Annotated in this window: 48 protein-coding genes, 3 pseudogenes and 1 riboswitch (2 of these 52 only partly in view); of the genes and pseudogenes, 24 read left to right on the plus strand and 27 right to left on the minus strand. The window is 70.5% G+C overall.

From position 1 onward, the window contains the following. On the minus strand, positions 1 to 26 hold the 5' end (the start) of the coding sequence (locus PGN25_10500) for a hypothetical protein (protein ID MEH3117998.1). It extends 223 nt beyond the left edge of the window; only the first 26 of its 249 coding nucleotides appear in the window; the start codon lies at positions 24 to 26; its stop codon lies beyond the left edge, outside the window. A 450-nt stretch (positions 27 to 476) separates the two neighbouring features. Between PGN25_10500 and PGN25_10505 the strand changes: the two genes are divergently transcribed. Next, positions 477 to 785 carry a hypothetical protein gene (locus PGN25_10505; GenBank protein ID MEH3117999.1) on the plus strand — a complete coding sequence of 103 codons (309 nt, stop codon included), beginning with the start codon at positions 477 to 479 and terminating at the stop codon, positions 783 to 785. Between the two features lie 97 nt (positions 786 to 882). Then, a complete protein-coding gene (gene gshB, locus PGN25_10510; GenBank protein MEH3118000.1) occupies positions 883 to 1,845 on the plus strand; it encodes a glutathione synthase in 963 nt (320 codons plus the stop codon). 57 nt (positions 1,846 to 1,902) lie between these two features. Here the strand turns inward: gshB and PGN25_10515 are convergent, their stop codons facing one another. The 5 genes from PGN25_10515 to PGN25_10535 all read right to left on the minus strand — a co-directional run bounded on the left by PGN25_10515 (position 1,903) and on the right by PGN25_10535 (position 6,341). Beyond that, complete coding sequence (locus PGN25_10515; protein MEH3118001.1) at positions 1,903 to 2,064, minus strand: hypothetical protein; 162 nt, start codon at positions 2,062 to 2,064, stop codon at positions 1,903 to 1,905. 633 nt (positions 2,065 to 2,697) lie between these two features. Beyond that, positions 2,698 to 4,272 carry a sodium:proton antiporter gene (locus PGN25_10520; protein MEH3118002.1) on the minus strand — a complete coding sequence of 525 codons (1,575 nt, stop codon included), beginning with the start codon at positions 4,270 to 4,272 and terminating at the stop codon, positions 2,698 to 2,700. A 94-nt stretch (positions 4,273 to 4,366) separates the two neighbouring features. Further along, positions 4,367 to 5,149, minus strand: coding sequence for an N-acetylmuramoyl-L-alanine amidase (locus tag PGN25_10525; GenBank protein MEH3118003.1), 783 nt, complete (start codon positions 5,147 to 5,149; stop codon positions 4,367 to 4,369). A 1-nt stretch (position 5,150) separates the two neighbouring features. After that, entirely contained in the window at positions 5,151 to 5,873 is a 723-nt protein-coding gene (locus PGN25_10530) for a TerB family tellurite resistance protein (protein ID MEH3118004.1), read from the minus strand. Positions 5,874 to 6,071: 198 nt separating this feature from the next. Further along, positions 6,072 to 6,341, minus strand: coding sequence for a hypothetical protein (locus PGN25_10535; protein MEH3118005.1), 270 nt, complete (start codon positions 6,339 to 6,341; stop codon positions 6,072 to 6,074). A 214-nt stretch (positions 6,342 to 6,555) separates the two neighbouring features. On the opposite strand from PGN25_10535, the gene PGN25_10540 reads away from it, so the two are divergent. From PGN25_10540 to dusA, 4 genes are all read left to right on the plus strand, one after another. Further along, positions 6,556 to 7,146, plus strand: a complete 591-nt coding sequence (locus tag PGN25_10540; protein MEH3118006.1) for an urease accessory protein UreE — start codon at positions 6,556 to 6,558, stop codon at positions 7,144 to 7,146. A 142-nt stretch (positions 7,147 to 7,288) separates the two neighbouring features. Next, positions 7,289 to 7,441: a hypothetical protein gene (locus PGN25_10545; GenBank protein ID MEH3118007.1), complete on the plus strand. Its 153-nt coding sequence runs from the start codon at positions 7,289 to 7,291 to the stop codon at positions 7,439 to 7,441. A 287-nt stretch (positions 7,442 to 7,728) separates the two neighbouring features. Beyond that, the gene (locus PGN25_10550; protein MEH3118008.1) at positions 7,729 to 7,917 is read left to right on the plus strand and encodes a hypothetical protein; all 189 of its coding nucleotides are present in this window, start codon (positions 7,729 to 7,731) and stop codon (positions 7,915 to 7,917) included. Positions 7,918 to 8,094: 177 nt separating this feature from the next. Continuing rightward, complete coding sequence (gene dusA / locus PGN25_10555) at positions 8,095 to 9,120, plus strand: tRNA dihydrouridine(20/20a) synthase DusA (protein ID MEH3118009.1); 1,026 nt, start codon at positions 8,095 to 8,097, stop codon at positions 9,118 to 9,120. 1 nt (position 9,121) lies between these two features. Here the strand turns inward: dusA and PGN25_10560 are convergent, their stop codons facing one another. The 3 genes from PGN25_10560 to PGN25_10570 all read right to left on the minus strand — a co-directional run bounded on the left by PGN25_10560 (position 9,122) and on the right by PGN25_10570 (position 12,435). Beyond that, positions 9,122 to 11,155 carry an EAL domain-containing protein gene (locus tag PGN25_10560; GenBank protein MEH3118010.1) on the minus strand — a complete coding sequence of 678 codons (2,034 nt, stop codon included), beginning with the start codon at positions 11,153 to 11,155 and terminating at the stop codon, positions 9,122 to 9,124. A gap of 301 nt (positions 11,156 to 11,456) precedes the next feature. Then, positions 11,457 to 11,909 carry a response regulator gene (locus tag PGN25_10565; GenBank protein ID MEH3118011.1) on the minus strand — a complete coding sequence of 151 codons (453 nt, stop codon included), beginning with the start codon at positions 11,907 to 11,909 and terminating at the stop codon, positions 11,457 to 11,459. A gap of 58 nt (positions 11,910 to 11,967) precedes the next feature. Then, complete coding sequence (locus PGN25_10570; protein MEH3118012.1) at positions 11,968 to 12,435, minus strand: BLUF domain-containing protein; 468 nt, start codon at positions 12,433 to 12,435, stop codon at positions 11,968 to 11,970. A 234-nt stretch (positions 12,436 to 12,669) separates the two neighbouring features. On the opposite strand from PGN25_10570, the gene PGN25_10575 reads away from it, so the two are divergent. The 3 genes from PGN25_10575 to PGN25_10585 all read left to right on the plus strand — a co-directional run bounded on the left by PGN25_10575 (position 12,670) and on the right by PGN25_10585 (position 18,060). Next, positions 12,670 to 14,052 carry a flagellar hook-basal body complex protein gene (locus tag PGN25_10575; protein ID MEH3118013.1) on the plus strand — a complete coding sequence of 461 codons (1,383 nt, stop codon included), beginning with the start codon at positions 12,670 to 12,672 and terminating at the stop codon, positions 14,050 to 14,052. 210 nt (positions 14,053 to 14,262) lie between these two features. Then, positions 14,263 to 16,155 carry a flagellar hook-associated protein FlgK gene (gene flgK / locus PGN25_10580; protein ID MEH3118014.1) on the plus strand — a complete coding sequence of 631 codons (1,893 nt, stop codon included), beginning with the start codon at positions 14,263 to 14,265 and terminating at the stop codon, positions 16,153 to 16,155. Between the two features lie 111 nt (positions 16,156 to 16,266). After that, the gene (locus tag PGN25_10585) at positions 16,267 to 18,060 is read left to right on the plus strand and encodes a hypothetical protein (protein MEH3118015.1); all 1,794 of its coding nucleotides are present in this window, start codon (positions 16,267 to 16,269) and stop codon (positions 18,058 to 18,060) included. 345 nt (positions 18,061 to 18,405) lie between these two features. Here the strand turns inward: PGN25_10585 and PGN25_10590 are convergent, their stop codons facing one another. From PGN25_10590 to PGN25_10610, 5 genes are all read right to left on the minus strand, one after another. Further along, positions 18,406 to 19,575, minus strand: coding sequence for a DUF4167 domain-containing protein (locus tag PGN25_10590; GenBank protein ID MEH3118016.1), 1,170 nt, complete (start codon positions 19,573 to 19,575; stop codon positions 18,406 to 18,408). A gap of 765 nt (positions 19,576 to 20,340) precedes the next feature. Beyond that, positions 20,341 to 21,237: a peptide chain release factor N(5)-glutamine methyltransferase gene (gene prmC, locus PGN25_10595; GenBank protein MEH3118017.1), complete on the minus strand. Its 897-nt coding sequence runs from the start codon at positions 21,235 to 21,237 to the stop codon at positions 20,341 to 20,343. A 72-nt stretch (positions 21,238 to 21,309) separates the two neighbouring features. Beyond that, positions 21,310 to 22,395, minus strand: a complete 1,086-nt coding sequence (prfA, locus tag PGN25_10600; GenBank protein ID MEH3118018.1) for a peptide chain release factor 1 — start codon at positions 22,393 to 22,395, stop codon at positions 21,310 to 21,312. 75 nt (positions 22,396 to 22,470) lie between these two features. Next, positions 22,471 to 24,732 carry a phosphoenolpyruvate--protein phosphotransferase gene (ptsP, locus tag PGN25_10605; GenBank protein ID MEH3118019.1) on the minus strand — a complete coding sequence of 754 codons (2,262 nt, stop codon included), beginning with the start codon at positions 24,730 to 24,732 and terminating at the stop codon, positions 22,471 to 22,473. A gap of 70 nt (positions 24,733 to 24,802) precedes the next feature. Further along, positions 24,803 to 26,053: an aspartate kinase gene (locus PGN25_10610; protein ID MEH3118020.1), complete on the minus strand. Its 1,251-nt coding sequence runs from the start codon at positions 26,051 to 26,053 to the stop codon at positions 24,803 to 24,805. Between the two features lie 185 nt (positions 26,054 to 26,238). Here PGN25_10610 and ubiG point away from each other — a divergent pair, with 185 nt between their 5' ends. The 3 genes from ubiG (at position 26,239) to PGN25_10625 (ending at position 27,950) form a co-directional block, all read left to right on the plus strand. Continuing rightward, entirely contained in the window at positions 26,239 to 26,985 is a 747-nt protein-coding gene (gene ubiG, locus PGN25_10615) for a bifunctional 2-polyprenyl-6-hydroxyphenol methylase/3-demethylubiquinol 3-O-methyltransferase UbiG (GenBank protein ID MEH3118021.1), read from the plus strand. Positions 26,986 to 27,043: 58 nt separating this feature from the next. Further along, positions 27,044 to 27,616 carry a YbhB/YbcL family Raf kinase inhibitor-like protein gene (locus PGN25_10620; GenBank protein MEH3118022.1) on the plus strand — a complete coding sequence of 191 codons (573 nt, stop codon included), beginning with the start codon at positions 27,044 to 27,046 and terminating at the stop codon, positions 27,614 to 27,616. A 178-nt stretch (positions 27,617 to 27,794) separates the two neighbouring features. Further along, positions 27,795 to 27,950: a hypothetical protein gene (locus PGN25_10625; protein MEH3118023.1), complete on the plus strand. Its 156-nt coding sequence runs from the start codon at positions 27,795 to 27,797 to the stop codon at positions 27,948 to 27,950. A gap of 8 nt (positions 27,951 to 27,958) precedes the next feature. Here the strand turns inward: PGN25_10625 and PGN25_10630 are convergent. Next, positions 27,959 to 28,474: pseudogene (locus PGN25_10630) on the minus strand (hypothetical protein). After that, a pseudogene (locus PGN25_10635) lies at positions 28,473 to 29,504 on the minus strand (TonB-dependent receptor plug domain-containing protein). The pseudogenes PGN25_10630 and PGN25_10635 overlap by 2 nt, the downstream one beginning before the upstream one ends. A gap of 32 nt (positions 29,505 to 29,536) precedes the next feature. Continuing rightward, positions 29,537 to 29,746, minus strand: a riboswitch (cobalamin riboswitch). A gap of 434 nt (positions 29,747 to 30,180) precedes the next feature. Between PGN25_10635 and PGN25_10640 the strand changes: the two are divergent. Next, positions 30,181 to 31,332 (plus strand): DUF2778 domain-containing protein, encoded by a 1,152-nt coding sequence (locus tag PGN25_10640; GenBank protein MEH3118024.1) that lies wholly within the window; start codon positions 30,181 to 30,183, stop codon positions 31,330 to 31,332. A gap of 133 nt (positions 31,333 to 31,465) precedes the next feature. Here PGN25_10640 and PGN25_10645 read toward each other — a convergent pair whose 3' ends face one another. Both PGN25_10645 and PGN25_10650 read right to left on the minus strand, forming a co-directional pair. Beyond that, positions 31,466 to 31,834 carry a hypothetical protein gene (locus tag PGN25_10645; protein ID MEH3118025.1) on the minus strand — a complete coding sequence of 123 codons (369 nt, stop codon included), beginning with the start codon at positions 31,832 to 31,834 and terminating at the stop codon, positions 31,466 to 31,468. Positions 31,835 to 31,851: 17 nt separating this feature from the next. Next, on the minus strand, positions 31,852 to 32,295 hold the full coding sequence (locus PGN25_10650) for an OsmC family protein (GenBank protein MEH3118026.1): 444 nt from the start codon (positions 32,293 to 32,295) through the stop codon (positions 31,852 to 31,854). Between the two features lie 295 nt (positions 32,296 to 32,590). Here PGN25_10650 and PGN25_10655 point away from each other — a divergent pair, with 295 nt between their 5' ends. From PGN25_10655 to PGN25_10665, 3 genes and pseudogenes are all read left to right on the plus strand, one after another. Then, entirely contained in the window at positions 32,591 to 33,040 is a 450-nt protein-coding gene (locus PGN25_10655) for a PAS domain S-box protein (protein MEH3118027.1), read from the plus strand. Positions 33,041 to 33,139: 99 nt separating this feature from the next. Further along, on the plus strand, positions 33,140 to 34,390 hold the full coding sequence (gene frc, locus PGN25_10660) for a formyl-CoA transferase (protein ID MEH3118028.1): 1,251 nt from the start codon (positions 33,140 to 33,142) through the stop codon (positions 34,388 to 34,390). Positions 34,391 to 34,622: 232 nt separating this feature from the next. Next, positions 34,623 to 35,829, plus strand: a pseudogene (locus PGN25_10665) (HPP family protein). A 340-nt stretch (positions 35,830 to 36,169) separates the two neighbouring features. Here PGN25_10665 and PGN25_10670 read toward each other — a convergent pair. From PGN25_10670 to oxlT (PGN25_10685), 4 genes are all read right to left on the minus strand, one after another. Continuing rightward, positions 36,170 to 36,886 carry an esterase gene (locus PGN25_10670; protein MEH3118029.1) on the minus strand — a complete coding sequence of 239 codons (717 nt, stop codon included), beginning with the start codon at positions 36,884 to 36,886 and terminating at the stop codon, positions 36,170 to 36,172. 312 nt (positions 36,887 to 37,198) lie between these two features. Next, the gene (oxc, locus tag PGN25_10675; GenBank protein MEH3118030.1) at positions 37,199 to 38,950 is read right to left on the minus strand and encodes an oxalyl-CoA decarboxylase; all 1,752 of its coding nucleotides are present in this window, start codon (positions 38,948 to 38,950) and stop codon (positions 37,199 to 37,201) included. Positions 38,951 to 40,027: 1,077 nt separating this feature from the next. Beyond that, complete coding sequence (oxlT, locus tag PGN25_10680; protein ID MEH3118031.1) at positions 40,028 to 41,341, minus strand: oxalate/formate MFS antiporter; 1,314 nt, start codon at positions 41,339 to 41,341, stop codon at positions 40,028 to 40,030. Between the two features lie 325 nt (positions 41,342 to 41,666). Further along, a complete protein-coding gene (gene oxlT / locus PGN25_10685; GenBank protein MEH3118032.1) occupies positions 41,667 to 42,956 on the minus strand; it encodes an oxalate/formate MFS antiporter in 1,290 nt (429 codons plus the stop codon). A gap of 410 nt (positions 42,957 to 43,366) precedes the next feature. Between oxlT (PGN25_10685) and PGN25_10690 the strand changes: the two genes are divergently transcribed. From PGN25_10690 to PGN25_10705, 4 genes are all read left to right on the plus strand, one after another. After that, positions 43,367 to 43,771: a CBS domain-containing protein gene (locus PGN25_10690; GenBank protein ID MEH3118033.1), complete on the plus strand. Its 405-nt coding sequence runs from the start codon at positions 43,367 to 43,369 to the stop codon at positions 43,769 to 43,771. 180 nt (positions 43,772 to 43,951) lie between these two features. After that, complete coding sequence (locus PGN25_10695; GenBank protein MEH3118034.1) at positions 43,952 to 44,233, plus strand: hypothetical protein; 282 nt, start codon at positions 43,952 to 43,954, stop codon at positions 44,231 to 44,233. Positions 44,234 to 44,252: 19 nt separating this feature from the next. Continuing rightward, positions 44,253 to 46,061, plus strand: coding sequence for a hypothetical protein (locus PGN25_10700; GenBank protein ID MEH3118035.1), 1,809 nt, complete (start codon positions 44,253 to 44,255; stop codon positions 46,059 to 46,061). A 453-nt stretch (positions 46,062 to 46,514) separates the two neighbouring features. Further along, complete coding sequence (locus PGN25_10705; GenBank protein ID MEH3118036.1) at positions 46,515 to 46,679, plus strand: hypothetical protein; 165 nt, start codon at positions 46,515 to 46,517, stop codon at positions 46,677 to 46,679. Here PGN25_10705 and PGN25_10710 read toward each other — a convergent pair. Further along, on the minus strand, positions 46,661 to 46,879 hold the full coding sequence (locus PGN25_10710; protein ID MEH3118037.1) for a hypothetical protein: 219 nt from the start codon (positions 46,877 to 46,879) through the stop codon (positions 46,661 to 46,663). The genes PGN25_10705 and PGN25_10710 overlap by 19 nt on opposite strands. A 417-nt stretch (positions 46,880 to 47,296) precedes the next feature. Next, positions 47,297 to 48,586 (minus strand): formyl-CoA transferase, encoded by a 1,290-nt coding sequence (gene frc, locus PGN25_10715; protein ID MEH3118038.1) that lies wholly within the window; start codon positions 48,584 to 48,586, stop codon positions 47,297 to 47,299. A 394-nt stretch (positions 48,587 to 48,980) separates the two neighbouring features. Here frc (PGN25_10715) and PGN25_10720 point away from each other — a divergent pair, with 394 nt between their 5' ends. The 4 genes from PGN25_10720 (at position 48,981) to PGN25_10735 (ending at position 53,416) form a co-directional block, all read left to right on the plus strand. Next, entirely contained in the window at positions 48,981 to 49,664 is a 684-nt protein-coding gene (locus PGN25_10720; protein MEH3118039.1) for a GntR family transcriptional regulator, read from the plus strand. A 449-nt stretch (positions 49,665 to 50,113) separates the two neighbouring features. Beyond that, a complete protein-coding gene (locus PGN25_10725) occupies positions 50,114 to 51,202 on the plus strand; it encodes a glycosyltransferase family 4 protein (protein ID MEH3118040.1) in 1,089 nt (362 codons plus the stop codon). A gap of 3 nt (positions 51,203 to 51,205) precedes the next feature. Further along, the gene (locus PGN25_10730; GenBank protein MEH3118041.1) at positions 51,206 to 52,303 is read left to right on the plus strand and encodes a glycosyltransferase; all 1,098 of its coding nucleotides are present in this window, start codon (positions 51,206 to 51,208) and stop codon (positions 52,301 to 52,303) included. A 54-nt stretch (positions 52,304 to 52,357) separates the two neighbouring features. Next, a complete protein-coding gene (locus tag PGN25_10735) occupies positions 52,358 to 53,416 on the plus strand; it encodes a glycosyltransferase (protein MEH3118042.1) in 1,059 nt (352 codons plus the stop codon). A 399-nt stretch (positions 53,417 to 53,815) separates the two neighbouring features. Here PGN25_10735 and PGN25_10740 read toward each other — a convergent pair whose 3' ends face one another. The 3 genes from PGN25_10740 to PGN25_10750 all read right to left on the minus strand — a co-directional run. Beyond that, on the minus strand, positions 53,816 to 54,814 hold the full coding sequence (locus PGN25_10740; GenBank protein ID MEH3118043.1) for a lipase: 999 nt from the start codon (positions 54,812 to 54,814) through the stop codon (positions 53,816 to 53,818). A gap of 13 nt (positions 54,815 to 54,827) precedes the next feature. After that, positions 54,828 to 55,448 carry a hypothetical protein gene (locus PGN25_10745; GenBank protein MEH3118044.1) on the minus strand — a complete coding sequence of 207 codons (621 nt, stop codon included), beginning with the start codon at positions 55,446 to 55,448 and terminating at the stop codon, positions 54,828 to 54,830. A gap of 647 nt (positions 55,449 to 56,095) precedes the next feature. Continuing rightward, positions 56,096 to 56,566, minus strand: the 3' portion of a protein-coding gene (locus PGN25_10750) for a glycosyltransferase (GenBank protein MEH3118045.1). 393 nt of this gene lie beyond the right edge of the window; the window shows 471 of its 864 coding nt (coding positions 394-864); the start codon falls outside the window, past its right edge; the stop codon is at positions 56,096 to 56,098.

Below are 56,566 nucleotides of genomic sequence, written 5' to 3' on the forward strand. Positions count from 1 at the left end.
GGCGAATTCGTGTTCGAAGGGGTCATGGGCTTCGAAGGGGTCATGGACCTCGTCCCGTCGGTGTCTGTGGCGGCCGGCGCCCGCCCTTTGGGTCTCTGCGGGACGAGCCGGCGCGGGACGGGCCCGCCCCGGCCGAGCGATCTGGCCGCAAGCTCAGCACGACGTGGTTAACGGACTGTTGCGAAGCCGGCCGCTTCCGCGCGATCCGGCGGGAATGCGGCCGTCGCGGCACGCGCCCCGCCATCCGGCACACTCCTTGCTTGGCTGCCCCTGCCCATGGCGGGCGTTTCCTCCCTTGACTTCGGCCCCGCGCGAACGATCGCCGCGGGGCCTTTTCTTTTCGCGGGACGCGGAAGCGGAGCCGGCCGGCGCGGGACCGCGCGCAGGACGGCGGCGGCATGCTGCGCTTGCTAACACGGGGGGAGGACCGATATGCGGTGCCAACCCAACTTGGATCGAGCGAAGGACAAGGCAGGATGCGTCCGGACTTCTCACGATTTGGCGGCCCGGTGCGCGGCCTGTCCGCCGCCCTGAGACTGACTCCCCTCGTCCTGCTCGCCCTGGCGGCGGCGAGCCCGGCCCAGGCCCAGCGCGAGGACCAGGGGCTGCAGCTCGGCTGCGCCAACGACTATTTCCGGCTCTGCGCCGGCGTCGATCCGAACAGCCCGGACGCCGAGGCCTGCATGACCCGCAACCGCCCGCGCCTCTCGCCGGAGTGCAAGGCCGCGATCGGCGATTACGACCGGCGCACCGGCGGCGCCTCGCAGCCGCGCGGACAGCGCTGAGGCCGCAGCGCGGCCCATCATCCTCGAAGGGGCGGGCGGGCGATCGGTCCCGCCCCCCCTTCCCGGCGGCAGGCGCTCCGCAGACCTGGGGACGAGCATGGCGTTGACCGTCGCGGTCCAGATGGACCCGATCCAGTCGATCCGCATCGCGGGCGACACCACCTTCGCCCTGATGCTGGAAGCGCAGGCGCGGGGGCACAGCCTCTACACCTACACCCCCGACCGCCTGTCGATGCAGGGCCGGCTGGTGACGGCCTGCGCCGCACCGGTGAGCGTGCAGGACGTCGAGGGCGCGCACGCCGCCCTGGCGCCGCCCGAGCGCATCGACCTCGCAGGGGTCGACGTGGTGCTGATGCGCCAGGACCCGCCCTTCGACATGGCCTACGTCACGGCCACCCACATGCTGGAGAAGATCGCCGGTCGCACGCTGGTGGTCAACGATCCGGCCGAGGTGCGCAACGCGCCCGAAAAGCTGTTCGTCCTCGACTTCCCCGAACTGATGCCGCCGACCCTGATCTCCCGCGACCGGGCGGAGATCGAGGCGTTCCGGGCCGAGCACGGCACCATCGCCATGAAGCCGCTGCACGGGCACGGCGGCGCGGCGGTGTTCCGGGTCTCGCAGGAGGACCCGAATTTCGGCTCGATGTTCGACCTGTTCTCCGCGACCTTCCGCGAGCAGTGGGTGGTGCAGCGCTTCCTCGAGAAGATCACCGAGGGCGACAAGCGCATCATCCTCGTCGACGGCGAGCCGATGGGGGCGATCAACCGGGTGCCGGCCAAGGGCGACATCCGCTCCAACATGGTGCGCGGCGGCGCGGCCGGGGCCTCCGAACTGACGGAGCGCGAGCGCGAGATCTGCGCGACGATCGGTCCGGAGCTGCGGCGCCGGGGCCTGATCCTCGTCGGCATCGACGTGATCGACGGGCATCTCACCGAGATCAACGTGACCTCGCCCACCGGCATCCGCACGATCAAGCGGCTCGGCGGTCCCGACCTCGCGGTCTCGGTCTGGGATGCGATCGAGGCGCGGCTCGCCGCCCGCCGAAGCGCCGGCGCCTGAGGACCGTCCGACACGACGCCGTTTGTCCGAAAGCCGGCGGCGTCCTCCGAAGGAACCTCAACGGAACACCCGCAGCCCGACGCCGATCAGGGCGAGGCCGAGGATCAGCAGGGCGCCGCCCAGGGTCTCGGCCAGCGCCGTCCGCTCGCCGAACCGGTGCGCCCGGGCCGCCAGCCCGACACCCGCGGCGAGGCAGACGGCGCTCGCGATCGTCAGCACGGGCGCGCCGCCGAAGGGCCGACGCTCCGCCGTTCGAAGCGGCTCGCACCGAGAGCCGCGCCCTGGATCCGATATCCAGGACGACGCTCCAGCGTTCTCTTCGGCACGCCCTCGAACGGGCGCTTGGCAGACGGCACGACCATCGATCTCGGCATCGGGCTTCGGCTCGCCTTCGCGCGAGCGGGGATCATGAGGGATCACGGGCGCGGCGCGGGGCCCACGCCGTGATGGGGCGAGTCAAGCTGCGGATGCTCCCGGTGCGATCCTGGCGACCGTCCTCGGCCATCGGCGCCCCGGTCTCGCGAGCTTTAGCGCGCCCGGGACGGCTCCGACTGCGAATTTGTGCTGAGGCGATCTGTCATGCACAGTTCTTCTCGACGATCCGGATCAAATTTCGCCTCTGCCATCTGCATTCATCCCCGAATTGCAATGATAACAGAAGTTGTATTTGTTATCAATTGCACATCAAATATATAATTTTGACAAATGTCCGAACGACAACAAATCATTTCACCATTTCAAAATCAACATATTGCCGTCATGATATCACATCGATGGAATTGTCCGAACATCATATCTTCGTGAAAACGATAGACCTTCAAAAGAATCGAACCCGATACGACCTTTTGCCAGTCACGCTTCTTCCCGCGGCGTCGCGTTGAGTTCCGCCCAATCGAGTTCCTCCTCCAGCACGAAGTAGGCGTCGTCGCCGATGCGGCCGCTCCGGCGCAGGGCGAGGAGCCGGTCGCGCGCGGCGCGGATCGCGCGGCGGCGCGGCGCGTCGGTCGGCAGGCCTTCCGGGGCGAGCCCCTCCTCGTGGGCCTCGGCCTCGGCCAGGGCGGCGTGGAACTCCCGGCGCAGGGCATCGGCCGCCTCCGAGTCCTCGCCCTTCAGGGTGTCCGCCGCGGCCCCGTAGGCCTCGGCCCGCGCCCGGCCGACCTCGCGTCCGACCGGGTCGGCGTCCTCCAGCCCGAGGCGGCCCAGGATCGGGCGCAGGGTCAGACCCTGGACGACCAGGGTGCCGATCACCACGCAGAAGGCGGTGAGCACGATCAGGTCGCGATAGGGAAACTCGGCCCCGCCGGGCCCGCCTTCGGGCAGGGCCAGCGCCGTGGCGATGGTGACGAGGCCGCGCATGCCCGACCACGCGACGGCGAAGCCGGCACCGAGGCCGAGATCGCCGGTCGAAGACGCCTCGCCCGAGGCTCGCGGGCCGCCGAAGCCGAGGCGGCGGACGGCGCTCGCCGGCAGCACCCAGGCGATGCGCATCAGGATCACGGTCGCCACCACGGCCGCGGCGACGGCGGCGCAGGCGAATTCCTGCTCCGGGGTCATCCGCTCCAGGACCGGGCCGATCTGCTCGCCGATCAGCACGAAGGCGAGCACGTTCAGCACGAAGATCGCCGTCTCCCAGACCGCGTTCGAGATCACCCGCAGCCGCGGCGGGGTCTGGCCCGGGGCGCGGCGGGCCACGGTGATGGCGAAGCTCACCACCGTCAGCACGCCGGACAGTTCCGCCGCCTCGGCCACGATCCAGAGACCGAAGGCGGCGGCGAATTGCAGCACGATCGCGCTGGACGGCTCCTCGACGCGGCGCATGATCCGCAGGTAGGCGAGCGCGGCGAGCGGCCCGGCCACGAGGCTGCCGACGACGCCGATCAGGAAGGTCGGCGCCACCTCGGAGAGGGAGAAATGGCCGGTGACCGCCGCCGCCACGCCGAGCCGGTAGATCAGCAGCGAGGCGGCATCGTTCAGCAGGCTCTCGCCGCGCAGGATGGTGGCGAGGCGGTGCGGCAGGGAGACGTGGCCGAGCACCGAGAGGGCCGCCACCGCGTCCGGCGGGGCCACGATCGCGCCGAGCACGATCGCGGCGGAGAGCGGCATGTCCGGCACGAGCCACATCGCGACCGCCGCGACCGCCGCCGTCGTGGCCGCCACGGCGCCGACGGCGAGCCCGGCGATCGGGCGCGCATTGCGCCTGAGGTCGCGCAGCGAGGTGCTGTAGCCGGCATCCATCAGCACGGGCGCGAGGAACAGGGCGAGCGCCAGATCCGGGTCGAGGCTGAGGCTCGGCACGCCCGGCACGAAGGCGAGGCCGACGCCGCCGAGCGCCAGGAAGGCGGGATAGGGCGCGCGCAGGCGCCGGGCCAGGGCGGCGAGCAGCACCGCCCCGACCAGGACGCCGACGATCCAGTGGAACACGAACATGGAAGGGACGGAACGCGCGCTTTCCCCGGCCGATGGTGGCGGCGGCGAAACGCGGGGCGGCCGGGTTTCTTTCCGAAATTCGGGCCGGCGCGTCTCAGGCCGACGCGTCTCGGGCCGGCGTGTCTCGGGCCGGCTTGGCGGCGATCAGGTCGCGCAGGGTGGTGATGGTGGAGGAATCGGCCACGCCGTCGATCCGGGCCGGCCGGAAATGGCGCTGGAAGGCGGTGACGACCGCATACATCGCCGCGTCGAACTCACCGGTGACCGGCTGGTCGTAGCCGTAGAGGGCGAGCATCGCCTGGAGCGCCTCGACCGGCTCTCCGGTGTCGCCCGTGGCGAGGAAGCGTCCGTCGCGCACCGGTGCCGGCGGCACCCAGTGCCCGACGCCGGCCCGCGCCAGTCGCTCCCAGGGAAAGACCTCGCCCGGATCCTCCTTGCGGGCGGGCGCCACGTCGGAATGGGCGAGCACCCGCGGCGCGGGGATCGCACGCCGGACGACGATGTCGCGGGCGAGCGCCGTCACCGCCGCGACCTGCGCCTCAGGGTAGGGCGGCAGGCCGCCGGCATGGCCGGGATGGGCGATCTCGATGCCGATGGAGCGGGAATTGATGTCGCGCGCCCCCGCCCAGGCCCCCGCCCCCGCATGCCAGGCCCGGTCGGCCTCCGGCACCATCTGCACGATGTGCCCGTCCTCGAAGACGAAGTAATGGGCCGAGACCTCCGCGGCCGGATCGCACAGGCGCTCCAGCGCCGCTTTCGCCGTCGGCATGCCGGTGTAGTGCAGGATCAGCATGTCGAGGCCGCCCGCGGCCCGCACGCCGCGGTTGGGCGAGGCGACGACGGCGGCCGCGAGCGGGCTGTCGGGCACGAAGCTCACGTCACGGCCCCCGCTCGGCGGCGATCCGGTCCCAGGCGGCGTTGATGGCGGCCAGCCGTCGCGTCGCGATGGCCACCGCCTCCGGCGGCAGGCCGCGGGCGAGCGCCCGGTCGGGATGGTTCTCGGCCACCAGCCGCCGGTACCGCGCCTTGAGCGCCGCCGCATCGGCCGACGCGTCGAGGCCGAGCACGAGGTAGGGATCGTCGGCGAGCCGCACGTGCCGGGCGGCGATCCGGCGGAAGGCGGTCTCGTCGAGGCCGAAGATGCCGGCCACCGCGCGCAGGTAGCGCTCCTCCCCCTCGTGGATCGCCCCGTCGGCGGTGGCGATGTGGAACAGGCCGTCGAGCACGTCCTCGAGCAGCGCGGGCTCGCCGCCGAAGGTCGAAGCGAGCTGGCCGGCATAGGCCTCGAAGCCGTCGGTGGTCGCCTTGGCGAGGTCGAACAGGCGCTGCACGCTCGCACGCGCCTCGGGCTCGACCTGCACCACCCGGCCGAAGGCCTGGACCTCCGACTCGGTGACGACGCCGTCGGACTTCGCCATCTTGGCCGCCAGCGCCACGAGGCCGGTGGTGAACACCACGTCCCGGGGCGTCGGCCCGAACGGCGCGCCCGCACGATCGACGAGGAAATGGCCGGCCACCCCGCCGATCAGCGCCCCGATCGGACCGCCGACCAGCACGCCGATCCCGGCCCCGCCGATCTTGCCCCACAGGCCGGTGCTCATCGGGAGTCGCCTCGGGCCGGGTGATCGGGATGGAAGGGGTCGAACGGGGGCAAGGGGGGTTCCGGCATCCGCGGGCGGGATCGCCCGTCGCGGTTTTAACGCCGCAAAGCGCGGTGCGGCGCAAGCCCGATCCCGGGCCGCAAAAGCGAAGGGCCGGGGCAACCGCCCCGGCCCTTCGCTGCCAGCTCTGCGTCGCGATCAGCGGCAGTAGACGTTGCCGTACTCGTCGCGGAAGGTGCCGTAGGGGCAGCGCGGCGCCGTCGCGGCGCCGGCGATGGCACCGCCCGCGCCGCCGATCGCGGCACCGGCGAGCGCGCCGCCGGCCCGGCCCGTGGCGAGGCCGCCGACCGCGGCACCGAGGCCGGCACCGAGGGCGCCCCCGCCCAGAGCCCGGTCCTGGGGCGTGTTGCAGGCGCCGAGCGAGAGCGCGAGGCTGCCCGCGAGGGCGGCGGCAATCAGTCTCTTCATGGTGGTCCGAACTCCCTTGTGCATCGGCGATCGGGCCTTCTGCCGGCGCGGAGCACCGAACGGCCTCGGTTTTCACCGGCGGTCATCGACGGCACATGAAACGGCCAAGATTAGGGCGGGTTGCATCGGGGCATGACATTTCGCCCGGCGCCTGCCATCTCAGGCGCGCCTGTTGCAAATTCGCCGAGTTCCGGCCCGCCCACCGAGGATCCCCATGCCCAGAGCCAGCCTGATCGTCCGCAAGGCCGCCGTCCGGCCCGATCTCGTCGTCGACACGGTGACCCTCGACCACGCCGCCCGGGGACAGGCGCACGCCCACCTGACCACGGCCGGAGGCGTCGCGATCGACCTCGCCCTGGACCGTGCCGCGGGCCTGGAGGACGGCGACGCGCTCAAGCTCGACGACGGGCGCCTCGTGGGCGTGCGTGCGGCGGAGGAAGCGCTGCTGGAGGTTCGCTCCGGCAACCCGGCCCGCCTGATGCGCCTCGCCTGGCAACTCGGCGGCGAGCACGTTCCCGCCGAGGTCGGCGCGGACGTGCTCTACGTGCCGGCGGGCGCCGCCGAACGGGTGCGCGGGGCCGGCTGCACGGCAACCTCGGTGAACCGCGCCTTCAAGCCGGAAAAGGCCGCCCACGACCACAGTTGCTGCGGGCACGACCATCATCACGGCCACGGTCACGAGCCCCACGCCCATCACGAGCCGGACCATCATCACGATCATGAGCACGGCCATCGTCATGAGGGCCATGATCACGAAGGGCATGCCCACGGGGCGGGCGGGCACGATCACCACCACAAGCACTGACAGGAGCGCAGATCGTCCCGGCTGCGGCCCACCGCCCGAGCGAAAGGCGGAACGAGCGAGACCGGGACATCGCCGATGCAGCGGCGCGGAACAGAGGATCCACAGAGCCGTTTCCCCGACGATATCCTCGTCGGGGAAGGTCGTGAGCGAGATCAGCGTCCTTCAGAACGACGACGGCCTGTGGGCCGTCACCGCACCGAACCTCGTGGTCACCGGCCTGACCCGAGAGGCGGCGGTGGCCTTCGCCGAGAGCTATCGCAGGCTTCACGACGGGCACACCCCTCCGAGCCCTTAGAAGCGGGCTCCGCCCGTTGCGCGGGAGCGCCGCACGACGTTCGACAACCCCGGCCGTCGGCACACATCGGCTCAAAGGTTCAAGCGGCGGCAGCGTCGTCCGCTGCGGGTGATGCGTCCCCAGCAGAAGGCACTGTGCAAATCTGCAATTTTCCGCGCATGTCGGGAGTCCCGCCCTTGTCGGAAAGCAGAATTCCACCTATTGAAAATCATAAGTTAATCGTGTCGCTCACGAGACATTCGTGAGCAAGACGGATCATAAGGCCGATCGGCCATAGGGAGCGTTGCGTGCAAGTTCAGGCGAGCCGGGAAGACCGTGTCAAAGCGGTGACCGCGGCGATCTCGCGTCTCGACGCCAGCAACAGGCAAGTGCCCGGCATCGGCCGTCTGCCGCACGATGTCGCCCGTGCCCTGGCCGAACAGGTCGTCGATGCCGTGATCGCGGCCGACGACAGGGAAACCCGGCTGCGGCGCTGACACTTCAAAGCCGTCGAACAGTCGTTGAGAACGGCGCGAACCAGCGCATGTCGCACGGTTCGCCGGGCCGCCCCTCGTTCGGCCGAGGACGTCCGGCATTGCTGACGCCTCCTTAAAATTCTAGGCGTGTGCCGTGCGCCCGGCATGGAACGGGTATGGCAGCGTATCGGTCCGGACGTGACGGTCGAAGACAGACAGATCATCACCGCGCAGGCGTGGCGCTTCAGCGTCGCACCGATGATGGATTGGACCGATCGGCAGTGCCGGGCGTTCCACCGCATCCTCTCGCGCCGGGCCCGGCTCTACACCGAGATGGTGACCACCGGCGCCGTGCTGCACGGGGACCGGGAGCGGCTGCTCGGCTTCGATGCCGGCGAGCAACCGGTCGCGGTGCAGCTCGGCGGCTCCGATCCGGACGATCTCGCCGCGGCGGCACGGATCGCGGCCGATTACGGCTATGCCGAGATCAACCTCAATGTCGGCTGCCCCTCCGACCGGGTGCAGGAGGGCCGCTTCGGGGCCTGCCTGATGCGCGAGCCGGGCCTCGTCGGCGATTGCGTGGCGGCGATGAAGGCCGCGGTCGCCGTGCCGGTGACGGTGAAGTGCCGCCTGGGCGTCGACGATCAGGACATCGAGACGGCGCTGGACGCGGTGGTCGAGGCTGCGGTCGCGGCGGGCGTCGACGGGCTCGTCGTGCATGCGCGCAAGGCCTGGCTCAAGGGCCTGTCGCCGCGGGAGAACCGCGACGTACCGCCCCTCGATTACGGCCGCGTCGCCCGACTGAAGGCGGCCCGGCCGAACCTGCCCATCGCGGTCAATGGCGGGATCGCCGACATTCCCGCCGCCAAGGCCCGGCTCGCCGAGGTGGACGGCGTGATGATGGGCCGGGCCGCCTACACCGACCCCGCGCTGCTGCTGGCCGTCGATCCGGAGCTGTTCGGCGAGCCTGCGCCGGCGGCCGACGCCTTCGCCGCGGTGGAGGCGCTGGAGCCCGCCATCGCCGAAGGGCTCGCCCGGGGCCTGCGGCTGCACGCCCATACCCGGCACATGCTCGGCCTGTTCAACGGGCGGCCCGGGGCGCGCGCCTTCCGTCGGCACCTCGCCACCGCCGGCATGGCGCCGGAAGCGGACCTGACGACCCTGCGCGAGGCGGTGGCCAAGGTCTCGCGCGAGCGGGCTCCCTCCGCGCGGCAGGCCGCCTGAATCAGGCGGCGCGGCGCGCGCGCCCGTTCCAGATCGCGAGAAGGTCCGGCAGGTCGCTCGCCGGCACCGGCGGGCTGAACAGGTAGCCCTGCACCTCGTCGCAGCCCTCCTCGCGCAGGCGGGCGAGCTGCTCGGGCGTCTCGACGCCCTCCGCGGTCGTGGTCATGCCGAGGTTGGAGGCGAGGCTGATCACCGCCCGCACGATGAAGCCCGAGCCCTGCTCGACCGTGAGGTCGCGGATGAAGGACTGATCGACCTTCATCTTGTCGAAGGGGAAGCTGCGCAGGTAGCTGAGCGAGGAGTAGCCGGTTCCGAAATCGTCCATGGCGATGCGCACGCCCAGGCCCCGCAGCCCGTGCAGGATCGCCACCGTGGCGCTGCCGTTCACCAAGAGCACGCTCTCGGTGATCTCGAGTTCGAGGCGGCGGGCGGGCAGGCCGCTCTCGGCGAGCGCCGCGTTCACCGTTCCGATCAGTCCGGAGGAGATGAACTGCGCCGCCGAGACGTTGACCGCGACCTTCAGCCCGTCGGGCCAGCCGGCGGCCTCGCGGCAGGCGCGGCGCAGCACCCACTCGCCCAGCGGGACGATGAGGCCGATCTCCTCGGCGAGCGGCACGAACTCGGCGGGCGAGACGCGGCCGCGGGTCGGATGGGTCCAGCGCAGCAGCGCCTCGAAGCCGCAGATGCGCTCCTGCGCGAGGTCGTAGATCGGCTGGTAGTGCAGGTCGAACGCCTTCGCTTCGAAGGCGGCGCGCAGGTCGAGTTCGAGGGTGCGCCGGGCCTGGAGGCGGGCATCCATCTCCGCCTCGAAGAACCGGAACACACCGCGCCCGTCGCCCTTGGCGCGGTAGAGGGCGACGTCGGCGCATTGCATCAGCCGCTCGGATTCCAGCCCGTCGCCGGGGGCCAGCGCGATGCCGATGCTGACGCCGACGATGACCGAATGGTGCGTCAGGGCGTAGGGCGCGCTGACCACGTCGAGGATGCGCCGGGCCAGCGTCGCGGCGTCCTCCGGGCCCTCGACCGCGGCCTGGATGATCGCGAACTCGTCACCGCCGAGCCGCGCCACGGTATCGACCGCGCGCAGGCAGGCCTTGAGGCGGTGGGCCACCGCCCGCAGAAGCTCGTCGCCGACCGCGTGGCCGAGGGTGTCGTTGACCTGCTTGAAGTTGTCGAGGTCGAGGCAGAGCACGGCGAAGCCGGTCTCGTGCCGGGCCAGGGTGATCGCGCCCTCGACCCGCTCGCGCAGCAGCACGCGGTTGGGCAGGTCGGTCACGGCGTCGTGCCGGGCCATGTAGGCGATGCGGGCCTCGGCGTTCCAGCGCTCGGTCACCTCCTCGTAGAGCGCCACGAAGCCGCCGCCGACGATCCGCTGCATCTCCACGGCGACGATGCGGCCGTCGGCGAGATGCTGGGTTTGAATGGATGCGGCATCGCCTGCGACCAAGTCGCCGGCCTCGGCGATGCATTCGGCCTCGTCGCGGTCCGGATGGGTGCCGGCCAGGAAATTGGTGCGCAGCACCTCCTGCGCCGGCATGCCGGGCGTCACGGCCCCCGGAGGCAGGCGGTAGATCTCGTGATAGCGCCGGTTGACCAGCAGCAGCCGATGGTCGGCATCGTAGAGCAGGAATCCCAGGGACAGGGTGTCGAGCGCCGCGTTGAGCCGCGCGACGCGATCGGCCAGATCCCGGCTGCGGGCGGCAGCCTGCTCCCCGGCGAGGGCGTCGCGGGCCGTGCGGAGCGCGGCGGTCGTCACGACGACGGCGTCGAGATCCGCGAGGCCGGTGGATGCGATCCCGGCCGGCGGAACCGGGTCGAGGGCGATCCGTCCGGCGATCTCCCCGGCGGCCTGCACCGCCCGGGTCAGCCCGCGGGCGAGGCGGAGCATGGTGAGGGAAACGAGGGCCAGCGCCGTGGTGCCCGCGCCCGCCACGATCGCGACGCGCAAGGGTGGAGCGGCGAAGAACGAACCGGCGAGCGCGGTACCGGCGAACCCTGCGACGATCAGGCACAGCCGGAAGCCGGCGTACAGCACGCGCGCACGGATCGTCCCGTGCCCCCCTGCCCCGCTTCGCGAGGCCGGCTGCCGGACCGCGTGACGTTCGGCCTGCCCCTGCATCGGTATCCCGGTCCTTTCCCTTCTCCGATGAAATGACAGATCGGGTTAAGATCGGCTTATACCAAGCGGCACTGATCCCGACCGATGGTCGGGATCAGTGCGTCCGGCGGATGGCCGCCGCCCCGCGGTCGCGGGGGCAGCCGACGATGAGTGATCCTCATCGCCGGCTGGTATCAGAGCCTCAACCAGAGATGAGGCCGGCGCGCATCGTGGCCGGTCAGAACTTGCCGAGCAGCGGGAATTCCTGGCTGAGGGTCGACTCGGCGGGAAGCGGGGCTTCGCGGCGGCGGGGCTTTCGGTTGAGCACCTGCTTCAGCTTCGTCTTCAGGAGGTTGATGTCGAACGGCTTGAGGATGAAGGCATCCGCGCCCGCGACATGGGCGTGGTTGATGTCCTCGAAGTCGAACGAGGTCTCGGTCAGGATGAAGGGCGTGTTCATCAGGGCGTCGTCGGCCCGGATCTCCCGCAGGAGCTGGAGCCCGTCCATCGGCTCCATGGCGAGGTCGGAGATGACGAGGGCGTAACGACGCTCCCGCAGGCGGATGAGCGCCTCGGCACCGTCCGCCACGCCCTCGACCTCGGGAAACCCGAGTCGGGACATCAGTTCGATGATCAGCCGCAGGAGCTTGGGCTGGTCGTCGACGATGAGGATGGGAAGCGTATCGCTCATGGCATCTATCGTCGCGTCTCAACGGATCTCGGATGGAGGAGCCGGGCGCCCGGCCCGCTCAAACGAACAGGTGATCGATGCCCTGCTTGGCCATCGATTCGGCTTGGAGGGTGACGGCCAGCCCGTGGATGGCGCTGCCCTTGGGCGTGCCCCGCTGCAGCATCGGCAACAGGCCGGATTTCGCGAAATGCGGCTCGTTGGCGGCGCTGCGGCTCACCGTGGTGAACGAGTTCACGAACTCGCGCTTGGCGATCTCGCGCCATTCCACGATCTGAACGTCGCGGTGACGTGAATCGGCGGCGATCCGATGGAAGGTTTCGTTGACCGATTGGCGGTCGCCCTCGATCACCTGGATCGCGAAATTCTGGTCGATGATCAGAAAGCTCGTGATCACGGAAAATTCGTTCTTCTTCTGAGCCTGACGCGTGATGTCGCCGATCTGCTTCGTGCGCAGGGTCGGTTCGTTCGAGATGGTCAGGCGGGAGAAGTAGATCAGGTGGACGAGGCTCGTCCTCTTGTTCTTCATGGAACTCGTCCGACGCGAAGGCTCGGGCCTCACCCTAGCGGCTGCGGCGATAACGGGCCGTAAACGCGGCCGGACCCGGCAGAATCTGCCGCGCTGCCGCCTCCCGCCGGTCCGAAGCTGCCGGGTCGGGCCGGATCCACCCTATATGTTTCAATGACTTACGTTTGGCACGCGGGTTGCGCCCGCCGCTTCAGCCACACCGCCCCGGGCGGCCCCGTCGAGCGAGCCAAAGCCATGGACGTCTTTTCCGCGCTTCAGACCGCGGTCTCGGGCCTGAAGGCGCAGTCCTTCTCGCTCAGCAACATCTCCGGCAACATCGCGAACTCGCAGACGACCGGCTACAAGCGCACCGACACGAGCTTCGTCGACATGCTCGCCGACCGCGACGGCCAGAACCAGACGGCGGGCTCGGTCGCCGCCTATTCGGAACTCACCAACTCGGTCCAGGGCAACAAGGTCTCGACCGGGGTTTCGACCAACATGGCGATCGACGGCCAGGGCTTCTTCGCGGTGCGCAAGAAGACCACCGACGCGGGCGGCAGCGAGAGCTTCTCCACCGCCGACCTCTACACCCGCCGCGGCGACTTCGCCCCGGACAAGGACGGCTACCTCGTCAACGGCGCGGGCTCCTACCTCGTCGGCGCGAGCCTCGACCCGGTCTCCGGCCAGACCACCGGCACCGGGCCGATCAAGATCTCCAACGCGATCATCCCGGCCAAGGCGACGACGACGATCACCTACTCGGCCAACCTTCCGAAATCGCCCGCCACGACCAACGCCGCCACGACGGGCGGCGTGCTCTCCGCCTTCACCGACGGCACGGACGCGCGGGTGACGGCCGCCAACGGCAAGACATCCGGCACCGTCTCGCAGGCCAACGCGCAGACCTTCATCGACAGCAGCGTCGCCGGCCCGTCGCTGACCGTCTACACGTCGTCGGGCGCCCCGGTGAGCGTCCAGACCCGTTGGGCCAAGGTGGCCGCCGCCGACACCGCGACCGGCACCAGCGACACCTGGAACCTGTTCACCGCCGACAAGACCAGCGGCACCGCCAATCAGACGAGCTGGACCAATGTCGGTCAGGCCTTCACCTTCAGTGCCAGCGGCCAGATGACCGCGCCGACCGGCACCACGGTCCCGATCGGCAACCTGACCGTCGACGACGTCAGCGTCGGAAAGATCGACCTCGATCTCGGCGGCGGCCTGACCCAGTACGCCTCCGCCACGGGGACGGTGACGACCAACGACCTGAAGCAGAACGGCTACGCCTCCGGCTCCCTGAACTCCGTCGAGGTCGGCGAGAACGGCGTCATCAGCGGCAAGTATTCCAACGGCTCGGTGATCGGGCTGGCTCGGGTCCAGGTGGCGCAGTTCGTCAACCCCGACGGGCTGAAGCCGGATTCGCTCGGCAACTACCAGCAGACCGTCGCCTCGGGCGAGGCGATCGTCGGGCTGAAGGATTCCACCGTGGTGGGGGCGAACGTCGAGCAGTCGAATACCGACATTGCTGCGGAATTTTCCAAGATGATCGTTACCCAACAGGCCTATTCCGCCAACACCCGCGTGATGTCGACGGCGCAGACGATGATCTCGGACCTGCTCAACGTCATCCGCTGACGGTGGCTGGAGCCTCGCCCCGAAAGGTGGCTGCCGACTTGTCCGAAAAGACGATGCACGATCGAAAACCGAGAGCCTCGTCCTGGATCCGATATCCAGGACGAGGCTTTGATGTCTCTCGCAAAACTCCCGCCGCACCGTCGTCGCCGGAGCGAGAACGGCCGGTGACCGTGCGTTTTGCGAGGCACTCTTAAAGGAAGGACGGACGCCTTGGCTCTCGACGCGTTCAGCACGGCCACCGCCGGCCTGCGGGTCACGCAGTCCCAGATCGGGGTCGTCTCGCAGAACATCGCCAATGTCGGCACGGCAGGCTACGTCCGGCGCACGCTCTCGCCGGTCACGTCGGGTTCGGGCAATGCCGGCGTCGCCACCGGCACGGTCGGCCGGGCGATCGACGCCGCCGCGCTCAAGCAGCTCCGCTCCGAGACGTCGGGCGCGGCCTACACCTCGCTGATGTCCAAGACCCGCACGCAGCTCGATTCGCTCTATGGGCAGCCCGGCTCCACCTCGGCGCTCGACGGGGTGTTCAACAGCTTCACCCTCTCGCTTCAGACGCTGGCCGCCAATCCGACCTCGACGGCCGCCCGCGCCACGGTGATCAGCGCGGCCAACGATCTCGCCGCGCGCATCGGCAGCGCCGCCAACGGCGTCCAGGCCCTGCGCTCGGGGCTGGAGACGCAGCTCGCGACCGACACGGACAAGGCCAGCGGCCTGCTGGCGCAACTGGCCAAGCTCAACACCCGCATCGTCGCGACCGCGTCCGACGACCCGAGCCGCCCCGACCTGGAGGACCAGCGCGACCAGGCGCTCACCAGCCTGTCGGGCCTCATCGACATCAACGCCGTCACCCAGAGCGACGGCAGCGTGAGCGTGCTGACGGGCTCCGGCGTCACCTTGCTCGACCGCTCCAACGCCGCCTCGCTGAGCTTCAATTCCCGCGGCACGCTCTCCGCCAACGCCCTCTACGCCAGCGACCCGTCGCAGAGCGGCGTCGGCACCATCGTCGCGACGACGCCCGGCGGCGGCAAGGTCGACCTGCTCGCCTCCGGCGCGATCCGCTCCGGCTCGATCGCGGCGGCGGTCGAACTGCGCGACACCGTGCTGCCGCAGGCCCAGCGCCAGCTCGACGACCTCGCGGCGGGCGTGGCGCGCGCCATGTCCGACCGCTCCGTCACCGGAACGGCCCCGAGCGACGGCACCAAGGGCGCCCTCGACATCGACCTGACCGGCCTCTCGGCGGGCAACGCGATCACCCTGACCGTCCAGGACCAGAGCGGCACGCAGCGCAACCTGATCCTGATGCCGTCCTACCAGACGCCGCCGGCCGCGGTGTCCGCCGCCGGCACCGACGACGCCAACGCCACGGTCATCCCCTTCACGATCCCGGAGGCCGGGGCGAACCGCGACCCGGCCGCGGTCCGCAGCGCGATCGCGGCGGCCTTGGGCGAAGGCTACACGGTGTCGAGCGTGCCGGGCGGCGCATCCGGGGCGGTGCGCGTCACCTCGACCGGCAGCGCCACCCTGGTCTCGGCGAGCGCCAGCGTCACGCAGGTGACCGCGGCCAGCGACATCAAGGGGTCCACCACCCAGCTCCCCCTCTTCGTCGACGGCGCCTCCTCCGCGCTCTACACCGGCTCCTTCGACGGCGGCTCGCAGCTCACCGGCTTCGCGCAGCGCATCGCCGTGAACCCCGCGGTCGTCGGCAGCGCCGGGAGCCTCGTCGGCATCACCGGCACGGGGGCCGGGACGAGCACCGGCGACGCGACCCGGCCGCAAGCGCTCTACACCGCGCTGACGAGCACGCAGCGCACCTTCTCCTCGTCGAGCGGCATCGGCGGCGTCAGCGCCCCGACCCGGTCGAGCGTCGCCGACTTCGTCCAGGGCGTGATCTCCGTGCAGGGCGCGGCGGCGGCGGCGGCGCAGGATCTCGACGAGGGCCAGAGCATCGCCCTCTCGACGGCGCAGGGCCGCTTCGCCTCCGCCTCGGGCGTCAACATCGATCAGGAGATGTCGAACCTGATCGCGCTGCAGCAGGCCTATTCGGCCAATGCCCGCGTGCTCACCGCCGCCCGCGACATGATCGATACCCTGCTCAGGATCTAGAACACCGGCCTGGATACCGGATCCAGACCCATGCCCTGAACTTCTGTTTCAGCATCGTCCCGAAAGCCGGAAGCCACCTTTCGAGACGATGCTCCAAGCCCGGAGCCGCCGATGACCATCACCGCCTTCGCCGCAGGCACCTATCGCTACGATCGCCAGTCGGCGAGCCTCGTCGGCATGAAGGACCAGCTCGACGGGCTGGCCCGGCAGCTTTCCACCGGGCGCACCGCCGAGACCTATGGCGGCCTCGGCGCCGGGCGCACGACGAGCCTGAGCGCCCACGCGGCGATCAGCGCCCAGGACGGCTACCTCGCGGCGATCACCTCGGCCGAGACTCGGGTGAAGCTCACGAGCGCCAGCCTGACCCAGCTCAAGTCGCTCTCCGACAGCACCCGCTCGAACCTCACCGGCATCGTCGCGTCACGCAACGAGACGCTGCCCGCGACCAGCGTGCAGCTCGCCGCCAACAATCTCTCGGCGGCGATCGACGCCCTGAACCAGCAGGCGGGAGGCGTCTACGTGTTCTCCGGACGCGCGACCGACACCGCGCCGGTCGTCTCCGAACAGACCCTCCTGAACGGCGATCCCTCGGCGGGGCTCGACGGGCTGAAGGCCCTGATCGCCGAGCAGAAGAAGGCCGATCTCGGCACCTCGGGCAACGGGCGCCTGACGCAGGGCATCGGCGGCCGGACCGTCACGCTGTCGGAGGATTCGAGCGCCGAGGCGCGCGCGAATTTCGGCTTCTCCCTCGTGTCCGCATCGAGTTCGAACAGCGGCGCCATCAGCGCGGGCGTGACCGCCGGAACCAAGGCGGACGTGTCCCTCGGCTTCGCGCAGCAACCCGGCGACGGCGATCAGGTCCGGGTCGTGGTGCAACTGGCCGACGGCAGCCAGAAGACCCTCGACCTGACGGCGCGGGCGGGCGAGGCCGGGAACGCGGCGGGCGCCTTCGCCATCGGAGCGAACAAGGAGGAGACCGCCGCGAACCTGAAGAAGGCGCTCGGCGGAGCCGACATCGCCAGCGTGCAGAGCGCGAACCCGCCCGGCGTGACCGCCGCCTTCGCCGGCGGCAGCCCGGGGACGGCGACCGTCTCCGTCGGCACCAACCCCGCGGCCGGCGACACGCTCACGCTCAAGCTCGGCATGCATGACGGCACCACCAGGACCATCACCCTGACCGCGGCCGCCACGGCCGACGCCACCTCGGCGACGACCTTCGCCATCGGCGCGACGCCGGAGGCGACCGCCGCCAATCTCTCGCAGACCCTCCAGAACGCCCTGAAGCAGGCCGCCGGCACCGACCTCTCGGCGAGTTCGACCGCCCGCGCCTCGCTCAACTTCTTCGAGGGCTCGCCGGCGGCGGGCCTGAGCCCGCGGCGCGTCTCGGCCGACGGCAACGGCTATGCCGAGACCGCGAGCAGCAAGACCGTGATCTGGTACCAGGGCGACACCGCGCCCGATGCGCGGGCGACCGCCACCGTGCAGGTCGGCACCAGCCGGACGGTGGAGATCGGCGCCCAGGCCAACGAGGAGGCGATCCGCCGGACGCTGGCCGGGATCGCCGCGGTGGCCGCCGAGAGCTTCACCACCGGCACCGGCACGGTCGAATCGGAGCGCTTCAAGGCGGTGTCCGACCGCGCCGCGGGCCTGCTGAAGGCAGGGGACGGCCAGCAGAGTCTGGAGGAACTCGGCACCGATTTCGGTCTCGCCGCCAGCAGCATGAACAACGCGAAATCGGTGGCCAACACCACCAAGGCGACGCTGCAGGATTCCCTCGACGGGGTCGACACCGTCTCGACGGAGGAGGTCGCGGCCAAGCTCCTCAGCCTGCAGACGCAGCTCCAGGCGAGCTACAAGGTCACCTCGATGCTGTCCGAGATGAGCCTCGTCAATTATCTCCGCTGAACCGCGAGGCTCCGAATCCGGATCGACACGGCAAGCCTTCGGGCTGCCGATCCGCCCCGTCCGGTCCTCGCGTCGTCCTTCCGGGGCGCCGAAGGCGAACCCGAGTTCGCAGCCCTGATGCCGTTTCCGATCGATCGCTTCGGGTTTGGCCACTCTCCGTCCTCGCGAGCGGCCGCGAAGCGATCCAGGGCGCGACAGGTCCGGAAAGGGCGCGCCCTGGATGGCCACGGCTTCGCCTCGCAAGGACGCAGGACAGGCCGAACGCATCGACCGGTATCGTATGACAGAACCGGCCCCCGAAACGAGAGCGGCCCGAGGGTCATCCCCTCGGACCGCTTCGGCGTTCTACTCCGCCGCGTTCGGTGTATCGGCCGGCTCAGGCGCCGCCGCCTCGCCCTCGGCACCCTTGTAGCGGGTCCGGCGGCGCCGAGGCTTGGGCGCGGGCGCCTCGTCGGTGGCCGGTGCCGGAGCGACCTCGGCGGCGGGTGCCGCCTCACGCGGTTCCGGGGCGAGGCGCGCGGTTTCGGTCTCGACGGGCGGCGCGGGATTGCGGGTCGCCGTCATCAGGAAGGCGGGCAGGGCCGACGGATCGGCCGCCTCGGCCGCGGCGGCGCTGCTGCGCCCGCGTCCGCGCCGCGGAGCCGGGCCGTCGGGACGAACGGGCGCCGGCTCGGACCGGGGCTCCTGACGGGGAGAGTCCGGGCGTGCCTCCTGACGCGGCTCCGGCCGGTTTTCTTGGCGGTTCTCCTGTCGAGCCTCGTGCCGATTCTCCTGGCGCGGCGCCTCGGGCTGCTCGCCCTCGAAGCGCGCGGCCTCGCGCCGGTTCTCGCGGCCCTGGCCCCCGCGACCGTCCTGCGGCGGCTGGCCGAAATCCTGCCGGTAATCCTGGCGCCGATCCTGCCGGAAGTCCTGCCGGAAGTCTTGGCGGTGACCGTCCTGGCGGGAATAGTCCGGCCGATCTTGGCGTTCCTGGCGATCCTGCCGGGGCTCGCCGCGGTTGTAGTCCGGCCGGTTGCCCTCGAAGCGCTGGCCCCGGTCGTTGCGGTCGCGGCCCTGGAAGCGCTGATTCCGGTCGTTGCGGTCGTTGCGGTCGTTGCGCTGCTGGCGGTTGTCGAAGTCGTGGCGCTCGAAGGGTTGGGGCTGCTGGCCCGGATCGCCGTACTCGTCGCCGCCGTAGCCGTAGCCCTGGCGGCCGCCCTCGTTGCCGGCCCCCTGACCCTGGACGGTCTCGTCGTCGCCGTCCTCGTCCTCGTCGAAGCCGTTGCGGGCATAGCCCTGGCTGACCTGCGGACGGCCGGGCTCCTGGGCGCCGGTGATGATCCGGAAGTAGTGCTCGCCGTGCTGGAAATAGTTCTCCGCCGCGATCGGGTCGCCGCTCGCCAGGGCGTCGCGCGCGAGTTGCGCGTACTTGTCGGCGATGTGCTGGGCGGTGCCGCGGATTTTGACGTCGGGACCGTTCGATTCGTAGGAACGCGTCAGCGGATTCGGACCCTTGGGCCGGTTGCGACCCCGCATCCGTCGATTCTGGTTTGGTCTCATCGGCCTCGATTGACCCTCGTTACCTGTCGCTCAGCATGACTGACAGCGCCGGAGCTTCGCTCGCGGCGGCGCGGGCCGGGCGCAGGGCACCCGAGCGCACGCATCCCCGCGATGTTGACCGCTCGTCCGGTGGCTACGCTCTGTTCCGGCGCGCCGCGAGACATCCCTCGACTGTCAGGTTCGATCCCACCGAGCCTGGCCGCGACTGCCGGAGCGCGCCCGCTCGATGGTGGGAAGACCGTCCGAGGCCGGAGGACACGGTCAAAACCGATCCTGCCGATACCGTCTTGAAGAGTGCCTCACAAAACTCCCGGATCTCGGGAAGTCCCCTTGGCCGGGAGGGCGCAGCGGGCGTTTCGTGAGAGACGCTCAACGGGCCGTTGGCGGTCTGCATATCCAAGCTAGTGACTGACGCCCTCGACAACAAGCATTTTTTCGTGGCCAGGGCAGCTTATGCCGGATTTCTGCGGGTTCGGCGGCAATTCGCACCGCGCGCCCCGAGTCTGAGAGCCTGTTCGACTGCGGTGATCCCATCTCGACCCTCATCCTGAGGTGCCGGAGCGCAGCGGAGGCCTCGAAGGGTGCTCCAGGGATCCGCGCGGGATCTGGAACACCCTTCGAGGCCGCTTCGCGGCGCCTCAGGATGAGGGTGGGGATGGGAGTTATGGCTTTCCTCTTGCCGTTGCCTGACGAAGACACGGCGGCCGGTCAAACAGGCTCTGAATCCGCCCCCTCGAACCGTCACTTGCCCGCCAAGGATGGCCGAAGCGTGACGACCCGATCGTTGCCGGCGAGATCCCGGCCGACGCAGAGATCGGTAAAACCCATTTCACCGGCCAGGGTCGTCAGGGCCTCCCCCTGATCGTAGCCGATCTCAAGGACGAGCGCGCCCTGCGGCGACAGCAGAGACGGGCGCCGCACGATCTCGAAAAGAATCGCCCGGTAGGCGTCGAGCCCGTCCGCCCCGCCGTCGAGGGCCGCCCTCGGGTCGTGCAGGCGCACCTCCGCATCGAGCGTGGCGACGACGGGGGCGGCGATGTAGGGCGGGTTCGAGACGATCAGGTCGAAGGGACCGGCCAGTGCGTCGAGCCAGGAGCCGCGCAGGAAGGCGGCCCGCTCCCCGACGCCGTTCGCGTCCGCATTCCGACGCGCGACCGCCAGGGCGCCCTCCGCCCGGTCGAGGCCGATGCCGATGGCGCGGGCGCGCTCGTGCAGCAGCGCCACGAGGATGCAGCCGGAACCGGTGCCGAGATCGATCAGGCGCAGCGTTCGCCCGCTTTCGGGAAACAGGCGAAGGGCCGCCTCGACCACGCTCTCGGTGTCGGGCCGCGGTACCAGCGTCTCGGGCGACAGCGCGAAGGGCAGCCCCCAGAACTCCCAGGCCCCGAGGATCCGCGCCACCGGCTCGCCCGCGAGGCGCCGCGCCGCAGCCCGACCGAGCGCTTCCGCACCGGCCTCGCCGAGGGGCTCGCGCCCGTAGAGGGTCAGGTCGAGGGGGGTGAGCGCAAGCGTGTGCAGGGCGAGGAAGCGGGCATCCGGGCGGGCGTTCGGCAGGCCAGCCTCTTCGAAGGCCCGAACGAGGCATCGCAGGGCCGCCTCGCGGGAGAAGGTGGGATCGAAGATCATGCCAGACAGCATGAGACGTATCCGCGCTCCGCCCCTCTCCCCTCCGCGGGAGAGGGTTTCATGCCGCCGCGCACCCTCAAGGGATCACGCCATCCCCTCGGCGGCCAGCAGCTCCGCCTGATGCTCGGTCACCAGCGCGTCGATCACCTCGTCGAGCGCCGGGCCGGCCATGACCTCCTCCAGCCTGTAGAGGGTCAGGTTGATGCGGTGGTCGGTGACGCGCCCTTGCGGGAAATTGTAGGTGCGGATGCGCTCCGAGCGGTCGCCGGAGCCGACCTGCGCCTTGCGGTCGGCGGCCCGCGCCGAATCCTTGGCGGTGCGCTCGGCGTCGAACAGCTTCGCCCGCAGGAGCGCCATCGCCCGGGCGCGGTTCTTGTGCTGCGAGCGCTCCTCCTGGACGAACACCACCACGCCGGTCGGGATGTGGGTGATGCGGATCGCCGATTCCGTCTTGTTGACGTGCTGGCCGCCCGCCCCTTGCGCCCGCATGGTGTCGATCTTCAGGTCGGCCTCGTTGACGACGATGTCGACCTCCTCCGCCTCCGGCAGCACGGCGACGGTCGCGGCGGAGGTGTGGATGCGCCCCTGGGTCTCGGTGTCGGGCACGCGCTGGACGCGGTGCGCCCCGCTCTCGAACTTGAGCCGCGAGAACACGCTGCGGCCCTTCACCTCGGCCACGACCTCGCGGTAGCCGCCGACCGTGCCCTCGCTCTCCGAGATCACCTCGACGCGCCAGCCCTTCGACTCGGCGTACTTGGCGTACATCCGGAACAGGTCGCCCGCGAACAGGGCCGCCTCGTCGCCGCCGGTGCCGGCTCGGATTTCGAGGATCGCGCTCTTCTCGTCGGCCGCGTCCTTGGGCAGCAGCATGAGTTGCAGCGCGCGGTGGGCCGCCTCCAGGGCCTCCTCGGCCTCCGGCTTCTCCTCCGCCGCGAGCGCTCGCATCTCGGGATCGCCGCCGGGCTCGTCGATCAGGGCGCGGATGCCGGCGAGGTTGGCCTCGGTCGCCCGGTAGTGACGGATCGCGGCGACGACGCCGTCGAGCTCCGACAACTCGCGGGAGAGCTGCACGATGCTCTCGGCCTCGGCCGAGCCGGCGGCGAGCTGCGCCGTGACGATCTCGTGCCGGGCCAGGATGGCATCGAGGCGATCGGAGGGAATGGGGGTCATCGCCCTGACTATACTCGCGACGGATCTGACACGTTGACGGGTGGGTTTGAAAATCCGGGTTGGCCGGACGGCGTGTCAGATAGGCACGCCGTTCGCCTTGGCATAAGCCGCGAGCGCGGGCCGGATCGAGGCGCCGTCGGTCACGCGGGTCAGCTCGGCCTCGATCAGCGCCGCGACCTCGCCGGCATGGGCGGAGAGCACCATCGCCTTGACCGGGCCGATCGAGGCCGGGGACATCGAGAAATCGCGGAACCCGAGGCCGATCAGCGCCAGCGCTTCGAGCGGCCGCCCGCCGATCTCGCCGCAGACGGTGGCCGGGCATCCTTGCGCGGCCGAGCGCTCGGCGATCAGGCGGAAGGCGCGCATCGCCGCCCCGCACAGGGGATCGAAGCGGTTGGCCACGCGCCGGTTCTCGCGATCGACCGCGAACAGGAACTGCATCAGGTCGTTGGAGCCGACGGAGAGGAAGTCGGCCTCGCGGGCGATCTCGTCGATCTGGAACAGGAGCGAGGGCACCTCGACCATCGCGCCGAGGCGGCAATCGCTGGGCAGCCTGTAGCCGTGGCGGCGTAAGTGCGCCTTCTCGCGCTCGACGATGTCGCGGGCGCGGATGAATTCCTCGACGGTGGCGACCATCGGGAACATGATCTTGATCGGTCGGCCCGCCGCCGCCTTGAGCAGCGCGCGCAACTGCACCCGCAGCAGCGCCGGCCGGTCGAGGCCGATGCGGATCGCCCGCCAGCCGAGCGCCGGGTTCTCCTCCTCCAGGGCCGGCATGTAGGGGAGGATCTTGTCGCCGCCGATGTCGAGGGTGCGGATCGTGACCGGCAGATCGCCGGTGGCCGCGTAGACCGCTTCGTACAAAGTCTGCTGCTCGGCCGCCGAGGGCATCCGCTCGGCGATCATGAACTGCAGTTCGGTGCGGAACAGGCCGACGCCCTCCGCCCCGGTCTCGTGCAGATGGGTGAGATCGACGAGGAGACCCGCATTGAGGTGCAGGCCGATCTTCACGCCGTCGCGGGTGACGGCGGGCACCTCGCGCAAGGCGCGGTACTGCTCCTGCCGCCGGGCGCGCAGGCGCACCATCTCGGCATAGGACGCCTCGACCTCCGGCGTCGGCCGGATCTGCACCTCGCCCGAAAGTCCGTCGACGATGATGGCGTCGCCCGCGTCGCACAGGCTCGTGGCATTGGCGATCTCGCCGACCGCCGGAATGCCGAGCGCGCGGGCGACGATGGCGATGTGGCTCGTCGGCCCGCCCTCTTCCAGCACCACGCCGCGCAGGCGCCCCCGGTCGTAGTCGAGGAGCGCGGCAGGGCCCATGGAACGGGCCACCAGGATCGCGTTCTCCGGCAGGCCGCCGCCGTTCTGCCCCTCCTGGCCGACGAGGCGGCGCAGCAGGCGGTTGGCGAGGTCGTCGAGATCGTGCAGGCGATCCCGGAGATACGGGTCGCTCTGGCGCAGCATCCGGGCGCGGTTGTCCGACTGCACCCGCTCGACCGCGGCCTCGGCGGTCAGGCCCGACTGGACCGCCTCGCGCATCCGCCGCAGCCAGCCCTTGTCGTGGGCGAACATCCGCACGGTCTCGAGGATCTCGCGGGACTCGCCCGAGCCGATGCCGTCGCCGCGCTCGACCAGTTCGTCGATCGCCGAGCGCACGTCCTCGATCGCCGCCTCCAACCGCTCGACCTCGCGCTCGACGTTCTCGGCGATCAGGGTCTTCACGACGATGCGCGGCTCGTGCAGCACGACGTGGCCGAGGCCGATCCCGTCGGCGAGCGCCACGCCGCGCTGGCTCACCGGGCGCCGCGCCGCGGTGCCGGCGCCGGGCGACAGCGCCTGCAGCTCGCCCGAGGCGATCAGTTCCGCCAGCACCATGGCGGTGGTCTGGAGCGCCTCGATCTCCTCCTCGGAATAGACCCGGTAGGTCTTGTTCTGGACCACCAGCACGCCGAGCGTATTCCCGGCCCGCAGCAGCGGCACGCCGAGGAAGGCGTGGTAGATCTCCTCGCCCGTTTCCGGCCGATACGAGAACGCGGGATGCGACTGCGCGTCGGAGAGCGCCAGCGGCTCGGCGGTCTTGGCGATCAGGCCGACGAGGCCCTCGTCGGCGCGCATGCGGGTGATGTGGACCGCGTCGCGGTTCAGACCCTCGGTCGCGAACAGTTCGAGGGTGTTGTCGTCGCGCACGACGTAGACCGAGCACACCTCGGCGATCACGTTCGCCGCGATGAGGACGACGATCCGGTCGAGACGCTGCTGCGGACTGACCGGCTCCGCCATGGCTTCGCGGAGCCGGCGCAGCAGCAGGCGCGGGCCTCCGGGCGCAGCGGGCATCGTGTCGTCAATCCGGGTCGGCCGGCGCAACCCTGGCTTGTGAGCCGCGGGCCGGCGCCGACAGGAACGGTCAGGCCTGGTCGAGGCCGTATAGCGAGTGGAGCGTGCGAACGGCAAGCTCCGTGTAGGCGGCGTCGATGAGCACCGAGAACTTGATCTCGGAGGTGGTGATCGCCCGGATGTTGATACCCTTCTGCGCCAGCGCCCGGAAGGCCTTGGCCGCAACGCCCGCATGCGAGCGCATGCCGACGCCGATGGCCGAGACCTTGACCACGTCGGTGGCGCCCTCGATCCGGCCGAACCGGATCGTGTCGCGCTGGGCGTCGAGGATGGCGCGGGAGCGCTCGTAATCGGCCGCCGGCACGGTGAAGGTCATGTCGGTGGTGGCCGTCGCACCGGCTTCCTTGTCGCCGGACACGGTCTGGATGATCATGTCGACGTTGATGTTGGCATCCGCCAGCGGGCCGAAGATCGCCGCGGCGATGCCGGGGCTGTCCTTCACGGCGCGCAGCGTGATCTGGGCCTCGTCCTTCGAGAAGGCGATGCCGGTGATGATCTGCTGTTCCACGATTTGGTCCTCGTCGCAGATGAGGGTGCCCGGCCGCGCGGCATCGGGGGGATCGAAGGAGGAGCGCACCGTGGTCGGCACCCGGTGCACCATGGCGAGCTCGACGGAGCGCACCTGGAGCACCTTGGCGCCCAGCGAGGCCATCTCCAGCATCTCCTCGAAGGTCACGCGCTCCATGCGCCGGGCCTTCGGCACCACCCGGGGATCGGTGGTGTAGACCCCGTCCACGTCGGTGTAGATGTCGCAGCGCTCCGCGCCGATGGCGGCGGCGATGGCGACCGCCGAGGTGTCCGAGCCGCCGCGCCCCAGCGTCGCGATCCGGCCGGTCTCGGCGCTCACCCCCTGGAAGCCGGAGATCACGGCGACCTCGCCGCGCCTGAAGCCGGCGTCGAGATTCGCGGGATCGATCCCCTCGATCCGGGCCGAGCCGTGCGCCTCGGAGGTGCGGATCGGGATCTGCCAGCCCTGCCAGGAGCGAGCCTTGATGCCGTGCTTGTTGAGCGCGACGGCGAGCAGCCCCGAAGTGACCTGCTCGCCCGAGGCGACGACGGTGTCGTACTCCGCCGCGTCGTAGAGCGGGTCGGCGTCCTTGACCCAGGCCACCAGCTCGTTGGTCTTGCCCGACATCGCCGAGACCACGACGGCGACCTCGTAGCCGGCCGCGACCTCGCGGGCGACGTGGCGCGCCACGTTGCGGATGCGGTCGACGTTGGCGACGGAGGTGCCGCCGAATTTCATCACCAAACGGGGCATGTCGCGTCCGGTCTGCTCGTCTCTCTCCACGGGGCCGCCGCGAGGCCGGCGCGTGCCACCTCGCCGACAGGGACACGCCGGCAGGGAAAAGAACACGGCGCGGCTGTACCGGGGATGCGCCCGGCGGGTACAAGGGCCCCCCGGCCGTGTCAATCGGACGGGCGGCAGGTTGCAACGATACGAAAGTGGGCCGGATGACGGGCGCCTCGATCGACCGGGACGAAGTGGCGCGCTTCGACGCGCTGGCCGCGCGCTGGTGGGACGAGCGCGGGCCCATGGCGGTGCTGCACAAGTTCAACCCCGTCCGGGTCGGTTACATCCGCGACGAGGCCTGCCGCGTCTTCGACCGCGACGGGTCGGCGCCGTTCCCGCTCGAAGGCCTCGGCGTCATCGACATCGGCTGCGGCGGCGGCGTGCTGTCCGAGCCCCTGGCCCGGCTCGGGGCGCGGGTGACCGGGCTCGACCCGGCGCCCGGCAACGTCGTGGCCGCCCGCGCCCATGCGGCGGCCGAGGGCCTTTCCATCGCCTACCGCGACGAGACCATCGAGGCGGTGGCGGCGCGCGGAGAACGCTTCGACATCGTGCTCGCCATGGAGGTGGTGGAGCACGTCTCCGACCGCGCCGGTTTTCTGCGGGCGGCCTGCGAGACGGTGAAACCGGGGGGCCTGCTGTTCGCGGCGACCCTCAACCGGACCATGCGCTCCTTCGCGCTCGCCATCGTCGGCGCCGAATACGTGCTGCGCTGGCTGCCCCGGGGCACGCACGACTGGGAGAAGTTCGTGACCCCGCGGGAGTTGATCGCCGACATCGCCGCGGGCGGCCTCACGGTCACCGACACCACCGGCGTGGTCTACAACCCTCTCGCCGATTCCTGGCGGGCGAGCCGCGACACGGGCGTGAACTACATGCTGGCGGCGCATCGCCCCGCTTGAACGAAGCCGTCGGGTGTTCGTTGACGAGATCTCCCGGCAGGAACGGAGATCCGCCAAAATGCTCGAAAAGCTGCCGCACGCCGTGGGCGAGGCCCTGTCCGGCGTGAGGGCCGGCACGGAGAAGGCCGCGTCCCGCACGGTCGCGGCGCAGGCACCCGCGACGCTGTTCGTGACGAGCGAGGCCTTCCCCGACAACGGACCGATCCCCGCCCGCCACACCGCCGACGGCGCGGGCCTGTCGCCGCCGCTCGCCGTCTCGGGCGTACCGACGGACGCCGCCGCGCTCGTGCTGTTCGTGGAGGATCCGGACGCGCCCTCCCCGCATCCCCTCGTCCACCTGATCGCCTGGAACCTGCCGCCGCAGGATCGGAGCTTTCCCGAGGGCGATTTCGCGGGCCCCGCGGGCGACGGCGCCCGGCACGATCTCGGCCGCAACTCCTTCCTGAAGGAGGGATGGCTGCCGCCCGACCCGCCGACCGGCCACGGGCCGCACCGCTACCTGTTCCAGGCCTTCGCGCTCGCCCGCCCCCCGGACCTGCCGGCTTCGCCGGGGCGGAGCGCAGTGCTCGACGCGCTTCAAGGCAACGTGATCGCCAAGGGTGTGCTGATAGGGACCTACGAGCGGGCGTGAAACCCGCCGAGCCGCCGCATTGCAGCATTCGCGGGGTACAACTCGCTGTTTCAGGCGCATGTCTCGGATAAAGCCGGAAGCCTCGCGCCCCGACCCTGCCGTTCTGATCGGGGCTCCGGGCGAAGCGTTCGGATCGACGTGGACGATCCGCGCTTCGTCGTTGCGAGACGATGGCGAGATGACGGCGCTCCTGACGGCGCGTGAAGTTCGACCCCTCGGAAGCCTCTTCCAGAAACGCAACGGTGCCGGAACCGGCTCTCGAGCGGCAAAAAATCCCCTCGCCGGCAGCGTCGCGACGCCTCACGATGACGTTGGTCTTGATAAAATCACCTGAAATCAAGATCATAGATAGCTCAACCCCCGCCACGCACGGCGCCGCTTCAGCCGCACCATCCAGCGGCAGGCCGGATGGAGGACGAGAGCGAGCGCCGCCGCGATCAGCCAGATCTGCGCCGGCGCAGCGGCCTCGACCCGGCCCGAAGCACCGGCAAGGCCGAGGGCGGCGAGGCCGTCGTGGAACAGGCGCAGGGTCCACAGGTGCAGCAGGTAGAAGAACAGCGGCGCCCCGCCGAAGGTGGCGAGCCAGCTCAGACGGCGCTCCGGCAGGCGCTCGAACCCGGCGAGCAGCAGCAGGCCGGGGCCGAGGGTCGCGAGCAGGAAATCGGCCGAGGGCGGGTACTTGGTCAGGTTGACGAAAGAGAGGGCGAGCGCGACCCCGTCCTTGGCCGCCTGCCAGGGGCTCGGATCGCCGTAGCCGTCGAGGCCTCGCAACGTGAGGAAGGCGGCAAGGCTCGCGAGACCGAGGGCGACGAGGCGTCGGCGGCGGACGGCCGGATCGAAACCGGGCGCGTAGAGCGGTACGGTTGTCGGCGGCGATGGCGCGGATCTCGGCGGATTCGCCCTCCAGCGTGCCGGTGTTGAAGTGGGTGGCGAGCCGCATCCGCCAGTCGGCGCTGAAGCGGTGGTCGATCCGCACCTGCATCGTGTCGTTGGTCTGATCGGTGCTCTGGCCCGGCTCGCCGAGGAAGCGCGAGATCGGCAGGAGCCCGAGCCGCCCGTTGAGGGCGATGACGCCGCGGTCGAACACGATGCGGTTGCGCAGGAACTCCGTCTCGACGGTGATCCGCGTGTCCGGCGTGATCTGCCAGCTCAGGACGGGAGCGACGAGGAGCCGGTCGCCGTCCACGAAATCGCGAAAACTGCCCTGGCGTCCGGCGGCGAGGTTGAAGCGGTAGAGAAGCGTGCCGTCCTCGTTCAGCGCGCCGCCGGAATCGACCGTTCCGCGGAACTGTCCGAACGAGCCCCACAGCCCGCCCATCTCGACGAAGCGTTCCGCGGTCGGCTGCTTGGTGATGACGTTGACGAGCCCACCCGGATCGCTGCGCCCGAACAAGCCGCCGCCGGGGCCTTTCAGCACCTCGATGCGCTCGACGTTCTGCGCGTCCGGCGGAGGCGGCGTGCCGCGGTTGAGCGGAAAGCCGTTCTTGTAGATCTCGGAGGTCGTGACGCCGCGGATGGCGTAGCTGAACACCGAGAGGCCGCCGAAATTGTTCTGCTGCGCCACGCCCGGCGTGTAGTTGAAGACGCGGTCGACGCGGGTGGCGGCCAGATCGGTGATGACCTCGCGGGGCGCCACGGTGACGATCTGGGGCGCGTCGCGCTGGGGCGTGTCGGTCCGCGTAGCGCTCACCGCCCGGTCGGCGCGGTAGCCCGGGGTCGGGCCGATCAGGCCGATCGTGCCCGCGGCCGCCGTCCGGCCCTCGGGCACACCGTTGCCGATGCCGCGACCGCGGCCTTCGCCCTCGACCGCCAGCTCCTCCAGCGTGACCGCTTCCTGCGCCCGCGCCTCCGGGCCGGGCATGCCGGCGCAGAGCAGCGCCGCCAGCATCCAGTGCGGCCGCCGCCGGCCCGGCGCATCGGAGCCGGCCGGCGAGGCATCGAAGGTGTACAGGCTCACGGGTCAGCATCCTCGCCTCGGCCTTCCCGGTGGACGGCACCAGTGACCTTCGGCGACGGGGACTCGCCGCTCACGGCTGCGGGGGCAGCTCCGGCTTCGCTCGGGCGAGCTTACCGAATCCCCTCTTGCCGAATTCCCTCTTGGCCCGCGGATCGCCATCCGCAGGAACCTTGGCCGCGCCACCTTCGCTGCGATGCGGGAACGGGTCAACATGCCGGCAGGCGAAATGTAACAACATCACATATCGTGTGGCACGAGGGGTACATCGGCCCGGCGGCAAACCCCATGCCGTCGGCGGCTCCATCGTCTCACGCATCAAGGCCGACGAGCCTGGGACAGGAAGATCACGACGCGCATCGTGCCGGCTCGCGATCCGACCCTCGCCAAGCGTGCGAAGCCCCAATCAGCCTCGCGAAATCGCACCGGCGTTTTTTGCCGCAGGTGATCTCGATTTAGGCAAGATTAACCAAGATCCCGTTCAATGACGAAGGCTTAAGGTTGATCCCTCCCTAAACGGCGAAGCCATCCCAAGCGTCATTTCAGCACGACTGTGCCGAGGATGACGGCGGGAGCCGTGCGGGAACCGCGTTGTCGAGTACCCGCCCGCATGGACATCGCCGAGCTCGTCCAGAACCGTTCCGCCCGGCCCGTCCGCCGTCGGCGCCGACCGCCCGTCGCGGCGCTCGCCCTCACCGCCCTCGGAGGGATCGCGCTCGCCGGAATGCTGCAGCCGCAGGATTCCGCCCCCGCCGTGGAGACCGTCCCGGTCTCCGGCGCGGCCGAACCGGCGGAGCCCGAGCCGGCCGCGCCCGGTGCGCTCGCCTGGATGCTCGATCCCGCCCCCGTCCTCGATACGGCCGCACGCGGCTTCGTCCAGCCGCCGCAAGCCTCCGCCTTCCGGGCGCCCGCCGCGCCGGAGCCGGTCGCGACCCTGGCCGCCCTTCCGGACGCGGCAGCCCGCGGCGCGGTGCCCGCCGCCCAGCCTCCGGCTCCGCAGGCCGCGGCCCGGGTCGCGCTCACCGTGCCGCTGCCCGTGCGGCGTCCGGAGGAATTCCGCTACGAGCCGCGGACGCAGACCGCCCGGGCGGCGACGGCCCGGATCGCGACCGCCGCCACGGCGCGCGCGTCCACCGAGCCGACCCGCAGCGTGTTCAGCGCCGCGGTCACCGACAACCGCAACTTCCTCGAAAAGATGTTCGACCTGCCCGGCTCCTCGGCACCCGCGCCGGCCTCGCAAACCGCGATGGCCTATGCCGGGCTCGACAGCGGCGCGGTCGATTCGGCCGCGCGGCGGCGGCTCGTCCCGGGCCCGGTCTCCGAGCCGGGGGTGGCCGTCTACGACATCAGCGCCGCCGCCGTGACCCTGCCGAGCGGCGAGGTTCTGGAGGCCCATTCCGGCCTCGGCGTCGCTCAGGACAACCCGAACTACGTCCATGTCCGGATGCGCGGCGCCACCCCGCCCGGCGTCTACGACCTGCGGGAGCGCGAGGCGCCGTTCCACGGGGTGCGGGCGATCCGGCTCACGCCGGTGGGCGGCTCCGCCGCCATCCACGGCCGCGACGGCATCCTCGCCCACACCTACATGCTGGGCCCGAGCGGGGCCTCCAACGGCTGCGTCGTGTTCAGGAACTACCCCCGCTTCCTCCAGGCCTACCTGCGCGGCGAGGTCCGGCGCCTCGTCGTGGTGCCCGGCACCGCCCCCGGCGTCTTCGCCGGCCGGCGCAGCGCCACGCCGCGCCGCTCGGCCTCCGCGGATTGAGGGATCCCGAAGGGATCATCCCTTTGGCGGGGTATCGGGGCGGCGCCCCGATACCCCTTCACCAGGGCTCCGCCCTGGACCCGCGAAAAGGCTCGCCTTTTCGAAATCCCGGACTCCCGGCACGGTGAACCCGTCAGTCCTTGGCGACGGGCCTGATCTTGAGCTGGTCGATCGCCCAGCGCCACGTCCCGTCCGCTTGGCGGCGAGCCGATTCGACGGAGAGCGCGCCGTTCGGCAGCCGCGCGAAGGTGAGCGCGAGGTCGCCGTTGCGGAGCGCCGGCAGGGTCTCGGGTTCGGGGAAGTCCGACTTGCGGGCGAGCAGATCGGTATAGAAGCGGCGGATCTCGTCGTGGCCCGTCGCCACGACATCGCCCGCGGCGACCACGGCCAGCGGCTCGTACAGGGCCACCAGCCCCTCGGCGTCGCCGGCATTGGCCCGTTCGTGGAAGAGCCGGGCCAGATCCTCCGGCTCCCGGGCCACGTCCCGTTGCGTCTCGCTCATCGCTTGCGCCTCCCTATCTATCTCAGGCGGTTGCCCCGCCCGTCCCGCACCGCGACCGCCACCGGCACCCCGGCCTTGACGCTCTCGGAGACGGTGCAGAACCGTTCGAACTGATCGAGCACCCGATCGAGCCGGTCCATCGACTCGGCGTCGGCCCCCAGCGCGATATCGACCTCGATGCCGACCAGGCGCAGGCGGCCTTCCGCGTTGCGGGCCACGCGCCCGATCGCCTCGGCGCTCACACCCCCGCCCTCCTGCCGGTACTTGCCCAGCGCGAAGGCGAGGCTCGCGCACAGGCAGTTGCTCACCGCGGCGATCAGAACCTGCTCCGGCGACGGGCCGGTCCCGCCGCCGGTCGGCTCCGGCTCGTCCGTCAGAAGGGGAACGAAGCTTTCGCCGAACTCGATCCGGAAGACGTAGGCCTCGACCTGCCGGATTCGGATGCTGTGCTTGTCCGACATCGCGCGCCGCCCTCCCCTTGCTCAACCGCCGGCACGGAAACCCGTTCGAGCCGCGCGGTGCGCCTTGACCTGTCATTCGTATTTGGTATACCAGATGCCAATTGACGAGCCACCGCAAAGAGCGGCCTCGATCCGGGAAGCCAAGGAGGCAGCGCCTGCCATGACCCAACGCGGCATCCTCGACGCGACCTCCCTCTCCCCGGCGGCTCGAGGGGCCGTCCCGAACCTCGCAGCACGGCCGGGCGGCTGAGCCGGCGGCCAGGGGGAGGGAAACGGACAGGGAAGGAGCCGAACGATGGTCCCGTCACAGACCTTCGACACCTCCGGACTCGTCTCGGCGATCGGCGACGCGGTGGTGATCTCCGACGCGGATGGCCTGATCGTCACCTGGAATCCGGCCGCGGAGCGGATCTTCGGCTTCTCGCAAGCCGAGGCGCTTGGGCAGACCCTCGATCTCATCACCCCGGAGCGTCACCGCCGACGCCACTGGGAGGGTTACGCCAAGACGATGCGGACGGGCGAGACCCGCTACGGCACGGCGCTGCTCAAGGTGCCGGCCCTGCACAAGGACGGGCGGGCCCTGTCGATCGCCTTCACCGTCGCGCTGCTGCACGGCGCGGACGGCGAGGTCACCGGCATCGCCGCGATCATTCGCGACGAGACCGAACGCTTCCGGGAGGAGCGCGCCTTGCGCCGCCGCGTGGCGGAGCTGGAGGAGGCCCTGGGCCCCCTCGTCCACGCCTGAGGCGCGCTCCGCACGTCCTTCGGAGATATTGCAGCAAATTATATTTCCAAGCTTTCAACCAACGACCCGAAACGACGTCGAAAGAGGGAGAAAACCAAGATGAATCAGCCGCTCGAAGGGATCAGGATCATCGATTTCACCCACGTCCAGGCGGGTCCCGCCTGCACCCAGCTCCTCGCGTGGTTCGGAGCGGACGTGATCAAGGTCGAGCGCCCCGGCGCCGGCGACGTGACCCGCAACCAGTTGCGCCATGTCGAGGACGCGGACGCGCTCTACTTCACGATGCTGAACTCCAACAAGCGCTCGCTGACGCTGGACACCAAGACCCCGCAGGGCAAGGAAGTCCTGGAGAAGCTGATCCGCGAATCCGACGTGATGGTCGAGAATTTCGGCCCCGGCGCCCTCGACCGCATGGGCTTCACCTGGGCCAGGATCCAGGAACTCAACCCCGGCATGATCCTCGCCTCGGTGAAGGGCTTCTCCGACGGCCACCATTACGAGGACCTGAAGGTCTACGAGAACGTGGCGCAGTGCGCGGGCGGTGCCGCCTCGACCACCGGCTTCTGGGACGGCCCGCCCACCGTGTCGGCCGCCGCGCTCGGCGATTCCAACACCGGCATGCATCTCGCCATCGGCATCCTCACCGCGCTGCACGCCAAGAACAAGACCGGCAAGGGCCAGAAGGTCGCCGTGTCGATGCAGGATTCGGTGATCAACCTCTGCCGGGTGAAGCTGCGCGACCAGCAGCGCCTCGACGCCGTCGGCTACCTCGAAGAGTACCCGCAATACCCGCACGGCGAGTTCTCGGACGTGGTGCCGCGCGGCGGCAACGCGGGCGGCGGCGGCCAGCCGGGCTGGGTGCTCAAGTGCAAGGGCTGGCAGACGGACCCGAACGCCTACATCTACTTCACGATCCAGGGCCACGCCTGGGCGCCGATCTGCAAGGCGCTCGACAAGCCCGAGTGGATCGACGATCCGGCCTACAACACCCCCCGCGCCCGCCAGGACAAGATCTTCGAGATCTTCGCCATCATCGAGGACTGGCTGGCCGACAAGACCAAGTTCGAGGCGGTCGACGTCCTGCGCAAGTTCGACATCCCCTGCTCGCCGGTCCTCTCCATGAAGGAGATCGCCGCCGATCCGTCGCTGCGCGCCAGCGGCACCATCGTCGAGGTGCCGCATCCCAAGCTCGGCTCGTATCTGACCGTCGGAAGTCCGATCAAGTTCTCGGACATGAAGGTCGACATCAAGGCCTCGCCGCTGCTCGGCGAGCACACCGACGAGGTTCTGGCGGGCCTCGGCTACAGCCCCGAGCAGATCGCCGCGATGCACGAGGCCCGCGCGGTCTGAACGGGGTCGGCGCACACGAATGGCCGGTCCCTTCGGCCATGATCCTCCCGGGACGGGGCATCGCCCCGGGAGCGCTGGACCGGGCATGGCGCCCGGGTTTTTTCCTCCTCCGATGACTTGACCGGGCCGACCCCGTCGGTCCGGTTTTTCCGTCTTGCGGGCATCCATACGCCTCGCCTCCGGCCACGGGTGTTCGTTCCTCTCGCCTCGAACCTGCGGTGCCCGGCCGGTGATGCGACTGCTGCTTCCTTTCCTGCACCGTTTCCGACCCGAACAGGCGCCCGTCAGCGCCCGCGAGCGGGTCCGCGCCGCCTGCGGGGCGCTCGCCGGCCTCCTCGGAACCGGCCTCGTCACCCGCGCGGCGCTGGGGACGGGGGTGGAGCTGCCGGCCCTGATCGCGCCGATGGGCGCCTCGGCCGTCCTGCTCTTCGCCGTGCCGTCGAGCCCGCTCGCCCAGCCCTGGGCGATCTTCGGCGGCAACCTCGTGGCCGCGCTCGTCGGCGTCACGGCCGCCCTGTACGTGCCCGACCCGCTGATCGCCGCGGCGCTGGCCGGGGCCGGCGCGATCGCAATCATGATGGGCTTGCGCTGCCTGCACCCGCCGAGCGGCGCCGTGGCGCTCACCGCCGTGCTCGGCGGGCCGGCGATCCACGATCTCGGCTACGGCTTCGTGCTGTGGCCGGTCGGCGTCAACACGGCTCTGATCCTCGGCGCGGCGATCCTGTTCAACAACCTGACCGGCCGCTCCTACCCGCACGTCGCGCAGGCCGCGCCTGCGGCCCCGGCTCCGGCGGGCCGCTTCGGGCTCAGCTCGCCCGACATCGACGCGGCGCTCGAAGATTTCGATCAGGTGCTCGACATCGGCCGCGGCGATCTGGAGACGCTGCTGCGGCGCGCCCAGCTCAGCGCCGTCATGCGCCGTTCCGGACCGGACACCTGCGCCTCGATCCTGACCCGCGACGTGATCGGCATCGCCCCGGAAGCCCCCTTGCGGGAGGCGCTCGCCCTGCTGCGGCGCCACCCCATCAAGATGCTGCCCGTCACCGACGAGAACGCGCGGGTGCTCGGCGTCCTCACCCAGACCGACCTGATGGAAGGCGGAGTGGGACGGGCGGTGCCCCCGCCTCGGCCTCGCCCGGCGCTGGCAACTGACACTCGGCCGGGGCCGCGCCCCGCACGGCTGCGCCGCCGACGTGATGACCACCGAGGTCGAGAGCCTGCGGCCGGACATGTCGCTCGCCCAGGTCGCGGCGCGCATGGCCCAGAGCGGCCACCACCACCTGCCGGTCGTCGGCGGGGAAGGCCGCCTGATGGGCGTCGTCTCCCAGAGCGACCTCGTGGCGGCACTCCTGAGCGAGGCGGCCGCCCGCAAGACGGCGCCGGCCGCGGCGGACCCTGGCGAGCGCCCGCCCGCCGGGCTCGCCGCAGGAATCGCGTAACCGAATCGCTTAGCCGCCTGGACGCCGACCGATGGTCGTCTTCCCTGCGTCCGGCGGACGCCCGCCGCCGCGCCTTCGCGCGGGCAACCGGCGATGCGTCGGGATCACCGCCGGTTGGTCTCAGAGCCTGTTTGAGCGGCTGGCGTGTCTTCGTCAGGCAACGGCAGGGCAAGAGGAAAGCCATAACTCCCATCCCCACCCTCATCCTGAGGCGCCGCGAAGCGGCCTCGAAGGGTGTTCCAGATCCCGCGCGATCCCTGGAGCACCCTTCGAGGCCTCCGCTGCGCTCCGGCACCTCAGGATGAGGGTCGAGATGGGATCACCGCTGTCAAACAGGCTCTCACGCGAAAAAGTCGTTCAGGAAGAAATCGACGGCCCGGGCCACCACGCTCGGGTCATAGGCGTGCGGACCGTCGTACTCGACGTAAGTGAGGTCGTAGCCGGCCGCGCGCAGCAGCCGGGCATGGGTGCGCCCGCTGCGGTCGATTCCGATCTGCGCGTCGCGCGTCCCGTGCGACAGGAAGACCTTCGGGGCGCCCGCCTGCACCTGCACCGACAGGAAGCCGGCGGACGACACGATCAGGTGGCTGACCCGGTCGCCGTTGGTGAGCCCGAGCGAGAGCGCGTAGCTGCCGCCGTCCGAATGGCCGGCGAAGGCGAGGTGGCGCGGATCGATCAGGAAGCGGTCGGCGACCTCGGCCAGCGCCCGGTCGAGGCGCTCCCGGTCCGGCCCGTTACCGGCGATGACGAGATCCCAGGTCGGATGGAGCGATTGCGGCGCGAGCAGCAGGAAGCCGCGCTTGTCCGCATGGCCCTCCAGCATCGGCAGGATCTTTTCCGCGCCGCCGCCGCCGCCGTGGAACAGCACGACCAGCGGCGTCGGCAGGCGCGCATCGATGTGCTCCGGCACGCGGATCAGAGCGTCGCGGGTCTCGAACAGGCCCAGCGCGTGGCGGCCGGGCGGCAGCGGCGGCTTCGTCGGCAGCCGCGGCAGGAAGGCGAGCCGGCCGGCGAGGCGGGGATCGAGGGGAATGTTCGGATCGAGGGCGGAGGCCATGGAAGATCCCTGTGATGGAACTCGACCCAAGCCCCTCATACCAAGCCCCTCATACCAAGCCCCTCATGCCGAGCCCCTCATGCCGAGGTGCCCGCGACAGCGGGCCTCGAAGCACGGCTGACCGGTTCCCCGGAACGCTCCAGTTCAGGTTGTCTCGGAGCCGCCGTCGCGCGTGCTTCGAGGCTCCGCTTCGCTCCGCACCTCAGTCAGAATGAGGAGCGAGGGTGCCTGCCGGACAAAAGAGGATCGCGGCACCCGTTTCGGGCACCACGATCCGGTTCGAGGGTCGGGTCAGGCCAAACGGCCCGCGCTTCACTTCTTCTTCAGGGTGCTCTGCGGGTTGAGGCTGCCGATGTTGCCGCTCTCGCTGCCGGCGGTCGGGTCGATCACCGCGTTGATGAGCGTCGGCTTGCCGGAATCCATGGCCGCGTCGACGGCCCGCTTCAGTTCGTCCGGCGTGGTGACATTCACGCCGACGCCGCCGAAGGCCTCCATCATCTTGTCGTAGCGGGAATCCCTGACGAAGACCGTGGTGCCGGGGTCGCGCCCGGTCGGGTCGGTGTCGGTGCCGCGGTAGATGCCGTTGTTGTTGAAGATCACGATGCAGACCGGCAGGTCGTAGCGGCAGATGGTCTCGACCTCCATGCCGGAGAAGCCGAAGGCCGAGTCGCCCTCGACCGCCAGCACCGGCTTGCCGGTCTCGACGGCCGCCGCGACGGCGAAGCCCATGCCGATGCCCATCACGCCCCAGGTGCCGACGTCCAGGCGCTTGCGCGGCTGGTACATGTCGATGACGCCGCGGGCGAGATCGAGGGTGTTGGCGCCCTCGTTGACGAGGATCGCGTCGGGCCGCTCCCTGATCACGGTGCGCAGCGCGCCCAGCGCCGAGTGGAAGTCCATCGGCGCGGCGTTCCTCATCAGCTTCGGGGCCATCTTGGCGATGTTGGCCTCGCGCTTGGTGCGCAGCGTCTCGAGCCAGGCCGCGGACGCGCCCTTCCAGTCCTGGCGGATGCCGGCGAGCAGCGCCTCGACGCAGGAGCCGATGTCGCCGACCAGCGGCGCGGCGATCTCGACGTTCGAGTCCATCTCGCGCGGCTCGATGTCGATCTGGATGAAGCGCTTGGAGCCGGGCTCGCCCCAGGTCTTGCCCTTGCCGTGGGAGAGGAGCCAGTTCAGGCGCGCGCCGACCAGGAGCACCACGTCGCTGTCCTTCAGAGCGGTGGAGCGCGCCGCGCCGGCCGAGAGCGGGTGGGTGTCGGGCAGGAGGCCCTTGGCCATGCTCATCGGCACGTAGGGGATGCCGCTCTCCTCCACCAGCGCGCGCAAAGCCGCGTCGGCCTGAGCGTAGGCCGCACCCTTGCCGAGGATGATCAGCGGACGCTCGGCGCTCTTCAGCAGGTCGAGGGCGCGGGCGACGGAGGCCGGAGCCGGGATCTGGGCCGGGGCCGGATCGATCACCTTGACCAGGGACTTCGCCCCGAGCGCCCCGTCGATCACCTGCGAGAACAGCTTGGCGGGCAGGTCGAGATAGACGCCGCCGGGCCGGCCGGAGACCGCGGCGCGGATCGCGCGGGCCACGCCGATGCCGATATCGGCGGCGTGCAGCACGCGGAAGGCGGCCTTGCACAACGGCTTGGCGATGGCGAGCTGGTCCATCTCCTCGTAGTCGCCCTGGCTCAGGTCGACGATCTCGCGCTCGGAGGAGCCGGAGATCAGGATCATCGGGAAGCAGTTGGTGGTGGCGTTGGCGAGCGCGGTGAGGCCGTTGAGGAAGCCCGGCGCCGAGACGGTGAGGCAGATGCCGGGCTTCCTGGTGAGGAAGCCGGCGATCGCCGCCGCGTTGCCCGCGTTCTGCTCGTGGCGGAAGGAGATGACGCGCATGCCCTCGGCCTGGGCCAGCCGCCCGAGATCGGTGATCGGGATGCCGGGGACGCCGTAGATGGTGTCGATGCCGTTGAGCTTGAGCGCGTCGATGACGAGGTGGAAGCCGTCCGTCAGGGCGGGCTCCTCGTGGGGCACGGCGCCCGCGGTGATCGCGTCGATGTTCTGGGCCTGGACGGTCATGCGGCGTTCTCCCTCTCGGTGCGGACTTTTGGTGCGGACGCTCTCGTCCGGCGCGGGGCCCGATGGCGTCGGGCCGGGCTCGTTTCGCGTCTCTCGCGGCGCGCGGACCGTTCGCCGGGCGGCCGGTCTTGTGCGGCACGAATGGCATACCAAATACCAAAAGCCCGGTCAAACGAAACGCACGACGTTCGCCCCGCGCGCCGGAGGCGCCGGGGGACCGGGACGGGACAGGGGACGCGGGGCGCCGCGAGATCCAAGGGTTCAGGCATGACGCGTCGGGAGTCGGATCCCCCGGCGCCCCGCGGCCGTCGCCCCCGCTTCGGGGAAGGCGGCCGATTTTTCGTCGACGGTTTCTGGTTACGCTCGGCACGGTCCTGAAGCGCGACCCGGCCTCGTAGTGGGCCGGCGGCCAGTCTGGCCTCGGGCCCTCCGCTCCCACCGGGCGAGCCCGGCGCGAACGAAAAACCCTTGCCCGTACGCGACGCCCGGGGCGCGGCGACCGACCGCGACGCGGGAACCGACCCTCCGCCCGTGAGCCTCGCGCGGCCGGTCAGCTCCGCGAAAAGCCCCCTGTCGTGGACACCGGACCGGCCCCTGGCGGACCCGCCCCGGTGCCGGCGGCGAGCACGTGAGGATTAGGATTTATTTGCTATGTTGTCAAGTATTTTCCTGCGCTCTTGGGCTTGCCGCCGCCCGAGGGCGGGCAGGTCGTTGCGGGCGCAGCCCTCGTGCCAACGGGCAGAGCCCTGCCGCATTCCATCTCTCCCCTCATCCTGAGGGGCCGGAGCGCAGCGGAAGTCTCGAAGGGTGCTCCAGGGATCGCGCGGCGGGATCGGGAGGATCCTTCGAGGCCCGCTGACGCGGGCACCTCAGGACGAGGTGGAGGACGGGAAAGACGCGGTCAAACAGGCTCTGAGACACGAGCGCCGCAGGCCAGACCGGGAAGCCGCACATCCGCCGATGGAAAGCGCGCCGGGCGGATGACGCCCGGCGCGCTTTTTCATCGTGGAGCCTGTCGGCCGGGAGCGTCCCCGGCCGACAGGCGGGCTCAGTGGAGGGCGGCCAGCCTCGGCGCGCTCAGGCGAGCTTGACCGCACGGGCCTCATCGGCCTCGGCCAGTTCCGCCTCGGCCAGGAGGTAGCGCCGCCGCATCGGCTTCAGCACGAACACGGCGAGCGCCGCGGCCAGGATGTTGAGCCCGATGATGAGGCCGAACACCGCCGACCAGCCCTTGGCCGCCGCCAGGACGCTGGCGAAGGGCACGAGGAAGGCGGCCGTGCCCTTGGCGGTGTAGAGGAGCCCGGCGTTGCTCGCCGCGTATTTCGAACCGAAGGTGTCGCCGCAGGTCGCGGGGAACAGCGAGTAGATCTCCCCGAACACCCCGAAATACATCGCCGTGCACAGCACGAACACGGCCGGGTTGCGCCCGTAGGCCAGCAGCAGGATGCAGGCGGCCGCCGCGATGGTGAAGGCGATGAACATCGTGTTCTCACGGCCGATATGGTCGGACACCCAGCCGAAGAACGGCCGGCCGAAGCCGTCGAAGATGCGGTCGAGCGAGATCGCCAGGGTGAGCGCCGCCATCTGCAGGCCGAACAGGCTGATCGGTACGTCCGCCACCTTGAAGTCGTGGGCGATCGGGGCGATCTGCGCCGCCGCCATCAGGCCGCCGGAGGCGACCATCACGAACATCGCGTACATCACCCAGAAGACCGGGGTGCGCACCGCCTGTTTCGGGCTGCGATCGACCTTGGTCTGCGGCAGGCGCAGGCTCTTGCGCCGGATCGGCACGGCGACCGACGGCTTGCGCAGCAGGAGCGAGAGGAGAACGACGACGGCGCCCTGGCCGATGCCGAAGGTGAGGAAGGCCTGGGCATAGCCGCTCGACGCGATCATCTTGGCGATCGGGATCACGGTCACGGCCGCGCCCGCGCCGAAACCCGCGGCGGTGGCGCCCGCGGCGAGGCCGCGGCGGTCCGGGAACCACTTCAGCGCGTTGCCGACGCAGGTGCCGTAGACCGAGCCCGCCCCGATGCCGCCGATCACCGCGGCGGCGTAGAGCAGGAAGAGCGAATCCGCGTAGGCGTTGAGCGTCCAGGACAGGGCGATCATCACCCCGCCGAAGAAGACGACCACCCGCGGACCGTAGCGATCGACGAACCACGTCTCGATCGGCACCAGCCAGGTCTCGGTGGCGACGAAGATCGTGAAGGCGAACTGGATCGCGGTGCGCCCCCAGTGATGCCGCTGATCGATCGGATCGACGAACAGCGTCCAGCCGTACTGGAGGTTGGCGATCATGGCCATGCAGAGCACGCCGAAGGCGAGTTGCCACCACTTGGCGGAAGGGGCATCGAGGCGTGCGTCGTGCGGTGCCGCTTGGTGTTCCATCCGGTTTCTCCCGTGACGTTCTTCGTAGGCCGGCGCGCCGCATCATGCACAATGATGCTAGGCATACAATATACCAAAATGACGAAGATGCGCTTGCGCGGCTGCGGCATTCCGGCGGGCGGGGATCGCCGTCCAGGCAGCCGACCATGGGAAAGCGCGTGCCGGGCGTTCTGCGCCGCGGCACGCGCCATCGATCTCCGTGAGGAAGTCGGCCGGGAGCGAGGCCCGGCCGGAATGCCCGCTCAGAGCGCCTCACGAAGACTCCCGGTCACCGGTCGTTTCCCCTGAGGGCGCGTCGGCGCAGCGGGAGTTTCGTGAGAGACACTCAGTGGGCCGCGGCCGGTTTCGTGGTCAGCGCCGCCGTTTCCTTGGTGTAGGACTGCCGCATCGGCTTGAGGACGAAGATCGCCATCAGGGCCGCGAGGATGTTGAGCGCGGCCGCGGCCAGGAACACGGCGTGCCAGCTTCCCGTCATCGTCGTGAGGAGGCTGGTAGAGGGCACGATCAGCGCCGCCGTCCCCTTGGCGGTGTAGAGCAGGCCGGCATTGGTGGCGGCGTATTTCGAGCCGAAGGTGTCGCCGCAGGTCGCCGGGAACAGCGAGTAGATCTCGCCCCAGGCGAAGAACACGAGCCCGGTGAGGATCACGAACAGGATCGGGTCGTGGCCGAACTGGCTCAGCAGGTAGATGCCCACGCCCTCGATGCCGAAGGAGAGGAACATCGTGTTCTCGCGGCCGATATGGTCGGAGATCCAGCCGAAGAGCGGGCGCGTCACGCCGTTGAGCACCCGGTCGATGGTGGCGGCGAAGGTCAGCGCCGGCAGGGTGATGCCGAGCAGGCTCACCGGCACGTCGGCGATGTGGAAGTCCTTGGCGATGGGCCCGAGCTGGGCGGTCGCCATCAGGCCGCCGGCGGCCATCATCACGAACATCGCGTACATCACCCAGAAGACCGGGGTGCGCACCATCTCGGCCGGCGTGAAGTCGCGCCGGCTCTGGCTGACGCGGGCGATCTCGGGCACCTGCCCCTTCTTCGGCGCCGCCAGGAACAGGGCGATCAGCATCACGACCAGGCCCTGGCCGATGCCGAACCAGAGGAAGGCCGACTCGTAGCCGTAATGGTGGATCACCGCCTGGATCGGCACCACGGTCAGCGCCGAGCCCGCGCCGAAGCCCATGGCGGTGAGGCCGGCCGCGAGCCCGCGCCGGTCGGGGAACCACTTGAGCGAGTTGCCGACGCAGGTGCCGTAGACCGCGCCCGCGCCGGTGCCGCCGATGGCCGCCGCGACGTAGAGCAGGGTCAGCGACCCGGCGTAGGCGTTCATCACCCAGGCGATGCCGCACATCAGGCCGCCGGCCAGCGTCACGACCCGCGGGCCGTACTTGTCGACGAACCAGCCCTCGATCGGCACCAGCCAGGTCTCGGTGAGGACGAACAGGGTGAAGGCGACCTGAATCGCGGCGCGATCCCAGCCGTGCCGCTCCTGCATCGGATTGACGAAGAACGTCCAGCCGTACTGCATGTTGGCGATCATGCACATGCAGACGATGCCGAACAGCAATTGCAGCCAGCGACCTGTCGGGGGCGCGGTGGGCGGCGTCGGGGGATGGGTCATGAGCGCCTCTCCTTGGACAGCCCGATTGTTCGGGCCTTTTCTGTACGTAATTTGCTTCAAAATACGCTGGAAGTTTTTAATTACATCTCGAATCGTCAATATTATACTGCGATATTCCGCACCAGAGCCTGATGCCCGGCATCAGCCATCGCTGCTGCGGACCTCGCCTTTCGTCTCCCGCCGACGCCCGGGCGGTGGAGGCGTCACAGCGGCGGCCGGGCTCTCGGGGAGAAAGTCCGGAGGATGACACGGCGACGTGCGCCGCGCCGGTCGGCGGCTCGATCGTGCAGATTCGCCATGGATGCCGGCATCATAATTCAAAATCCGGAATTGACAACAGGTATTCTGTATACCAATCTGCTGCCCAAGGAGTGCCCCGGTCGAGAGACACTCTCGAAAGGAGGAGCGCCGTGTTCGAGACGATGCGCCGGCCGTCGGACGCCCCGGGCGTCCGCACCATCCATCGGGACCGCTCCGTGGCCGAGGCCGCGCAGCTCCTGGCCCAACCGGGAACGGGGGCGCTGGTCGTCGTCGAGGGCGACGGCGACGCGACCGTCACGGGCCTCCTCACCCCGCGCGACATCTTCCGCGCCGTGGCGACGGAGGGCCCCGAGATCTACAGCCGCTCGGTCTGGCTGATCACCGACCACGACTTTCCCGCAATCGACATCGCCGCCTCGGCGCAGGAGCGGCTGCGGACCTTCTGCGAGCGGAAGGTCGACCACATCGCCCTGATGGATTCCTGCCGGATCAGCGCGATCCTCAGCATCTGGGACTGTGCCGGCGAGGCGCGGGCGGGCGGCGCGCAGGCTTGACCGCATCGGTGGAGGCGCGCGGCCCCGCTCGTGGGCCACCATGAATGTGCAGGACGCTCCCGGTCGCCGGCCCGTCTCGACGGGAGCGGGCCGAGCGTCGTTCAAGGCAAGTGTCGTTCGAGGCAAGATCCGAAAAGGTCGGAAGACAAACCCGGAAAGGCGCCCGACATGGAAAGCCCGATGAAACATCTGACCGTGGTCGAATGCCCGATCGTCTTCCCGGGCGAGAACGAGTTCGGAGCCTCCAGCATCGACATGCTGCCGCGCCTCGGCATCGCCGGCGGGCTGGAGAGCCGCCACATCCGGGTTCTGGACGAGCGCATCGTCGCGGTGTGCATCTGGCGCAGTTCGTTCTGCGCCAAGCTGTTCTTCGACGCCGCGTGGCACGGGCGGGCGGCCACCCTGTGGGGCGAGGCCTACCGGATCCGCTTCGAGGCGATCGAGAACGCCACCGCCGCCTGAGCCGGACCGGGTGTGCGCGATGGCCGGCGTCGAAGGGCCCGGCGCGGCATCCGGGCCGAGATCGGCCTTCGACGCCTGGAACCCGGGGCTCGAACCGGGCCTGCCGCGCGCCCTGCGCCCGCTGGCCACGGTGTTCCGGCCCGAGAACGTCGCGCTGACGCTCCCGGACATCCTCGAACTGTCCGACCTCAGCGGCCTGCCCGCGACGCAGCTCGCCCCCTTTCGGCCCGAGCGTCTCGCGGTGCACGAAGTGCTGATCCGGGTGATGGCCGACATCTCGGTCCCGGTGGGCGAGGTCTACGCCGATCTCGGGCTCAACTTCCGGCGCATCGTCGGCACGCTGCTGCGCGAGGCCGTCACGCCCCGCCTCGACACGGTCTCGGCCACCCTCGACGCACTGCGCGCCGAGGCCGACGCGGTGCTGGAGCGCGAGCTGTCGGCCCTGTTCGACGAGACACCCGCGCCGACCCACGCGCCCACCTCCGGATGGGGCGGCCTTTTCCGCCGCCTCCATGCGCGCGCGGCGCCCGCCCCGCCCCCGCCCGGGGACGGGCAGGCCGACATCCTCGCGCGGCTCGACGCCCGGTGCGCGGCCTGCGGCGAAGCCGACAGCCCGGAGGGCGCGGCACGCGAGGCCCTGCGCACGGTGTTCGGGCACGTCATCGCCCGCCAGGGCATGCTGATCCGCGATCGCCGGCTGCTGCGGCGGCTCGCCGGCATCCTCGTGACCAACCGCTGCGGCAGCGACCGCATCGGCGCCCTGATCGCGCCCTGGATCGAGGCGGCGGCCGAGGCGCAGGGCTACCACAGGCCGGCGCCCCAGGCGCGGCCGGTGGTGATGACCGTCAAGGGCGCCTCGGCCTCGGGAAAGAGCACGATCCGCCCCTATCAGCGCGGCCTCGCCGGCCAAATCTCCACGGAGTGGACCGACTTCGCGGTGATCACGCCCGATGTCTGGCGCAAGTTCCTGCTCGACTACGACAGTCTGGGCGAGGCCCGCCGCTATGCCGGCCCGCTCACCGGCCACGAGGTCGAGATCGTCGATGCCAAGCTCGACCGCTACATCACGCGCAAGGCCGCCGCGGGGCGCATCTCGCACCTGCTGATCGATCGCTTCCGCTTCGACAGCTTCTCGACCGAGGCCGGCAGCGACGGCGCCGGCCAGCTCCTGACCCGGTTCGGCCATCGGGTCTATCTGCAGTTCATGGTGACGCCGCCCGAGGAGACCGTGGAGCGCGCCTGGAAGCGCGGCGAGGAGTTCGGGCGCTACAAGGCGGTCGAGGATCTGCTCGCGCACAACGTCGAAGCCTATACCGGCATGCCGCGGCTGTTCTTCACCTGGGCCCTGCGCCGGGACCGGCCGGTCTTCTTCGAATTCCTCGACAACGGCGTGCCGAAGGGCGCGCGGCCCCTCACCATCGCCTTCGGCACGAACGACGCGATGACGATCCTCGATGCCCGCGCCCTGCTGGCGATCGAGCGCTATCGCCGCATCGACATCCACGCCCGGGCGGCGGCGGACATCTATCGCGGCATCGCCGAAGGGCCGGAAGCGGATGCGGCCTTCCTGCGGGAGGCTCTACGCCGGCTCGCCGTGGTGTGCTTCGCCGATCGCCGCAGCGGGCGGGTGTTCGCGCGATTCGAGCGGGGCCGCCTGACCGGTCTCGATCCGGCGGGGCTCGCCGCGGCACGCGCGGACGCGGAGACGGCCCGAGCGCTCACGGCCGCGGGCATCCCGGAGCGGGCCGGCGGCCTGCCGCCGCTCGACGACGTGTCGTGTCCGGCCGGGACGGCGACGCTCGGAGCCTGGGGACCGGCGCGTGCCTGAAAACCGGTTCGACCGACCTGTTCCGGCGACACCGGCGGTCCTCATCGAGGAGATCTGCGCCGACAGCCTCACGCGCCGGGGCTGCGACCTCGGGTTCACGCTCTTGCAGACCCTCTTGCAGACCTTCCCCTGTCCCTCGCCGCCGTCGTTCCGGGGCCGCGCCGCGGAACCCGGAACGACGGCTGTCCGGTGCTGCGACGGCAACGCCGCCAGGCAGGCTGTGGGGCCCCGTGATGCCGCTTCATGCTGCATCGCGACATTGCGAGGCGTCTGTCACATCGCCGCCGACCGCAGGGCTTGCGCGACAATCCCCGGGGGCTCACCGTCATAGGTCTATTCCTCATGCGCACGGCGCATGTCTGCATCTGGTATTTTGTACTTCATATCCCACAAAGCATGGGCTATCTCACGCTCGTTCGCAGCGCACCATAACCCAGCCCCTTGGAGATCCTCATGCTCGCCACTTGGCTCGCCGCTCTCCTCTTCCTGTTCGCCGTGCAGTCCCTGCTCGTCGTCAAGCTTGCCGACCGCCTGACCTCGGACGCCGCCCAGAATGCTCCGGCCGGCCGCAGCGTCGAGGCGCCGGACGCCGCCGACCGTTACGCCCGCGCCGCCTGAAGCCGGCTCACCCGGGGGGCCGACGGGGTTTCGCGACGCGCGAAGTCTGCGACGGCCAGTTCGGGCGTGACCGGGGGAATACCCGACACGGCGAAGCACGTCTCCGCTGCACGCGGCGTCGCGTCGAGAAAGGCCTTCATCTCGGCTTCGGAGCAGTGACCGAAAGCCTCCGTGAGATAGGCGAGAGCGTCGTCGGCCATCACCGCTTCCTCCGGTTGCCGGCTCGATGAGCGGACCGTCGCCGGTCGCCGAGCCCGATCGGCCTTCGGATATATGGCATACCAGACACCATGAAATCAAGCTCCTATGCGTCCGCGCATCGGAAAAATAGTGCCGGCACCGATCACCAGGGCTGCGACCTCGGGGCGACGGAGATGTGCGCTCCGAATGCGGCGTCGCGGCCACGATACCGGACCAGCGTCAGCCCGCGGCGCTGACAGGCGAACCCGGACCCGAAAGGGGCGCGCCGGAGGCGTGCCGTCCACGACGGGCCGCGACGCTCGGCTGGAATCGCGCGTCACGGGTGGGTTTCCGGGTTCCGCGGCGCGGCCCCGGAACGACGGCGGCGAGGGATCGGAGCGCGGCGGCAAGAGCGCTCACCCCGTTCGGAACCCTGGCTATTCCGCCGCGATCCGGTGCACGCCGCCGACCGCGCCCGAGCCCAGGATGTCGCCGATCTCGGCCTCCGGGCAGCCGAGCACCTCGCGCAGGATCTCGTCGGTATGCTCGCCGAGCAGCGGCGCCCGGGTCACCTCGGTCGGGCTCGCCGACAGCTTGATCGGGTTGCCGACCGTCAGATAGGCGCCGCGGGTCGGGTGCTCGACCTCGACCACCGTGCCGTTCGCCCGCAGCATCGGGTCCTCGGCGATCTCACGCATCGACAGGATCGGCCCGCACGGGATCTCGTGGGCGTTGAGGATCTCCATCGCCTCGAACTTGTCGTGCTTCATGGTCCAGGCTTCGATGCGCGTGAAGATCTCGTTGAGATGCGGCAGGCGGGCCTTCGGCGTGGCGTAGGCCGGATCGGTCTTCCAGTCCGGCTCGCCGATGATGTCGCAGATCGGCCCCCAGACCGCCCCTTGCGTAATGAAGTAGATGTAGGCGTTGGGGTCCTGCTCCCAGCCCTTGCACTTGAGGATGCGCCCCGGCTGGCCGCCGCCGGAATCGTTGCCCGCCCGCGGCACCGCCTCGCCGAAGGGGACGCCCTCGCCGTACTGGCTGTACTCCATCAGCGGGCCGTGGCCGAGGCGCTGCTGGTCGCGCAGCTTGACCCGGCAGAGGTTGAGCACGCCGTCCTGCATGGCGCAGTCGACCCGCTGGCCCTGCCCCGTCCGGGTGCGCTGGTAGAGGGCGGTGACGATGCCGAGCGCGAGATGCAGGCCGGTGCCGGAATCGCCGATCTGCGCGCCCGAGACCATCGGCACGCCGTCGCGCCAGCCGGTGGTGGAGGCCGCCCCGCCGACGCATTGGGCGACGTTCTCGTAGACCTTGCAATCCTGGTAGCGGCCGGGCCCGAATCCCTTCACCGAGGCCAGGATCAGCCCGGGATTGGCGGCCCGGAGCCGCTCCCAGGTCAGCCCCATCCGGTCGAGCGCGCCGGGGGCGAAGTTTTCCACCAGCACGTCGCACTCGCCGACCAGCCGCCACAGGATCGCGTTGCCCTTGGGGTTCTTGGCGTCGAGGGTGATCGAGCGCTTGTTGTGGTTCAGCATCGTGAAGTAGAGGCTGTCCACGCCGGGAAGATCCTGGAGTTGCTGGCGCGTCGCGTCGCCCGCCCCCGGCCGCTCGACCTTGATCACGTCGGCGCCGAACCACGCCAGAAGCTGCGTGCAGGTCGGTCCCGACTGGACATGCGTGAAGTCGAGGATGCGGACGCCCTCGAGTGCCTTGCCCGATGCCTTGCCCATCGCGGGTCTCCTCCCCGGGAGAGTGGTTCCTTCGGCGCGACCGGCCGATGGCGTCGATCGGAGGGCACCGTCGGGAAGCCGTGCCGGTCTTGGGTAGCGCGCGGACTTGGGCAGCGCGCGGAGCAGGAACGTCCAGGGAAGGCTGCCCTGCACCCGGCGAACGCCGTCGGCATCGACTTCACGGCCCCCTTCTGGCATACCAGATGCCAGACGTCAAGGTTTCGGGCTCCGTGCGTGCGATCCGCACGGGCTCGTGAGTGGAATTCAGAAGGCATAAGCGGGGCGCATGGGTGCGGCCGCCTTGTCTTCCGAAAGGCGAGGCGCCATGCTCGAACGGCTCGATGCCCCATCTCCGGACCCGCATCCGCATCGGCATCAAGGTCGATCCGAAGCGATGGAAAATTTCTCGATCAAGCCGATCGTCCCGGCGACGAGCCTGCGGACCCTGGCCTACGAGGCCCTGAAATCCGCGATCACCAACATGGACATCTACGGCCAGTCCGGGGATGTCCGGCTCGACGAGCGTGGCCTGTCGCAGACGCTGGGCGTGAGCCGCACGCCGATCCGCGAGGCGCTGACCGTGCTGGAGCAGGAAGGCTTCGTGCGCAACGAGCCCCGGCGCGGCGTGTTCGTCGTCAAGAAGACGAAGCGCGAGATCGTCGGCATGATCCAGGCCTGGACGGCCCTGGAGAGCATGGCCGCGCGCCTCGCCTGCACCCACGCCTCGGACGAGGATCTGGCCTGCCTGCGCCGCTCCTTCCCGGAATTCTTCGAGGGCAAGCCGTCCGACCACCTCGACGAGTACTCGGAAGCCAACATCCGCTTCCACCAGAAAATCATCTCGCTGGGCCACAGCGGGGTCATCAAGGACCTGTGCAGCAACCTGCTGATGCATGTGCGCGGCATCCGCAACACGGCCCTGCGCCAGGGCGACCGCGCCTCGAAGTCGATTCAGGAGCACGTGCGGATCATCGAGGCGCTGGAGGCCCGCGACGCCGAGCGCGCCGAACGCCTCGTGCGCGACCACGGCCTCGGGCTCGCCGACCACGTCCAGCGCTACGGCGACCACCTCGAATAGCCGCCCCTTCGGCCGGCGGAGGCCGGGGGCGGGCGTCCGGCAATCCGTTGCGATGCCGGATTGCTTCGGCTCAAGCCTCGCAATGACGGGGAGCAGATACCCCACACCGTCATTGCGAGCCGTCAGGCGAAGCAATCCAGTGCGCAGCGGGTGTCGGATAAGGCGTTCGTGTCGAACGGGGACGTCGATCGGACGACAAGCCTCCGGCCTGTCCGTGCGCATCCAGATCGCGGACGCCGCCTGACTCCGGCGCTGGAAACCGGGCCTGTCCGGGTCATCGTCCGACGACGACGGCACACGGCCCTGCGTCACTTTTTAATTCACCCCAGCGGTCTCCCGAAGGGTTCGTTCATCGGGCGTTCCTAGTGACGAAGCGATGGTGCCGGCCGAAAGCCTGACCATTGGACCCGCCCGCGGATCCTTCGTGTCGCCGACGCCGGACAACGCCCTTGAAGATCGCCGTCATCGCCCATCTCAAGTTCCCGATCGGCCAGCCCTATCTGGGCGGCCTGGAGATGCACACGCATCACCTCGCCGGCGCCTTGCGCGCGCGGGGGCACCGGGTCACCCTGTTCGCCTCGGAAGGGTCCGACCCGGTGCTGGTGCCGAACCCCGTCTGCCCGCCCACCGGCGACGCCCTCGACGATCCCGACCTGTGGGAGCGGATCGAGCGGACCGAACGCGCGGCCTACGAGCGGATCATGGAGGCGGTGGCCCGCGGCGGCTTCGACATCGTGCACAACAACAGCCTGCACGACCTGCCGCTCCGGGCGAGCCACACGCTCTCCGCGCCGATGACCACGGCCCTGCACACGCCGCCCTTCGACTCCCTGGCCGAGGGCGTGCGGGCGGCCAAGCCCGGCATGATCTTCGCGGCCGTCTCGCCCTCTCTGGCGCAGGAATGGCACGATCTCGTGCCGGACGCCCGCGTCATCGGCAACGGCATCGATCTCTCGACCTTCGCCTTCCGCCCCGAGGCGGACCCGGCGGGCTACGTGTTCTGGTCCGGGCGGATCGTGCCGGAGAAGGGCACGCACCTCGCCATCGACGCCGCCCGGGCCGCGGGCCTGCGCCTGCGCTTCGCCGGTCCGCAGCCGAATCCGCGCTACTGGGCCGAATGGATCGCCCCGCGGCTCGGCGAGGGCGTGACGTATGTCGGTCATCTCTCCCACCGGGACCTCGCGCGCCAGCTCGGCGGCGCCCGGGCGGCCATCGTCTCGCCGCGCTGGGAGGAGCCGTTCGGACTCGTCGTCGCCGAGGCCCTGGCCTGCGGCACCCCGGTGGCCGCCTTCGGCCGCGGCGCGATCCCCGACATCGTCGACCGCCATTCCGGCGCGCTGGCGCCGGCCGACGACGTGTCGGCGCTGGCTCGCGCGATCCAGCGCGCCGTCGATCTCGACCGCCGCGCCTGCCGCCGCCGGGCCGAGACGCTCTACGACGCCCAGGTGATGACCGACGGCTACGAGGCGCTCTACCGCGAGATCCTGACCGGCGTCCCCGCCGGCCGCGCCCCCATCCTCGAACGCCCGGCGGCCTGACCGATGCGCGCGAGCCCCGGCCCCGCAATCGTCTGCGTTCCCGCCCGCAACGAGGCCGAGCGCCTGCCGCGCCTGCTCCGGGCGCTGGCGGCGCAGGAGGACTTCTCGGCAACCGCGCCGCTGAAGGTCGTCGTCCTCGCCAACAACTGCGGCGACGGCACGGTCGAGGCCGTGCGCGCCCTCGAAGCGGCGGGCGCCCTCGACGGCCTCGCCCTGCGCCTGATCGAGGCGACCCTGGTCGGCGCGGAGGCGCATGTCGGCACCGCCCGCCGCCGCGCCCTCGATGCGGGCGCCGCGTGGCTGGAGGCGGAGGGCGCGCCCGACGGCGCCCTCCTCACCACCGATGCCGACGCGCGGCTCGCGCCCGGTTGGGTCGCGGCGAACCTGCGCGCGCTTCGAGACGCCGAGATCGTCGGCGGCCGGCTCGTCATCGACGACGAGGGCGAAGACGGGGGCGAGGCCGATCCCGCGCTCGCCGCCTTCCACGCCCGGGTCGAGCGCTACTGGTCGGGCGTGCGGTCCCTCGAGGATTGGCTCGATCCGCCGCCCCACGACCCGGCGCCGCGCCACGGCGACCATACGGGAGCAAGCCTCGCGCTCAGGGCCTCGCTCTACCGCGCGGTCGGCGGCCTGCCGGCGATCCCCCGCGGCGAGGACAACGCGCTGGTCGCCGCCGTGCAGCGGGCCGGCGGGCGCCTGCGCCACTGCCCCGACGTGGCGGTGCGCGTCTCCGCCCGCACCGCCGGCCGGGCCGAGGGCGGCATGGCCACCGAGATGCTGCGCCGCGCCCGCGTGGTGCGCGAGGGCGAGGCCTACCGCCTGCCGACGGCCGCGCACTGGCAGCGGATCATCCTGCGCCGGGCCGCCCTGCGCCGCGCGTTCCGCGCGGGCGCCGCGCCCGCCGCCCTGTCCGCCCTCGGGCTCGACGCGGCCGACCTCGCCGCCATCGACGCCGCGGCCTGCGCCAACGACATCGCCTTCGTCGAGCGCGCCCAGGCCCGCCTCGACGCGCGGGACGGACCGGCGCCGGAATGCGGACTCGACGAGGCGGTGGCGGCCCTCGAAGGCCTCGCCGCCCTCGGGCGCGATCGGGCGGCGTGACGTGAGCCCCTGCGGCGCGGCTTCCGCATCGCCCCGCCCTCAGACGGATCTCGCATGACGCGTCCGGTCGGCTACTACGTCCACCATCAGGGCGCCGGGCATCTCCAGCGGGCCATGGCGATGGCGCGGGCGCTGGGCGCGCTCGGCCGCCCCTGCACGCTGATGGGCAGCTTCGCCGGCCTCGACGTCTCGGGCGCGCCCGGTCCCGTCCTCGACCTGCCCGACGATCGGCTGGACCGGACCTTCGACGGGCAGGACGGCGCGGGCGGGCGCCCGGACTGCTTCCACTACGTGCCCCTGAACCATCCCGGCATCCGCACGCGCATGGGCCGGATCGCCGCCTGGGCGGCGCAGGCCGATCCGGCGCTGATGATCGTCGACGTCTCCGCCGAGGTGGCGCTGCTGGCCCGCCTGCTGTCGGTGCCGAGCCTCGTCGTGCGCCTGTCCGGCACCCGCACCGACCGGCCGCATCTGGAGGCGTTCCGCGCCGCCTCGCGGCTGCTCGCGCCCTTTCCGGAAGCGCTCGACGGCGGCGACGGACCGGGCTGGGTCCGCGAAAAGACCCTCTACGGCGGCTTCCTCGGGGCGGCCTCGGCGGCGGCCTCCGACGAGGACGGGCGCATCGTCGTGGTGTTCGGCCGCGGCGGCGAGGGCGGCGACCGCCGCGCCCTGGCGCGGGCGGCGCAGGCCGTGCCGGAGAGCGAGTGGCACGTGCTCGGCCCGGTGACGGGGGCGGGGGCGGGGGCGGGCGACATCCCGGGAAACCTGCACCTGCACGGCTGGATCACGGATGTGCGCCTGCACCTCGCGCCGGCTTCCCTCGTGGTCGGCGGGGCGGGCGACGGTCTCGTCACCGCCGTGGCGAGCCTCGGAAAGCGCTTCCTCTGCCTGCCCGAGCCCCGCGCCTACGACGAGCAGGAGGCCAAGGCCGCCGCCCTGGAGCGGCTCGGGGCGGCCGTCGTCCACCGCGGCTGGCCGGATGCGTCCGCGTGGCCCGGCCTCGTTGCGCGCGGCCTCGCCCTCGATCCGGGCATCGTCCGGAGCCTCGCCGACCCCGGCGCGCTCGCCCGCACGGCCGCGGCCATCGAGGCGATGTGCCGACAGGGGGGCTGACGGGCCGGTCTACCGCGCAACGCCGGAGCACCGTCCGTCCCGAAGGCGATCGATCGCCTTTCGGGACGATGCATTGGAGCCGCTCCCGATCACGTTGCAATCGGGAGCGGCTCCAAGCTCTTGCATGCAACGCGCGCTCTCAGAGCCTGTTTGACTGCAGTGATCCCCTCTCGCCCCTCATCCTGAGGTGCCGCGTGAGCGGCCTCGAAGGGTGCTCCAGATCCCGCGCGCGATTCCTGGAACACCCTTCGAGGCCTCCGCTGCGCTCCGGCACCTCAGGATGAGGGTTCAGGATGGGAGTAGGATCTTCCTCTCGCCTTGCCGTGGCCTGACGAAGACACGGCGGCCGGTCAAACAGGCTCTCACGCCGAACCGGTGTCCACTTCAGCGGAGAGCGCTCTAACGGAGGTAGACCGGCGGCACGCGATGCGCCTTCAGCGCCGTGGCCACCGCCCCCTCCCCGCCCGGCGCCACCACGGCACCGAGCCCCAGGGTGAACGGCAGCGGCGGCGCGCCGAGCAGGGCGAGATAGGTGTCCGGCATGTGCTGGTGCAGCGTCTCGATCAGGAACGCGATCGGCGTGCAGGCGATCGTCGGCGGCCGGACCTGCCCTGCGAGCGGGACCGGCGTCCCGATCGCCGTGTAATCGTAACCCCGCAGCCGCCACGCGGTCGCGTGCAGGGCGAGGTCGAGCAGCACGCCCCCCTGCGGGGCCGGCTGGAAGAAATCGCGAGTCGCCAGAACGTCGTCCCAGCCGTAGGGCACGCTGTCCAGGGTGTTGTAGCAGCGCGTCACCCGCCCATCGAGGGATGTGCCGGGCCCGAACAGGGCCGCGAAGGCGCCGTTGCCGGGCGTCATGCCGGCGAAGGTGGCGACCTCGGGCGTTCGGGCCGGGCCGCGGCCGGCCAGCCACAGGGCCAGGACGGGCGCGAGGGTGCCGCCGAGGCTGTGGCCGGTGATGGCCAGCGGCGCGTCCGGAGCCCAGCCGTCGATCGCCTGCACCAGGGGGGTGCCGGTCTCGTCCCGCAGCGCGATCAGACTGGAGAACCCGGCCCAGGTGCCCCCCGAGACCTGGGGACCTGTCCCGCCGGGATCGCACGGGGTCCCCGACGGCCAGGCCGCCATCGGGCCGAAGGGCGAATCCTGGCTGCCGTCCTCCCAGTAGGCCGGCGAGAACGGGTTCGGATAGGTGCCCCGGATCGCGACGGCGTAGCCGCCGCTCCGGCGGTCGCGCGCCGCGAACGCGAAGTTGACCGGGACATCCTCGGCCGCGGCGATCCAGGCGACGTCCCAGAGCCCCCGCGTCAGAGGATCCTCGTCGAGGTAGCGCGGGATGTCGGCCGGGTGCCCGTAGGCGATCCCGGCCAGGGTCATCAGTTCGGCGCGGGAGAGGGGCATGGCGCAGGCCCCATCAGCCGGTCACGACCGGGCCGCCGGCGATGGGCACCGAGTAGGCCGCGGCGGCGACCGTCGCCAACGTCTGCTGATTGACGAAGACCTGCCGCACCGTGGCGGTGACCAGGAAGGAACCGCCGCTCGAAACGTTGAGCTGAACGGAACCGCGGTTGCCCGCCGCCTCGGTCGCGGCGAGCGGAGCCGCCACCAGACTGAGCCCCGTGGCGACATATTGCACGCCGACGATGATCGTCCCTCCTGCCGGCATGAAGAATCCGATCCCCGGCGCAGCGGGGTTGTTGACGAAGGTCTGCGTGATGTCGGAAATATTCAAATTATTACTGATATAGTTGGCGGTCAGCTTGATCTTGCCGCCGGGCGGCGACGCGACGAAGGGAACGGTCGGCTTGTACTGCAACCCGAACGAGGCGCTCCCGCCGGTGTTGGTGATCTGGATGAAGGTTCCCTGCAGGATCAGCGGCACCTGCGTGAGGCCGGGAACGACCGACTCCCCCAATATCTCGAACGGCGCCAGATTGGTCCCCGCAGCCGCAGCATTCAGGGCGGCAAGGTCACCGTCGGGCAGGATTTCGTCGGGGGAAGGTGCGTGAGAGTCGGACGGGGCGATGATCAACATGGCAACAGCTCCTGATGAAGACTTCGACGCATGCCGATGAATGGCTCGACGACAGGTCCGTCCGGATGCGCCCGGAAAGACTGCAAGACCAGCGAAGCCGTGATTGTCCCGAGCACACCGCAATCCGGAAAGATCGGCCCGGGGCGGCGAATCGCTGCTCTTCACGAGCATTATACTTCGTCCGATCTATGCGCAACTCAAGGTGTAATATTTATTCGAAATTCGCGGAAATATAAATTTGAGGTTTCCATTTTTACCCGTTGACCTGCGGCCATGCGGCGTCGGCGTCCCGTGACCGAATCGCGGCCGCACGATCGACCGACGCCGCCCCCTCTTGCCCTGCCCCCTCCTGCCCCTTCGGCCATGGCGCCGCAGCGTGGATCGCCCAGGGCTCGACCTCGGGTTCACCCCCTTGCGGGTGGCCCTCAGAGCCTGTTTGACCGGCCGACGTGTCTTCGTCAGGCCACGGCAAGGCGAGAGGATAAGCCCTGCTCCCATCCTGAACCCTCATCCTGAGGTGCCGGAGCGCAGCGGAGGCCTCGAAGGGGGCTCCAGAAATCGCGCGGAACCTGGAGCACCCTTCGAGGCCGCTCACGCGGCACCTCAGGATGAGGGGCGAGAGGGGATCACCGCAGTCGAACAGGCCCTCAGAACGGCCGCTCCGGCGGCACGCGCGCGGCGGCGACCTCCTCCGGGCTCGGCCCGCGCAGGAGAGTGATGTCGGGCTCGCGCTCCACGCCGATCAGGCCGAGTCGGGCGAAGGCGTCGAGCCAGCCGTCCATCGGCCAGAGCCCGTGCCGGGCGCGGAAGCGGCGGGCGTTGCGGACGATGTCGGCGAAGTGCTGGAGCGGGGGATCGCAGGAGAGGTGGTGCTGGTGGAAGGCGGGCGGCGCACCCGCCAGCAGCACCGGCACGCCGATCTCGGCGGCGCGGAAGGCCAGATCCGTGTCCTCGGCGCCGTAGCCGTCGTAAGTCTCGTCGAAGCCGCCGAGCCGGTCGTAGGTCGCCGCGCGCACCGCGAAGGCGAGCGACCAGAACAGGCCGGCATTCTTCGTCTCCGCCACGCCGCTCTCCGGAAAATCCCGGGCCGGATGCAGGAAACCGGTGCGTGACAGCCC

The sequence above is a fragment of the Methylorubrum populi genome (assembly GCA_036946625.1).
GTDB lineage: Bacteria > Pseudomonadota > Alphaproteobacteria > Rhizobiales > Beijerinckiaceae > Methylobacterium > Methylobacterium populi_C.

What these genes read in the sequence shown, in the direction of transcription:
- PGN25_10505 (MEH3117999.1), top strand. Translation starts at nt 477, where the DNA reads ATGCGTCCGGACTTCTCACGATTTGGCGGCCCGGTGCGCGGCCTGTCC.
- gshB (MEH3118000.1), top strand. Translation starts at nt 883, where the DNA reads ATGGCGTTGACCGTCGCGGTCCAGATGGACCCGATCCAGTCGATCCGC.
- PGN25_10520 (MEH3118002.1), bottom strand. Translation starts at nt 4,272, where the DNA reads ATGTTCGTGTTCCACTGGATCGTCGGCGTCCTGGTCGGGGCGGTGCTG.
- PGN25_10530 (MEH3118004.1), bottom strand. Translation starts at nt 5,873, where the DNA reads ATGAGCACCGGCCTGTGGGGCAAGATCGGCGGGGCCGGGATCGGCGTG.
- PGN25_10535 (MEH3118005.1), bottom strand. Translation starts at nt 6,341, where the DNA reads ATGAAGAGACTGATTGCCGCCGCCCTCGCGGGCAGCCTCGCGCTCTCG.
- PGN25_10540 (MEH3118006.1), top strand. Translation starts at nt 6,556, where the DNA reads ATGCCCAGAGCCAGCCTGATCGTCCGCAAGGCCGCCGTCCGGCCCGAT.
- PGN25_10565 (MEH3118011.1), bottom strand. Translation starts at nt 11,909, where the DNA reads ATGAGCGATACGCTTCCCATCCTCATCGTCGACGACCAGCCCAAGCTC.
- PGN25_10570 (MEH3118012.1), bottom strand. Translation starts at nt 12,435, where the DNA reads ATGAAGAACAAGAGGACGAGCCTCGTCCACCTGATCTACTTCTCCCGC.
- PGN25_10575 (MEH3118013.1), top strand. Translation starts at nt 12,670, where the DNA reads ATGGACGTCTTTTCCGCGCTTCAGACCGCGGTCTCGGGCCTGAAGGCG.
- PGN25_10585 (MEH3118015.1), top strand. Translation starts at nt 16,267, where the DNA reads ATGACCATCACCGCCTTCGCCGCAGGCACCTATCGCTACGATCGCCAG.
- PGN25_10590 (MEH3118016.1), bottom strand. Translation starts at nt 19,575, where the DNA reads ATGCGGGGTCGCAACCGGCCCAAGGGTCCGAATCCGCTGACGCGTTCC.
- prmC (MEH3118017.1), bottom strand. Translation starts at nt 21,237, where the DNA reads ATGCTGTCTGGCATGATCTTCGATCCCACCTTCTCCCGCGAGGCGGCC.
- prfA (MEH3118018.1), bottom strand. Translation starts at nt 22,395, where the DNA reads ATGACCCCCATTCCCTCCGATCGCCTCGATGCCATCCTGGCCCGGCAC.
- ptsP (MEH3118019.1), bottom strand. Translation starts at nt 24,732, where the DNA reads ATGCCCGCTGCGCCCGGAGGCCCGCGCCTGCTGCTGCGCCGGCTCCGC.
- PGN25_10610 (MEH3118020.1), bottom strand. Translation starts at nt 26,053, where the DNA reads ATGCCCCGTTTGGTGATGAAATTCGGCGGCACCTCCGTCGCCAACGTC.
- PGN25_10620 (MEH3118022.1), top strand. Translation starts at nt 27,044, where the DNA reads ATGCTCGAAAAGCTGCCGCACGCCGTGGGCGAGGCCCTGTCCGGCGTG.
- PGN25_10625 (MEH3118023.1), top strand. Translation starts at nt 27,795, where the DNA reads ATGACGGCGCTCCTGACGGCGCGTGAAGTTCGACCCCTCGGAAGCCTC.
- PGN25_10640 (MEH3118024.1), top strand. Translation starts at nt 30,181, where the DNA reads ATGGACATCGCCGAGCTCGTCCAGAACCGTTCCGCCCGGCCCGTCCGC.
- PGN25_10645 (MEH3118025.1), bottom strand. Translation starts at nt 31,834, where the DNA reads ATGAGCGAGACGCAACGGGACGTGGCCCGGGAGCCGGAGGATCTGGCC.
- PGN25_10650 (MEH3118026.1), bottom strand. Translation starts at nt 32,295, where the DNA reads ATGTCGGACAAGCACAGCATCCGAATCCGGCAGGTCGAGGCCTACGTC.
- PGN25_10655 (MEH3118027.1), top strand. Translation starts at nt 32,591, where the DNA reads ATGGTCCCGTCACAGACCTTCGACACCTCCGGACTCGTCTCGGCGATC.
- frc (MEH3118028.1), top strand. Translation starts at nt 33,140, where the DNA reads ATGAATCAGCCGCTCGAAGGGATCAGGATCATCGATTTCACCCACGTC.
- PGN25_10670 (MEH3118029.1), bottom strand. Translation starts at nt 36,886, where the DNA reads ATGGCCTCCGCCCTCGATCCGAACATTCCCCTCGATCCCCGCCTCGCC.
- oxc (MEH3118030.1), bottom strand. Translation starts at nt 38,950, where the DNA reads ATGACCGTCCAGGCCCAGAACATCGACGCGATCACCGCGGGCGCCGTG.
- oxlT (MEH3118031.1), bottom strand. Translation starts at nt 41,341, where the DNA reads ATGGAACACCAAGCGGCACCGCACGACGCACGCCTCGATGCCCCTTCC.
- oxlT (MEH3118032.1), bottom strand. Translation starts at nt 42,956, where the DNA reads ATGACCCATCCCCCGACGCCGCCCACCGCGCCCCCGACAGGTCGCTGG.
- PGN25_10695 (MEH3118034.1), top strand. Translation starts at nt 43,952, where the DNA reads ATGAAACATCTGACCGTGGTCGAATGCCCGATCGTCTTCCCGGGCGAG.
- PGN25_10700 (MEH3118035.1), top strand. Translation starts at nt 44,253, where the DNA reads ATGGCCGGCGTCGAAGGGCCCGGCGCGGCATCCGGGCCGAGATCGGCC.
- PGN25_10705 (MEH3118036.1), top strand. Translation starts at nt 46,515, where the DNA reads ATGCTCGCCACTTGGCTCGCCGCTCTCCTCTTCCTGTTCGCCGTGCAG.
- PGN25_10710 (MEH3118037.1), bottom strand. Translation starts at nt 46,879, where the DNA reads ATGGCCGACGACGCTCTCGCCTATCTCACGGAGGCTTTCGGTCACTGC.
- frc (MEH3118038.1), bottom strand. Translation starts at nt 48,586, where the DNA reads ATGGGCAAGGCATCGGGCAAGGCACTCGAGGGCGTCCGCATCCTCGAC.
- PGN25_10720 (MEH3118039.1), top strand. Translation starts at nt 48,981, where the DNA reads ATGGAAAATTTCTCGATCAAGCCGATCGTCCCGGCGACGAGCCTGCGG.
- PGN25_10730 (MEH3118041.1), top strand. Translation starts at nt 51,206, where the DNA reads ATGCGCGCGAGCCCCGGCCCCGCAATCGTCTGCGTTCCCGCCCGCAAC.
- PGN25_10735 (MEH3118042.1), top strand. Translation starts at nt 52,358, where the DNA reads ATGACGCGTCCGGTCGGCTACTACGTCCACCATCAGGGCGCCGGGCAT.
- PGN25_10740 (MEH3118043.1), bottom strand. Translation starts at nt 54,814, where the DNA reads ATGCCCCTCTCCCGCGCCGAACTGATGACCCTGGCCGGGATCGCCTAC.
- PGN25_10745 (MEH3118044.1), bottom strand. Translation starts at nt 55,448, where the DNA reads ATGTTGATCATCGCCCCGTCCGACTCTCACGCACCTTCCCCCGACGAA.